The sequence below is a fragment of the Brevibacillus sp. BD137 genome, assembly GCF_041644655.1.
GTDB classification, from domain to species: Bacteria; Bacillota; Bacilli; order Brevibacillales; family Brevibacillaceae; genus Brevibacillus; species Brevibacillus brevis_D.
The window spans coordinates 57672-114454 of sequence record NZ_JAOTNO010000005.1 but is presented as its reverse complement, the minus strand read 5'-3'; the positions used below and the strand labels follow the sequence as shown (position 1 = coordinate 114454).

Genomic DNA, 56783 nt, shown 5'->3' with positions numbered 1-56783 from the left:
CTGATCCTCGGCTTTTTTTGCCGAAGCGGATTTGCCCATAGGAACCTCCCCCTCATCAACAGAAATGTAAGCGCTTCCTACATTGTAGAGAATCCTTTTTTATCCGTGTATTTTTCTGCGTAAGATGTCGGAGAGAGTGTGTCAGTGGCAGATTTTCAACCACGATCTGCAAACCATGGATCACCTGGCTTACTCCTCGAGACGTTTGAGCAAATCCTTGGCGGAGGTCCGGGATACGGGAATACGCGGTCTTCCTTCTCCCTTCAAAATCAGGTTGTAGGCACCGTTGAACCATGGTTCGAGCTCGCTCACGAATTGAAGATTGACCAGATAGCTTTTGTGGGTACGGAAAAAGTCGTATGCAAAAAGCTTCTCCGCCAGCTGTGTCAGGGTCATCCGCGTCGAATAGGTAGCCGTTTGGGTGACGATTTGCACATATCGCTCCTCCCGCACCGCATAGACAATCGTCGTTGGATCAATGACCACTAATCGGCTGTTGTCTTCCACCAACAGCTTCGTTCGTTTTGTCTGGACAGGCTCTACTTTTGGCTTGACTAGACGCTCTCGTATTCGTTGCATCGTTTCGACCAGCCGTTTGGGCTCCGTAGGCTTAAGCAAATAATCGACGGCGTACAGCTTAAACGCATCGATGGCAAATTCCTCATACGCGGTACAAAAAACGATGAGGGGGTGCTGCTTACGCGAAGCCAGCATTCTCGCTGCTTGCGCTCCTTCCAGCTCAGGCATTTTCATATCGAGGAAGACGACATCCGGCTCGTGCACATCGACCATTTCCAACAGCTCTCGTCCATTGGTGGCATAGGGTAGCAGCTCTACGTCTCCTTCTTGAAGCAGTAAATAGCTCAGTTCTTCGCGTGCTAGTCGCTCGTCTTCTGCAATCATGACGCGTATTGGCATCAGGCACTCACCTCTTTTGTAATCGGAATCGTAAAGGTAATCAAACTACCGCCTTCTTGTTTATTGGCAAAATGAAGTTGGGCCTCTTGTCCACACAAGCTGATCAGGCGTTGGTTGACATTATGAATGCCAATTCCATTGCCCTCCTTACTCTCCATTGGCAACTTTCCGAGAACTGGCAGCAAGTTGTCGGGAAAGCCTTGGCCATTATCTTCGATTTGAAAAACAACGTGCACATCCTGCCGTTTCACATGGAGAATGATCTCACCGCCGTTCGTGATGTCGCGAACACCATGCTGAATACAGTTTTCAAATAACGGCTGCAGCGTGCCAGGAGGAATAAGCGCTTCCTCTACCCCCGCCTCGATGATGGTGCGAACGGCGAATTGCTCGGAAAATCTTATCTTGATAATTTCCAAATAAGCATGCAGGTGATCCAACTCCTGTCTCACGGTGACAAGCGGACTTGCTGTGAGCTTCAGGTTAAAACGCATGAACACGCCAAGCTGAATGGTCATATGCCGGGCTAGCTGCGGATCAATTCGTATCAAGGTCACAATTGAATTCAGCGTGTTAAACAAAAAGTGTGGTTGAATCTGTGCCTGCAGCATTCGCAACTCAGCATCCTTCATCAAGCCTTTCATTTGCTCCGTGAGAGATAGGGTCAATTGATTGGAGATCAGGTTGCCAAGCCCTTTTGCTAATGCCTCCTGAACTTTTCCTATTTGTTGCGGCCTCCGATAATAGAGTTTGATCAGACCAACGACGCTGTCCCCCTCTTTAATCGGCACGAGAATCGCTGCATGCAGGCTACAATTTTTACGCTTGCACCCGACGGTCTCTCGCGTCAATCCCTTGTCGATTCCACCGCTATACAGAGCCCGCTTATCGAGTTCACTATGGAGCGCTTCTCCCGGATGATGATGATCAGCCCCCACTCCAACGTGCGCAAGAAGCCGTTCCCGATTTGTTACTGCAACGGCGGCTGCTTTCGTTTCTTTTTGTAAGACAAGGGCTGCTGACTGAGCTGTCTGGGGTGTAAGCCCCCTTTTTAAGTGCGGCAAAATTCTTTCCGCTATCGTAAAGGAACGCTCCGCTTCAATGGCAGCGGAACGCTCTGCCTCTTGCAAAGCAACCCGTATCATCGTCGTAAAAATCGCAATCGAAACACTGTTTGTCAGTACCATCGGAATCCCGATCACGTTGACCATGGTTCGCGCCAGCTCGGGCGGAGCGGCCATGATCAATAAAAGCGACATCTGAATAATGGGCGCGAACATGCCGATAAACATGGCTTTGGACGGAGAAATAACCCGCTCCTGCGAGAAAAAACGCGCTACGTATCCTGCCAGTAATCCTGTGATCGGGATCGACAAGCCCATCGGTGCTGCGGCGAATCCTCCCAATTGAAAGACATGAAGCCCAGCAATGACACCTGCCCCCAGGCCAACGAGAGGCCCCCCTAGCAAACCTCCGATGACGACCCCTACCAGCGTAGAAGTGGCGATTATTTCATCATGCGACAAATGAAAAATCCAAAATGCAGGGAGATAGCTCTCTCCTTGTACAACCACTCCTGCATATGTACCCGCAATCCCAAACAACCCGAACATGACGGAAAATGCGATTGACGTCCCTACGTGCAATTCGCGGTCTAAAAGCTGGCGAAACAACGGTGTCCTTGTCAAAATAAATGCCAGCGTCAAAAGAATGCCCATTCTTTCAATGAGCAATAACGTGAGATTATCCACCGCAGCCTCCCTTAGTTTAAATCTTCTATAAATTCCGCGTATTATCCTCAATTCCCTGCTGGACAGACAACCGCGCTAGGCTGATTGCATACGCTGTGTGTGCAATGCTTCAGGAGAAGGGTGATTATGCCATGTGTGGAATTGTAGGATGGATTGATTGGGAAAAGGACTTATCTGGTGAACGTGATATGCTGCAAAAAATGACCCAATGCCTCAAGGATCGAGGCCCTGATGCAGAAGGCTTTTGGCTGACTCCTCGCGCGGCCCTCGGTCATCGTCGCCTTGTAGTCGTTGATCCTGCTGGCGGACAGCAGCCTATGTCAGCTCTCAAAAACGAACATGCCTGCACCATGATTTACAATGGTGAATTGTATAATACCGAGGATTTGCGAGCTGAACTGCTTGCTTGCGGACATACTTTTCAATCTCACTCGGATACGGAGGTGCTTTTGCACACGTATTTGGAGTGGGGCCCAGATTGTCTGTCAAAGCTAAACGGCATCTTCGCTTTTGCGATCTGGGACGAACGGGAACAAAGATTATTTGTCGGCCGTGACCGTATGGGGGTTAAGCCGCTGTTTTATGCGCAAAGAGGCAGTTCATTTCTGCTTGCTTCCGAGCTAAAAGCCTTGCTCGCTCACCCCGAAGTCAAGCCAGAGCTCTCTCGTGAAGGCTTGGCAGAGGTTTTCGGAATCAGTCCCGCTCGTACGCCTGGCCATGGAGTTTTTCACAACGTACACGAGGTTCGGCCCGGTGCTTATCTGTTGGTGACTCGTGATGGCGTCAAGCAAAAACGTTACTGGCAGCTCAAAAGCCACCCACATACGGATGACTTGGAGACAACTGCTGAACGTGTCAGGGAGCTAGTCACGGATTCGATTGAACGCCAATTGGTTGCGGATGTGCCCGTTTCGACCCTCTTGTCAGGCGGGTTGGACTCGAGCATTATTACAGCTGTTGCGGCAGATCATTTTCAAAAAACAGGCCGCGGAACTCTGCACAGCTACTCTATCGATTACGTCGACAACCGAAAACATTTCAAGGCGAGTGCTTTTCAACCGAATGAGGATGAACCTTATGTGCAACTCGTTACAAAGTTTCTTGGAACCGAGCACCACACGATTAAGTTCGACACTGACGATTTGATCGACTCCTTGAAAACTGCGACACTTGCCCGCGACTTGCCGGGGATGGCTGATGTGGATGCGTCCCTTTACCTGTTTTGCCGCGAAATAAAAAAAGAGACGACCGTCGTCCTCTCTGGAGAATGCGCAGATGAAGTATTTGGCGGGTATCCGTGGTTTCATCGTGAGGAACTGCTGCATGCCGGAACGTTTCCTTGGTCGAGAGTGACGAAAGAACGTGCCTCCTGGCTATCACCTGAGCTTCGTGATTGGGTCAAACCCGAGGAATACGTTGCCATGCGATATGAGGAATCTCTCGATGAAGTCCCGCATCTTCCGGGCGAAGACCCGATTGAAGCGCGCCGTCGGGAAATGTTTTATTTGAATATTACGTGGTTCATGAACACGCTGTTGGATCGCAAAGACCGAATGAGTATGGCAGCCAGTCTGGAAGCGCGCGTCCCGTTTTGCGACCACCGCATCGTGGAATATGTCTGGAACATCCCATGGGAAATGAAAATGCACGGGAATCGGGAAAAAGGAATTTTGCGAAAAGCCATGGAAGGAATCTTGCCTGATGCGGTTTTGTATCGCAAGAAAAGCCCGTACCCGAAAACGCACAATCCCGCCTATACGGAAGCCGTTCGCTCTTGGCTGCTGGATATCATAAACGACTCTTCCTCTCCACTGCTTCAACTGGTAGATGTTCCAACGATTCGAAAAATTGCCGAGTCAGATGCCCAGGCTTCGAGCATTCCGTTTTTCGGTCAGCTCATGAGTACCCCTCAGTTGTTCGCCTATCTCGGGCAGCTAGATTATTGGCTGCGGGAGTACCGCGTTTCCATTCGTACGTAACGGCATAACAAAAGCTCCTCGCCCCTTATGTTTCGGGGGAATTGAGGAGCTTTTCGTTACTTTTTGGGTTTTCCCCGTTGCTTGCTTCTACGTACGGGTTGTGCCTTCGGGTTGAGGGGTATGGTAGCAAGAGATTGATATCTCAGATCAAACTGCTCGCCTGAGCGTTTCATGATCGTAAACGTTTTGGTTGCGCCGACTCGGATCAAACGGTAGTCCACTCTTGTTTTTTTCCCTCCCCCGCTCAGTATCGCAGCCACGGTCCGATGATCCGGCAGATTCACTTTTATTTGCAACGACAGCACGGTTGCTGGAAAAGATGGGATGTCACGATAAGGAATACAAAGCTTACCTTTCAGCATCCGCAAGTGGAGGTTCCGAATCATCACTTCCGTCAATTGCTTGCCCCAATACCGGCGGAAAATACGGGAGATTTTTCGTTTGGTGTTGTATTTTTCGGGCAATGGCGTGTAATCCACACCGTTTACGGTATATACAGGCTTTCCTCTCGGCGAATTCGCGATCTGAGTCCAGACATGCTCTGCTGAAGTAATAAACTGCTTGAGCCTCTGCAACTCATCCAAGGATTTCACCTCCTCCATAAACCGTATGGCGGTAGGCTTATGCTAGTACGCCCGATTTCAGCGTTCCACACGTAACGGACAACAATTCTGAACATACATATAAATTGCAATCATATTATCGGGATGATAGAATATAAACCGCTTTCACTTCTCTTGTCGGGAAGTGCGTTTTTTTGCCTTTTAAGTTTAGCACTATTTAATTTCTTGGAGGTTGTAATGAATTTTATCATTCCCATCGCTGGCATACTCATCGTGATCGGGTTAGCATTGTTAGGAAGCAATGGACGTAAACAGGTCAAATACAGACCGATCATCGTCATGATTGCTCTGCAATTTTTGCTCGCCTTTCTTCTTCTGCAAACCAAGTTTGGGGTTATATTCGTTTCAGCCATTTCCAAATCGTTTGAAAAGCTTCTTGCATTTGCTGGGGAAGGAATCAATTTCGTATTTGGTAATCTGGCAAACGACGGACAAATGTCCTTTTTCCTTGGTGTATTGCTCCCAATCGTCTTCATTTCCGTTCTCATCGGTATTTTGCGTCACTTCAAGATTTTACCGATTATCATGAAGGCAATTGGCTTTGTTCTAAGCAAAATTAACGGCATGGGTAAGCTAGAGTCTTACAACGCTGTTGCTTCTGCTATCGTCGGCCAAAATGAAGTATTCATCACCGTGAAAAAACAGCTCGGTTCCTTGCCGGAGCACCGTCTGTATACGCTGTGCGCGTCAGCCATGTCCACTGTTTCGATGTCGATTGTCGGTGCGTACATGACGATGATTGAGCCGAAATACGTTGTCACGGCCCTGTTCTTGAATCTGTTTGGCGGCTTTATTATCGCTTCGATCATCAACCCTTATACCGTGAAAGAAGAAGACGATTTACTGGAGATTCAAAGCAATGAAAAGCAGTCCTTTTTCGAAATGCTCGTCGAGTACATCATGGACGGCTTCAAGGTAGCGGTAGTCGTTGGCGCAATGCTGCTCGGTTTTGTTGCTTTAATTGGAGCTGTAAATAGCTTGTTCGGCATGATTTTCGGCTGGACGTTCCAAGAAATGCTTGGCTTCGTCTTCGCTCCTTTTGCCGTCCTGATGGGCATTCCTTTTGGGGAAGCGATGAAGGCTGGTGGTATCATGGCGACGAAGCTCGTAACGAACGAGTTTGTAGCGATGATCGAGCTGGGCAAAGTCGTATCTGAACTCTCCCCACGTACAGTAGGAATTCTTTCCGTCTTCCTCGTTTCGTTCGCGAACTTCTCCTCTATCGGCATTATCGCTGGTGCGGTGAAAGGGCTGAATGAGAAACAATCCAATGTGGTTGCTCGCTTTGGGTTGAAGCTGTTGTTCGGTGCCACACTCGTTAGTCTTTTGTCTGGTATCGTCGTCAGCTTTGTTTTGTAATCGAAAAGAAGAAGTGTCCCTCTGCGATGTGCAGTAGGGACACTTTTTTGTATGCAAGGGGTATCGCTAAAGTTCCCTTACAAAAAAAGGATGATCGCATAGTTTGTGGAAATGAACTAAATAAAAAAATTTGGAGGAGATAAAATGAGTGACATTGGAATAAATGAACCGAGTCAAAAGCTCGACATCGGTGGAGTTAGACTATGTTTCAAATATTTTGGTGAAATAAGTGATTTTCCGACGGTGGTTTTTGATTCTGGTTATGGGTGTACATTGAACTACTGGAGTTCGATTGGTGGTGACATTTCAAAGCATACTAGGATGTTCATTTACGACCGAGCAGGTATAGGGGAAAGTAAAAGTGATAAAAGACCTCGTCATAGTCAGCAAATCATTGAGAATCTTAGAAGCTTGCTTCAGAAAGCAAACGTGTCTCCCCCTTACGTTTTGGTCGGGCACTCTTTTGGGGGATTGAATGTTCGACTATATGCAAGTACATTCTCAGAAGAGGTTGCCGGAGTGATTTTATTAGATCCATGTCATGAAGATCAAAATAAAGTCATGGTTCCTTTGTTCTCTGAAGAAGTTCAAGCAGCGTACTATAGTCAGTTTGTTCTTGAAGGTTCTATTCAAGAGATAGAAGAAAGCTTTGAACAAGCTCGAAATTCTAAATCACTTGGCAACAAGCCACTCATTGTCGTATCGGGTACATTACAACCTCATCATACTCCCGAATCTATGGCTGCTTGGGTCCACTTACATAAAGAGCTTACGAAATTATCAACCCGCAGCAAGCATATCATCGTTGAAAATGCTGGACATGCCATTCATATTGATCAGCCAAATGCTGTCGTAGATATCATTAAAGACATGCTGCTTTTGTGTAATGCTCAAAATAGGACAACATCCTCACTATAATCCTTCATATCCTTTCGGGTAATAAAGTAACCAGCGAGTGTCCGGCTACAATCGAGACACTCGCTGATTTTTATCGTATGACCTTCTCCACATCGACACGTCCGGAAAAAAAGGTAGCTCCTCCTCCCATGTCCGCGATGCGATCCGGGGTCAGCGCATTTACATAATGCTTTGAGTGAGGAGCATCAGCCCACAAACCTTGACTGACCACCACTCCCGGTAAAACATTTTCTCCTATCGATACAACCAGCTCGCATTCTCCCCGCTCATTCCATATGCGGACCGTATCTCCGTCACTTATGCCTGATGCAGACGCATCTGCCACATTCATATGCAAACGTGGTATTTTCTCCATTTTCTTATGCTTCTCATTATTCGAGAACGTGGAGTTCAAATAATTGTGATTCGGCCCCGGCACAAATAAATACGGGAAATCCCCATCATTCACCAATGGCGTGTACGTTGGTAATGGGGGCAGCCCACGTTTTGCCATTGCTTGTGAGTAAAGCTCAATTTTGCCACTTGGGGTGGGAAGGTGTTCCAAAAAGAAAGGTTCCAAATTTGCTTTGGCATATTGTTTTTCGACCAAAGTTTCATACGTGATTCCTTCCAAATGAGGATTGCCGTGCCCCTCCAACGCCTGTCTGACCATCTCTGCATCACTGTCTTGAAAAGCAGGTTCGTCATATCCCATGGCGGCAGCCAGCAAGCGGAAAACCTCCGTGTTGGACTTGCTCTCTCCAAATGGGGCGATCACCGGCTGCTGAAGCTGAATGTAATGATGCCAATACGACGTATAAAAATCCGTATTTTCATAAGAAGACGTCGCTGGCAAAACGATATCGGCATAAAGAGCCGTCTCCGTCAAAAATAAGTCATGTACGACTGTGAACAAGTCCTCTCTCGCCAAGCCTTGCCGCACTTTGTTTCCATCCGGTGCAACAATGGCTGGATTGCTCGTATAGACGAAGAGCGATTTCACCGGCGGCTCTGTATCGAGCAACGCTTTTCCAAGCTCATTCATATTGATGACTCTCGTCTGTTTATTAACCAGCAAATCTGGCCGCTGCACGGCAAGCTTGTTGTGCTCCAAGAAACCTTTATTCCCTTTATTCGCCCCACCGCCTTTGACAAGCCACTGCCCTGTCAGGGCTGGAAGACAAGCAATCGTCCTTACACACATTCCACCATTGTCGTGATGCTGAATGCCGTTTCCAATGCGAATAAAGGACGGAGAAGTGGTGCCATACATTCTCGCCAATTTATAAATATCGTCGACTGGGACACCCGTTACCGCTGATACGGTGGCAGGATCGTAGGTGTGTACATGCTCCTTGAGCTCTTCATGTCCTACTGTATACTTTTCCATAAAGGCTGAATCCACCAAGTTTTCTGCAAAAAGCACATGCATGATGCCCAAAGCCAAAGCCGTATCTGTTCCGGGTAAAATCGGGATAAACCAATCAGCCCATCGACCCGTCTGATTTTTATGGACATCAATCACGACGATCTTCGCCCCATTTTTTCGAGCCTGTTCCGCAAACACCACTTGATGCATGTTGGTGCTAACCGTATTGATCCCCCACATGATGAACAGCTTGGAATGTACAGTGTCTTCCGGATCTGTCCCAAAGGCTCCGCCCATCGTGTAGCTGTACCCTACAGCCCCTGCACTGTTGCAGATCGTACGGTCAAGTTGACTAGCCCCCATCCGATGGAAAAAGCGGCGATCCATTCCCTCAACACTAATCCGCCCCATGTTCCCGTAAAAGCTGTAAGGCAAAATGCTCTCGGGACCGTCTGAGTCGATCAAGGCACGCCAGCGTTCGGTTATGGTTGTGATGGCTTCCTCCCAACTGATTCGAACAAACGCCCCGCTCCCTTTTTTGCCAACACGCTTCAACGGATGCGTGAGTCGCTTGGGATCGTAAATGCGCTCTGTCATGTTGCGGACTTTGTTGCAAATATTCCCCTTCGTCACCGGATGGTTCGGGTCCCCTTCGATTTTGACGATTTTCCCCTCTTTTTTATGAAGGAGCAATCCACATTGGTCCGGGCAATCAAGTGAACAGACTGCTGGAAAAACTCCGTTTTCCTGGGTCGTATAAGTCATGGAGGTTCCCCTCTTTCTCATAACAGTAACTAGCTTCTATACGCTATTATAATCGATTGAAAAAAGAAGGCACTACCCCGGCGCGAATGATAAGTTAATGAGTTTTAAATCGCTGCCAATAGCAGAGAAAGGCTCCAAATAGTCACGGTAACCTTATTTCGGAGAACAATAGCTGCTACTACCGAGGGTACCGGCAATATGAAAAAACTCGTGTTCCTTAGCGTACAGGAATACGAGTTTTTTATTACATCCAAGTCACATTTGGTTGGCGGTACCCCCCCAAAAAATACCATGTAGGGTGTGGCCACGTTTTCCACAAGAGGTACAAGAGGTACCATTCGTAACAAGCGATTTGCTACTTCTGATTATCTTCAGGAAGTAGCGAATATTCTAAACCCATAAAACTAGCTACGGAGAGCTTTTCTTCGTTTATGACCTGAAGTCGATAATTAGCAGGAGACAATAGCGCCTGGTTATCAGCTTCTGACAAATTTTCTTTTAGCTTTAGCTGTTGCGAAATCGTATACCGACTCTCTTTACTGTTTAACTCAATTTGAACGAGTGAAGGAGTCTCAGCAAGCAAATTTTTAATGGTCTCGTCACCCGGCATATCTGCAAACGAAAAGTAAATGGGCTTTTCCGTATGCATCATTTTTTCTCTCAAATCATCCGAAATTAAGATTCGTAACGTGAGTTCTGCCGAATTACCATTTTTTGTTATTTGGAGCACGGATGTTTTCAAATTCTCCCCATGAATTTCTTCGAAATAATCGTAGACGCTTACATATGACTTCTCTTTAGGGACTGTTACTGCCTCGCTACAGCCACTAAGAAGGACTATGAACAGAAGGAGAAGTATATGGAGAGGTCGGATCATAGATCTTTTGATTTTTTACTAGAATACTCTTTGTACGAGTATTTGACGTTTACGTAGTTAGAATCCACTACTCTGCCTTGAAAATATTCGACTACGGTTGTCAATTGCTCATGCATGTAGTTCACTTCCTTCTATGAAATTTGATTCCACTTTCATTTTAGTTTTTTAGAAACAATCAGATCAAGTAATCTAAATGTAAAAATTCGGGAATAGCATTACGTATACTACGTGCATTTTAATACGCTAAGTATTATGGGTCATTAAAGATTCGCTAACAGGTTAACATATAAGTAAACGATTCAAGGAGAGCTTCCAAGAATTGAAACTAAAAGATGCCCGAATAGAAAAGAAATTATCCCAGGAAAAAGTAAGCAGGATCATAAACGTATCCTTGAAACATTATCAGAACATTGAATACGGGATTACCAATCCCACTGTTACGATTGCGCTACATATTTGCGAAGTTCTCGACATCGATCCAAGAGAAGTTGACGAGTGGAAAGACAGACGTATACCTAACTAAGAGCGATTTCCTATGAGAAATACAAACAAAAAAGCCGGATTACCGTGGGGTAATTCGGCTTTTTACTTATCGAGAGTTCTGTTCACAGACATAGGACACCATCAGTGTGATGGCGCCCCTTTGTTTCCATACTTAGAAATCCCAATCCAGCAAGTCCTCCAGCAGTTCGCGGGAAAATGCTAATTGCTCCGGTGTGTATTTATCCAGAAAGCTCTTAAATCGCTGTTCAATGTCCTGATGCATCTGATGATGAATCTTATACAGCTTTTGTCCCTTTGCGGTTAACCGATAGTACACTTCTTTCTTATTATCAACCAGCTGTTGCCTTTTAATTAAATCAAGCTTCCATAGCTTTTTGCTGATCCGTGTTATGGACCCTTTCGTTAAATTGACTTTTTCCGAAATCGTGGTGACATTAATGGGACCATGATCCCCGATACAGGCGATGAAATGTATTTCGGATAGGGTAAGGTTTAGCTTCATCCCCATCTCGGATTCCAGCTTCTGCATCTCCTCTGCCATTCGCGCAGTCAATTTGCTTTCTCGCAGCTCTTGCTGCGTGACTAGCTGTATGTAAAGCTGTATGATCCGCTGCTTGGAAAGTTCTGTGCTTTGCATATCATGTCTCCTAGATTACCATCTCATCTCGCCTCCATTATATACTGATTGTTTCGAGAAAAACAATTTGATTTTGTTTTGCGCAAAACATTTTCATTTCAATCAATCATGTCCGCACCAGTGTGAGATTCCTTTCCGAATAGCTTCCAGCGGATTAGACTCCTCTTGGGAAACAGCCCATGCGACATATCCATCCGGTCGAATCAACGCTGTATGCACGTCATGCCAATCAGCAGCTCCCTTAGCAAGTGAAGCGCGAACTACATGGACATGCTTATTTTTCGACCAATCGAGAGCATCATCCAATCGTTCATCCGAGCCGAAATGTAGCAAGAGGAAGGAGCCAGAATGAAAAAGCTCGTAAGCATTTTGGCACTCACCGTTCTTCAGGCGCAGATTCAACTCTGTAAAACGTCGACCGTTCAATACATGCGGCGGCATCTCCCCAACCGGTTCATACTGGACATTGAACGCAGAGATTTGGGTAGCCAACCGATAATTTGCCTCGGGTATTTGCAGCAGGTCGGACACCATATTCCTCAAAGCGATAACGGATGGGGAGAATTCCGAACTACCGAACAGCAGTGATTGCATCTGTGTATTCGTAAGTAATGCGGTATTGATGGGGAAACGTTCCGTATGATAGCTGTCCAACAGCCAATCCGGTGCCCAGCCTTTTAAATGGGCCGCCAGCTTCCACCCCAGGTTGATTGCCTCTTGCAAGCCAACGTTCATCCCCTGTCCTCCGGCTGGAAAATGAATATGGGCAGCATCTCCCACCAGGAAAATCCGTCCTTCTCGATAACGCTGAGCTTGCAAAGTCGCATTGCCAAAACGAGTCATCCAAAACGGATCGGAAATTCCAAAATCGTCTCCAAGAATACGCAGTAAACTAGCGCGCAGTTCCTCCATGGAAACGGGTTCTTCCTTTGGTACAGCCATTCGCTCCGAATCGATTAGCACCACCCGATGCATTCCATTTGGCAAAGGTACAATCATGACCAAGCCTTGTTCATTAAAGTAGGAAGGAGCTCCTGATTCCGGCGGATTTTTCAAAACAACATCCCCTTGCATAGCCGTAAAAGTCGCATTCTTACCGACAAACGGAATGCCTGCCTGCTTGCGGACAATGCTGCCAGCGCCATCTGCGCCGACCACATAGCGTGACGTCAGCACAGCCTTTCCATTCGGCCCGGAAGCCTCAATCTCAACCCCATGCTGATCTTGGTGTATGGCCACTACCTCCTCTTCCCTTCGTATTTCTACCCCTAGACTTTCCGCCCACTCCTCTAGTACCTTCTCCGTATCATGTTGGGGAATAATCAGGGTGTAGTTGGAGGAAGAATCCAAGACTGAAAAATCCAAGCGTGTATCAAGCGCAGCAAAATGCGTCGTCGAAATCGGCTTTCCTCTCTCGAGTAATTTCGCCTTCAACCCGCGCATATCCAGGATTTCCAGTGTGCGCGGATGTACCGTGAGCGCCCGTGAATACGGGGTCGTTTCCTTTAAGCGCTCAAGTACGCATACCTTCACTTTAGCCAATGCCAGCTCTCCAGCCACCATCATGCCAACGGGTCCACCACCAACAATAATTACTTCATAATCGACCTGCATTAAAATCACTCCTATTTTTGTTTTGCACGAAACAAAAATAATATATCATATCTTCTTTTCATTGAAAACCGTTTTCAATCAAATACTTTTTAAAGCCTATGCCAACAAATGAAAAGGCGACCCCCTTCTCGAATCGAGCAAGAGATCGCCTTTTTCTATTTTCTTATCGTTTTGCTACGACAATGGCATAGACTAGACCTTGATCATTTGTCCACAAATCCACTTTGTCCTTGGAGGAAAGCTCGCTTTCTTTCATGTCCTTACCGTTGTAGTATTTGATCTTCGCGTCTTCTGTCAGCTTCAAGCTCGTCGATACGTCATCGAAAAATACATATTTGTCTTTGTTTACGCGGGATTCAATTCCGACGAAACGCACGTTTTCCTTCGCCAGCTTTCCACTGACGGTAGCAGCAATGACATCGCCGTCACGGTCCAGGGTCAATGTCACGTACTCAAATTGATCGACATCTTCAATCGCGTCCTCATCCGTTACATCGTACGTCTTGCCGTTAACCTCTACTTTCGCGGAAGTCACCTTGCCGTTATCGTTACGGACCTCAACAGAGTCAACCACGCCGCTTACTTTCTTAGGTGCACCTGTAATGGCCTTTACTTTGCCAGCGTTGTTGAGTGTCAGCGTGTACTCGTTGTCGTTGGATGCTGCATCGCTGTCAATCGTAACCCCGGACAGGAGCTCATACACTTTCCCGTTCACGGTAATTTTGGAACCGGATTTTTTCGTCACGTATCCTTTTACAGTTTGCTTTTCCAAAGTCAGCTCCACAATGTCATTCGTGCCAACGTTGTATTTCCACGTAAGGATGCGGTGGTCATTAAACTGATCGTTTTTAATAGTCGTTGGTGATACGGAGTTGCCATCGACAGTCAGCTTCGCGTTGGTCAAGATATCGTAGGTTTTCCCGTCGATTTTCACAGTTGCCAGTTTTCCTGGTGCATACGCAGTTGTGTCTGAGACCTGCTTGTTCGTTGCTGCCCCTACACCCTGCTCTACTTTCACCAGGTTTCCATTTTTGTCAAACGTAAGCACTGCAATTTTGCCGCTCGTCAACTCATCCAGCTCATCTACTTCGTCTTCGTCTACGAACAACTCTGTATCTTCATGCACCTCGTAATTGACGCCGCCAACGCGAATCAGGTTTTTGTCTGTATCAACGGTGATCGTATCTGTGAAGCTCAGCTTCGTGTAAACAAGCTCAGATACTTTTCCGTCCACATTGAGTGTCAGCTCGACCAAGTCATCTTTTTCGATGTCAGAGAATGAAGCACTCGTTGCTTTTGCCTCTGGATGCGCCTTACCTTTGACCGTCGCTTTGGAATCCAGCGTGTAGGTCGTGCCGTCTACTCTCAGCTCTTTTTTCGAGTTGGAACCGCTCACGGAAGATACTTTTTCCACAATTCCTTTTGTCGTGTTGTCGCTGATCGTGATGGACTTGATTTTGCCATTGTCGCCAACCACTGCCACAAACTTTTGGCCGATGTGAGAGCGGCTTACATTTACGCCATCTTCTACTTCCAAAACAACTTCTCTTCCGTTGACGATTGCCTTGAATTTCTTTTCATCGCCTACAGCCGTTGTAAAATTAAGACCAGTCTTCACGATTCCTTCCACGATTTCGGAGTCAGAAGTAACAACGGTGAGGAAAGCCACTCGGCCATTTTTCGTGATGTATTCGACTTGCGCGCCTACGATCAGATTGCCGTATACTTGCGCGGAATCAGCCAATTCGATTTCTTTGTTTTGTCCGACTAGCTTCAGCTTTTTGCCAGACTTGTCATACGAAGCAACTGCGCCCTTCACTACTTGCAGCTTCTGATTGGTTCCTTTTGCGTTACCATCTTTGTCGTAGTACGCGCCGTTTGCATAGACAGGCGTTTCCATGAAACTATCTGTGTACTTAGCGACGATATCACGCGGAGCTGCTGCTGTCGGTGTTTCCTTTGCATCGTAAATACCTGCTCTGTCCGCTTCCAGTAAGTATGGGATGTACCACTCGCTTGAGCCTGATGGACGAACGTCAATTTTTAAGCCTTGTACGTAAACAGTCAATGCTTCCGCAATTTTTACGTTGTTGTTCGGTTTGAAGGTTCCATCTGGATATCCCTTGATGATGCCTTGGGATACCGCAAGATTAATGTACCCAGTTGCCCAGTGATCTGCTGGCAGATCTTTAAATGCGGTCTTTCCTTGCAATAGCTTTGCTTGCGCGTCTGTGTACCCCAGTGCCAGCACCGCAACTTTGGCGAACTCTGCTCTCGTCACTTCTTTATACGGTCTGAAAGTGCCATCTGTATAACCTTTCAGAACACCCGCATAGTTCAATTTCAAAATCGCGTCTTTGTTCACGTTTCCTCCGATGTCGGAGAAAGGCAGTGCCGTAGCAGCCCATCCGGTACCCGGCAACGCAAGCGATCCTGCCAGAACCGCAGTCGCTACTAATTTTTTAAAATCCTTGGTTGCTCGATTCTTTTCTTTTTTCAAAATAAACCCCTCCATCAATGTAACCGTTTATCAGTTCTTTCTCTCCAGCAGACTCTCCCATTTGAAGAAATGATGGAATAGTCCACAGTAGAACTGTTTTCTTCGGCTGAACGCTCTTTTTAGACGACACGATTTCCGAAAAAGTTTCAAAGCTTGTTCGGGTAAATCATTCCACTGTTCCACAAACATGGATAGGTAGCGGGTTCACGATATTTCGCAGAACGTAAAAAAACCACCTGAGATCTCAGGTGGTTTTACGTTTTCATTCCAGCAGGAAATGCTATAAGCCAGGTTCTGTCTCTCCCGTGCTTCAAGCGGGGCAATCCCTCGCACCAAGAGCGGTAGCCATCTATCTATGGCATCCGAAGATACCATCCGTCCTTTCCGTTTGATTCCTTCAGGACGGTTCCCCTACCTAATTTGGGTTTCTCGCTCGCAGGGTTTACCGCGTTCCATCTTTTCTGTCGCCAGAAAAGCTACGTTTCTGTGGCACTTTCAGCGTACTCGGGCCTCAGAGAGAGCCCTTTCCACGCCGTCAGCAAGGCTCAACACCTTACTGCCCTGGCTTGCACCAGGTACGAACACTCCAGGCATCTCAGCCTGGGCGAGCCTGGACTTTCCTCTACCGCCAATCGTCGAAACGATTGCGGCAGCGACTACCCACATTTCCTGCACATCAGAATCAGTAACATTTACTCTATCACATGCCTGCTACATGGTCAACAAGCAGGATTTGGAAGGTTAGTGAGTATGGTTATTCGTTATTTTGGATCGGAGGTCTTTACATATCGATAATTCTCGATATAATTATGCGTATGGATCCAATTGAAATTTTTAAAGCGCTGTCCAACGAATCTAGACTTCAAATTTTATATTGGTTAAAAGAGCCTGAAAAACATTTTACGCCCCATGAAGGAGTTGATATGAGGAAAATCGGGGTATGCGTCAGCCAGATAACTGAGAAATTGAATATGACCCAGTCAACCGCATCCCAATATTTGTCCATTCTCCAACGAGCCGGCCTTATCAAGACGGAGCGTATTGGCAAATACACCTATTATACCAGGGACGAAGAAAAAATACGTGAAATCGGCTCCTTTTTTAGTAGTCAAATATGATCGAAATAAAGCTGAATGCTTCATAGAGTATTCAGTTTTATTTCAAACGTACATTTCGATATATCCCGATATGTCAATACTTCTTAGTTTAGATCAGCGCTATTGGACCATATCTGATAATAGATGCAAATATTTTAAAAGGAGTGAAATACATGTCGAATACATGGAAGGTTTACTTTTTGGCATTGGTTAGTTTTTTAGTTGGGACATCCGAGTACGTGATTTCAGGGATCCTTGATAAACTCTCTAGTACCATGGGCATCTCAATTACGGCTGCGGGTCAGCTTGTTACTATTTTTTCATTTGTTTATGCAATTTTTACCCCGATCATGATGGCACTAACTGCGAAAATGGATAGAAAGAGGCTTCTCATTAGTGCACTAGGTATTTTCGTGTTAGCCAATATATTGTCATTCGCTATGCCGAATTTTGAATTGTTTGTTCTAGCCCGTGTGATCATGGCTTTAGGAGCAGGAATGGTTGTTGTAACTGCGTTAGATATCGCGTCCAAGATCGCTCCTGCAGGTAAACAGGCAAGCTCGATTGCAACCGTCATTATGGGATTTACCGCATCATTAATCATTGGTGTTCCCCTCGGACGCACAGCGGCGGCTGTATTTGGATGGCAATCCGTTTTCGGTATCATTGCGCTGGCAGGACTTCTGGCGATATTTGTCCTGTCCCGGACGATCCCGCAAGTGCAAGGGGATGAGCCAGTACCTCTGTCTAAGCAGTTAGCATTATTGAAAAACCCGAAGGTCGCACTTGGCTTATCGATTACGTTCTTTTGGCTGGGTGGGTATTCCCTCGCATATACCTACATTTCACCCTATCTTCTCGAAGTCGCAGGCATAAATGAGAATTTGTTGAGCGGCGCCTTATTGGCGTTTGGCGTAGCTAGTTTGATTGGTTCTAAATTGGGTGGTTTTAGCACTGACAAATGGGGAGTATCCCCCACTTTACTTGGCGGAATGATCCTGCACGTTGTAGCTCTCATTTTGCTTTCCGTTACTGTTACTATCTCGCCTCAACCGTTTACAGTTATCGCCCTTTTGGTACTATGGTCTTTCGCTGCATGGTCTTCCGGGCCTACGCAACAGTTTAATTTGGTACGGATTGCACCGAATTATTCAGGGATCATGCTTGGTCTTAATCAATCCATGATGCAGCTCTCGATGGCCGCAGGGGCAGGTATCGGAGGCATTGCGATTGAGCAAGTTTCCCTGTCGTCGATTACATGGTTGGGTACGATTGGCGTAGCTATCTCCATCCTTGCTTCCCTATTTTTAATCGTTATGTTAAAAGAAAAGGTTGCACAACAGAACACAAACATATGAAATTACCCCTCGTAAAGGGAGCTTATCATGGGGAAATTGTGCGGTAACAATTATAATGGACATAGAATTGTTTGGGTTTACAATGTGGTGGCCTGTACCTTAGTGGTACGGGCTTTAAGCTCGAATAAAGCAATACCTTTCCGATGAGGCATATGGTTTAAGTCACAAAGGTTTTCTTTGTAGTACAATAGAAATGGCTACAAGGAGGTAGGACGATGATAACCATTACTCCAACTGCGGCGGTACGTCTTGCACAAATGATCGCGGAAGAAGCGGATGCAGAACAGCTCGGAATCAGACTCGTCCCGACTACGACGGGTTGTGGCAGCTATACATATAGCATCGCCATTACGGAAGCGAACAAACATGATCTCGCCCAAGAAATAAGTGGAATTCGTTTCTTTTATCAAACACATGAGATAGACCAGCTCTCCGGGACAGTCATCGACTGCGATCCTGCAACTGGCCGCTTCTCTATTTTCCATCCGCGCCCGATGCAAACAGATTGCTCGCTTACTCATTGATTAGGAGGTAACTATGCTGCTCTTATCATTTGAAAACATCAAACCGAAGATTCACCCTACCGTTTTCTTGGCAAAAGGCTCCGTCGTTTCTGGCGATGTCGAAATCGGCGAGGATTCTTCTATTTGGTACAACACTGTGATCCGCGGGGACATCGCTCCGACCGTCATTGGAAAACGCGTCAGTGTCCAAGACAACAGCACGCTGCACCAAAGCCCGAACAACCCGCTGATCCTCGAAGACGAGGTGACTGTTGGACATAACGCCGTTTTACATAGCTGCGTGGTACGTCGCGGCGCATTGATTGGAATGGGTGCGATCGTGCTGGATCGTGCGGAAATTGGAGAAGAAGCGATGGTTGCTGCGGGTGCACTCGTTCCTCCAGGCATGAAGGTGCCACCTCGCTCGCTTGTTGTCGGCAACCCAGCAAAAGTAAAACGTGAACTCAACGAGGCAGACTTGAAAGAATTCGTACGCATTCGCCAATCGTATGTGGATAAAGGAAAGATGTATCGACAACTGGAAGAAACCCCGCTCGAACGGGAGTAGGAAAAAGAAAAGGGAGGTCGAGGGCGCATATGCACCTTCTATCCTCCCTGTTTTTTTATGATTGGCGATCCAAGCCGATTAACACCGCTTTTTCCTTACGAAGCATTCTGCAATCGATCTACCTCGCGAATGTGCTCAAATAGCATATACGAGCGGATCGCTGTCTCTAAATGAAGCCGGTCCGGTTCTTTGGTCGTGCTGTATTTTTGAAAGAAAGCCGACAGCTTGTAAAGAAAACCGAAATATTTACGCACGTAGCGATCACCGAGCATGCCAACAAGCAGTCCTGCTACCCCGCATGCGACGCTCCATTCTAAAGGTAAAAAGAATACAGACAAAATGAATCCTGTAAAAAACCACACGACCAGATTCGTCGAGCAACCGTCATTCACGATATTTGCCCGTTGAATCTCATTCAGTGCTGCTAGTGACTTCTTCCCTCCATAGCTAAACACTTTATGTTCTGCACCGTGAAATTTTTTCATCTTTTTCGGAAAAACGAAGTGAAAGCCTGCGATGTAAACAGCTACCCACATCGGATCGAGAATGGCCCAGTCAGGCTGCAAGATCGCTGCCAGTACATAACCAGCAAGCAGGAGATGAAACAATTGATAGTACCACGGAAAGGAGAAAAATATTCGATACCAGAGCTTCCCTATCGTTTTCAATGTGATTTTTTCCGCCCACATATGAATCACGCCGTCTTTTACTTCCGCGCAAGCCAGCACATTTCGATCATGAAAAAGCACACCGCGTCCAAAAGACATCCCCATAATCATCTCGTTAGCTATTCTCCTTCCGCCTTAATGTCGTTATAATAGGTTGAGTTGTACGCAGAATGAAGGAGGTTTCACAATTGATCCGCATGGTTCCAACTACACCATTAACACCTTTACACGATCCATGGGAGCCGTTGTTCAATGCGACACCCCCCGCCTATAAACTTACCAGCGTCGAGTTTACTGTAACGAATCTGTGCAATCTCCGCTGTGAGCATTGCGCGGTTGGTGATACATTGCGATACAAAGACGATCCCGCACTCCCTGTTGATCTCATACTTCGTCGTCTCGATGAAGCAAAAGATCTGCTTACTCTCAGTATAACAGGCGGCGAACCGATGTACAGCGAGCGCACCGTGAAAACTGTGATCGCACCTATTCTACAATATGCAGCAGATCGTGGGCTGCGGACGCAAATCAACTCCAACATGTCCATGCCGTTTTCTCGGTATGAGTTGATCCTGCCATACATCGATGTCATGCATATTTCATGGAACTGGTCTACTCCCGAAGAATTCCATGATATTGTTTACGCAAAAGCACGGCAGCCGGTTTCAATGAAAAGAGCGGAAGCACAATTTCATGAGATGATGGAAAATGCACGCAAGCTCTCGGAAGCAGGTGTATTTGTCTCAGCCGAAACGATGCTGAATCATCGCACATGGACAAAGCTCGATACTCTCCACCGTCAGATTCAGGAGATGGGCAGCAAGCGACATGAGGTACACCCGATGTACGCGAGTGATTTTGCCCGTGATCTGGATGTCCTTTCGCTCGATGAGCTCCGTCAAGCCATTCATCGGATGCTCGATGTACGTAATGAAGATTTGTGGATGCTTTTCGGGACGCTTCCGTTTTTTGCTTGTAGTTCTGAAGCAGCAGACAGGGAAATGATCAGCAGACTGCGCTCTGCGAAAAATGTGACGACTCGCAATGATCCAGATGGTCGGAATCGTCTAAACATCAACATTTTCACCGGTGATGTCATCGTGACCGATTTCGGGGATGTAGAGCCATTAGGCAATATTCAAACCGATCAGCTCCAGTCGATGTTTGAAAAATGGCAAGAACACACGCTGAATCAGAAGATCAATTGCTTCTGTCCTGCTGCAGGATGTGCAGGACCGAACCTGCTCGTTGCTAATACTTACTATCAGGAGACTGATTTTACTCTGCGCAAAGCACTCGTCTAATTGGGCACACTAGGGTGTGAGGTGATCTACCATGAGCAGACGCAAACGCCCTCTCGTCCCCGAGGCGAGAAAAGGGCTAGACGCCCTAAAAGCGCAGGTTGCACACGTTGATGATCCTGCGCAGGCCAAATTCGAGGTCGCAGAAGAAATTCATGTCCCATTGCAGCCCGGCTACAATGGACAGTTAACCTCTCACGATGCCGGTCGAATCGGAGGACGCTTGGGCGGCAGTATGGTCAAAGAGATGGTTCGGATGGCAATGGAAGGTATGAATAAAAAACCGTAATTCTATTGTTTAGAAACCCCGCTATTTGTTGAATGCGAATGGCGGGGTTCTTTGTCGAGTAATCGAGTATTGCCAAGTCGGACACTGGCTATCAAACTGATTCCAATCAGAATCAAACCAGTGATAAAGACGTCGTGCAAAGCTTCACTAAACACCAGTCCTGCCCGCATCCGCCATTCTACGATGCTCCCAAACACACTCACTCCAATCGTCCCCCCAATGGACCGAAATAATTGCGATGTCGACATGGCAACACCCCGATCTTCCGGTTTGACAGCGCTGTGTGCTGCTGTACCAAGTGCCGGATAGATTGCTCCCATGCCTAGACCTGTGACAATCATGTAGATAACGAGCTGTGCGTTCGTTGTCTCTCCATCCATCGTGCTTAGAAGGAAGAAGCCTGTCGCCATGATGAGTAAGCTGGGAATCAGAATCGCCCGAAATGAAGCTTTTGCCATCCATCTTCCCCCAATCGTCGAAGAAATCGCTGCGGACAGCATGAGTGGGACTAAAAGGAATCCAGCCTCTGAGGGACTCGCACCGCGTACCCCTTGGACGAACAGAGGGACATATGCGATTGCACCAAACAAAGCGGCACTCACAAAGAATCCTGCGAGATTGCCATATCCAATGGCCGGAATGCGAAAGAGGGAAAGCGGAAGCAGGGGCTCCTTTGCTTTGGTTTCAATCCAGATGAACAAGCCGAGAAATAAGGTACCTGCTCCCCCTAATCCGATCTTGTATTCCCTCCCCTCCATGACAAGGGACAGCAGAATGAGAATGATGGCTGCACTCAAGCTAATCGCCCCGTACCAGTCGATGATTGACTTCTTATCGTAGTGCCGCTGATCACGAAAGGCTAGCGCAATGATCAAAAAGGCAGCGATACCAATAGGAAGGTTGATAAAGAAGATCCATCCCCACGGCAGATGCTCCACGATCATTCCTCCCAACGAGGGACCGAATATACTCGTCATGGCAAAGACAGCTCCGAAAAGTCCTTGAAATTTGCCTCTCTTTTCGGGTGGATACAGTTCACCCACAATGATGAATGCAACCGGCATTAATGCCCCAGCTCCCAAACCTTGAACTCCTCTCGCTACAATAAGACCCGTCATGGAATTCGCCATGCCGCACAGGAGAGATCCTAAGAGAAACACAAACAACCCGATCAAATACATTTTTCTCGCTCCAAACAAGTCCGCCATTTTCCCATAGATGGGCATGCTCGTGGTCGATGTGAGCATATAAATCGCGAACACCCAGCTATAAAGAGATAGACCTCCCAGCTCTTTTGTAATTGTCGGCATGGCAGTTGAGACAATCGTCTGATCCAACGCTGACAAGACTAATCCCATCAGCACTCCACCCGTGACTAAGCCTACGCGACGCTTTTCCTTTTCCATCTCCATCGCACTCCCCTTTTTGAAGTAGTTGATAACAGCTCCAAAAATATAAGGGAATTTCCGGAAAAAGAGTAGACTTTTTCTTTCTGATGAGTTATTCTGATGATAGAGTCTGCCCATAGGAATCTCGAATGAATGATAAATAAAAACCGCCTCCATAACGGACGCGGTTTTTTTGTTTTGCCATTCATCTCAGCTTGTCGAGCTTTTTGGCACTTGCCTTACGAGGTCCAAGCATCGCCTTACCTATGTCGCCCACTTTGTTTACAGAGTCAAAAACTTGGTCGATCACATCCACCAGTTCCCGAATCTGCACCACTTTTCCATAGACGCCCATGAAATGGTGTCGAACGTTTTTTCCATTTAACCCTAGCATGGCCGCACCTCCTCTTAATCCTCTCGTATCACTTTATGCAGGATCAAGCGAAGAGGAAATTGCCAAATGTGGAAAATTATTTGGCCCTCTATCCAGCTGCTTAACGTGGACGAGGCGTGGCGGTCGGACGCGGGCGCGGAGGTTGTGTCGGCGTAGTGGCCCGCTCCAGACGAGTGACACGGTTCTCCAACCGATCTACTCGATTGTCCAGCCTGCGATAGTCTTCACGCAGCGCATCTACTCGATTCTCCAGTCGATTCAGACGACGCTCGACATCCCCACCAGGAGCTGGTGTCGGCGTAATTGGGATGTACAAATTTTGACCAACGTAAATGTAGTAGGGATAGGCGACATTATTCACACGGATCAATTCCTGAACGGATACACCAAATCGAGCCGCAATGCTGTTTAGCGTATCTCCCGAACGGACTACATAGTTCACGAATCTCACTCCTTTTTCTGTGATCATTCGCTATTAACCTATGCCCGCCCTGGTACACGCGCAATAAACCAATACCCATTTTGGCTAAAAATAGTCAAACACCCAGTACAAACGCCGTTACAAACCTGAAAGAGCAAGGCTCAGTCCCATCAACACTTTGAATAGACAGAAACACCCTCAAGAAACACTTCCTCTACTTGCTTCAATCCCTCTATCTCTTGTAATGGATCACCTTTTACCACAAGCAAATCTGCAAAATAACCTGGCGCTAACGTCCCAATCTTACTTCCTTGATCCAGCACCTCAGCAGCATTTTGAGTAGCAGCCTGGATCGCACGAATTGGCTCCATCCCCAGCTCCACCATCAGCTTGATTTCCTCTGCCACAGGCGTAATTGGATAGCCTTCCAATACGATATCCGTACCCGTAGCGATTTTTACGCCTGTATTCATCAATTGTACGAAGTTCTCGCGATACGCCTTTTCTGATTCGATGAAAAAGGCTCCCTGCTCGATAATCTCTTCGCTCAAGATGCCTTGATTCGCCTGTTGCTGCTCATTCCAAATATGCTTGTAATAATCAGCAATCTGGAAGAAGGTAACCATAGTCGGTACCCATACCAGTCCTTTTTCTTTCATCTGTTCTGCTTGTTCAACGGTCATAAACGTCGCATGCTCGATCGTATCAAATCCCGCATCAATCGCCATTTGGAGCGCCGGTTGGAGCGAGGCATGTACACAGCATTTTCGTCCCAAGCGATGAGATTCATCAACCGCCGCATCCAGCTCCTCCTGTGTGAACTCCGGCGTTGGTGTACGATGGCTCGTCATGAGCTTGATCCAGTCTGCTCCTGCTCTTACTTGTTCACGTACGGCTGTCCGCACGTCCCACGGACCATTTGCTTCTCGCAGGGCACCCTCTAATTGCCAGCCGTGCCCCCCGGTCATAATAATCCCTTGGTTTACCTGAAAAAGACGAGGGGAAACAATGAAGCCGTTCTTGGCTGCCAGCTTCAGCGTACTGCACAATCCATCCGGTGCTGCCACATCACGGATCGTCGTAACCCCCAAGGAAAGTGCCTCTTTCAAATTCGCTGTCGCCATTAAAGCCACGAGTCCGTCGTTGTTGCGATACTCAGCGGAGTCTGGTTTGCTCCACCAATACCCGATGTGAACATGTAAATCGATCAAGCCTGGCAAAATGGAGCATCCGCTGTACCGCTTTACCTCTCCTTCCGATATGGAATCCGTAAGCTCCGATTCTGTCCCCACTGCTACAATCTTTCCTCGCTCATCAATCCCGACAGCACCTTGTTCGATTACATGCTCTCCATCTCCGATAATGACACGATCAGCAATCAACCATTTCATTTCTGTCCCCCCTGTCAAAAATGAAAATCCATCTGTCCGCAATCGTGGTTAGTTCCTCGAAAGTTCATCATCTATCCGACTATTTCCTTCTCCTCTCTCGTCTAGTTTGAAAAAAAAGCCTCCGGCAGCACGTGAAGTGCGCCAGAGGCTTTCGTGTTACATTCCTTATTTAAATACAGGTGCAGCAAACTGAGCCAATTTCTCCGCGGAAGACTTTTCCACATCCGCGTGCAAGCTGTTGCCATGAGAATCCATGGTGACGATTGCTGCGAAGCCTTTTACGCGCAGGTGCCACATCGCTTCTGGAATACCGAATTCCATGAAGTCGACACCTTCTACTTTTTCCAAGCATTCTGCATAATACTGAGCCGCTCCACCAATCGCATTTAAGTACACAGCGCCATGCTCGTTCAATGCTTTCAGGGTTTTCGCACCCATTCCGCCTTTTCCGATAACGGCACGGATTCCAAATTTCTTGATGATTTCGCCTTGGTACGGTTCCTCGCGAATGGAGGTAGTCGGGCCAGCCGCTTTTACATGCCACTCGCCTGCTTCGTCCTTCAGCATGACTGGACCGCAGTGGTAGATGATGCCACCGTTCAAGTCCACAGGACAGTCATGATCCATCAGGTAGCTATGCAGGGCGTCGCGTCCTGTGTGCATTTCACCATTGATAATGACCACATCGCCCACTCGCAGGCTGCGGATTTGTTCTTCAGAGATTGGCGCTTGCAGAACAACCTCTCTGCGCTTTTCGCCCGCATCGTCCGTAGCTGCTACAGGGGACAAGTCCATCGCCACTTCTTCGTCTTTATAGAGGTAACGGAGGATTTCGCCAGTCTCCGGATTCAGGCGAACTCCTTGACGGCGGAATGCCCAGCAGTTGTACGCAACGGATACGAAAAAGCTCGCTGGCAGGCGGTTTTCCACGCCGATTTTACAGCCCAAGAGAGTCGAGTTACCACCAAAACCCATGGTTCCGATTCCGAGTTGGTTCGCTGTTTCCATGATGTAGTCTTCCAAAGCAGCCAGATCAGCAATTGGATTCACATCGTCCACTTTGCGGAACAATTGATGCTTCGCCAATGCATAACCGGAGGTGCGATCGCCACCGATTCCTACGCCGATGAAGCCGGCACTACAGCCTTGTCCTTGCGCTTGATATACCGCATGCAGAATGCACTTGCGAATACCATCCAGGTTGCGGCCCACTTTGCCCAGACCTTCAAGCTCACAAGGCAGGGAGTACTGGATGTTTTTGTTCTCACAGCCGCCGCCTTTGAGAATCAGCTTGATTTCGATTTCATTCTCTTCCCATTGCTCAAAGTGAATGACAGGAGTACCTGGTCCGAGATTGTCCCCTGTGTTTGTACCCGTCAAGGAATCTACGGAGTTGGAACGCAGCTTACCCGTTTTGGTTGCTTCTGCAATCATTTCTTTGATGGCTTGTTTAATGATCAGCTGGTTGACTCCAACCGGAGTTTTCACTTCGAATGTAGGCATCCCCGTATCTTGGCAAATCGGAGAAACATTTTCTTCTGCCATGACGACGTTTTGCGCAATTGTAGACAAAGACAGCGCTGCGCGTGTGCCAAGATCCTCTTTCACTTTAGCTGCATTGACGGCACGACGCACGTCTGGTGGTAGATTCGTAGAAGTATCCGTGATGAGTTCCAGAATGCTTTGCTTCAAGTTTTCCATCTATGACGCCCCTTTTGACGTAGTGGTGTAAATGGTAGCATAAACCGCCTATTATTATAGCACACGCTCCCCCACCTGTCCGTAGATTGCTGCCTAAAGAGTGTGTGAAACATTCCGTAAACGTGCGTCGTCTTATTACCGACAGCAAATATTGGAAAGAAGCAGATATGAGGGGGATTAAGATGAAAAGAACATTTGCCGGGCTTCTCGCCTCCGTGCTGGTGGTGACCGCTATACCCTTCCTGTTCACGACGGGTACAGTCGCGGAGCCAACCGTTCAAGCCGCAGCATCTAAAGAAGAGTTGCCAGTAGTCGGCTCCTATGCGGAGCTAAAAAAGCTCATCCAATCATCAAACCTGGACAGCTACCATTACGCCACCCTCGAAATGGGTACCGCTATGCCAGTAGCCGCACCTAGCACAGCCAACAAAGTAGCGGACACTTCCGGTGGCGCTGCTCGCGGTGATTTTTCCACAACGAACACACAAGTGCAGGGCGTCGATGAAGCAGATATCGTCAAATCAGATGGAACTTATCTTTATCAATCCACGCAAAATGAAGTGCGCATCATTAAAGCGTATCCAGCGACCGAAATGAAGGTCGCAAGCCGTATCAGCTATGACAATGGAAAATTCGTCCCACAAGAAATGTACGTAGACGATCGCAGACTCATCGTGATCGGGCAAGCGGATGAGAACATCTCCTATCCTCCTGGTCCCGCTTCCAAAAGAGGCATCCCCCGTTTCCAAAGCATGCAGTCCGTGAAAACCATGATCTACGATATTACGGACAAAAAACAACCTCGGCTCATTCGTCAACTGGAGCTGGAAGGCCAGTACATGTCGTCCCGCAAAATCGGCGCGAGCTTGTACGTGACAGCCAACCATTACATGGATACGTATCGTATTATGCAAGAGAAAGCAGAAGTGCCAGGCCCAACGTATAAAGACAGCACCCATCATAACCAATATCAAACCATTCCCTACAGCGAGATTCGTTACTTCCCGGATCACTTTCGTCCAGAGTATTTAATCGTCACTGGCGTGAATCTGGATGATTCGAAACAACAGATGTCACTGAATACGTACCTTGGTGCTGGTGAGAACATCTATGCATCCACCAAAAATCTGTATGTAGCCGTCACCCAGAACAATGCCCAGCCAGTAGCCGTTAAGCAAAAAGGGGTGACAGCTCCTTTGATTGCCCCTCCCCTTGAGTCAGACACAACCATTTATCGATTTGCCATGAATAAGGGAGACATTCGGTATACAGGAAGAGGGTCGGTGCCTGGACGTATTCTGAACCAGTTTTCCATGGATGAAAACGAAGGTTATTTCCGAATCGCCACCACGAGTGGGGACATGTGGCGGGACGATGAGCTTACGTCCAAAAACAACTTGTATGTACTGGACAATAAACTCGAGGTATTTGGGAAGCTGGAAGGCATCGCTCCAGGAGAACGCATTTATTCGGTCCGTTTCATGGGAGATCGTGCCTACATGGTCACCTTCAAAAAAGTCGACCCGCTGTTCGTTCTCGATCTGAAGAAGCCTTCTGCACCAAGCGTACTAGGTGCCCTGAAAATTCCAGGTTACAGCGACTATTTACACCCGTATGATGAAAACCATATCATCGGTTTTGGCAAAGACGCAGAATCAGATAAAGACTGGGCGTACTACCAAGGGATGAAAGTTGCCCTCTTTGACGTCAGTGATGTAACGAAACCGAAGGAAAAGTTCAAGACTGTGATCGGGGACAGAGGAACGGATTCCGAGCTGTTGCGCAATCACAAGGCTCTGCTGTTCTCCAAAGAAAAAAATCTGCTCGCCTTTCCTGTATCCGTCCACGAACGTACGGCTGAACAAAAAGCCAAAAACGATATGCGCGAGTATGGCCACTTTACTTTCCAAGGTGCCTACGTATATCAGCTTGATCTACAAAAAGGGTTTCAGCTGAGAGATCAGATCACCCATCTGTCGAAGGAAGATGTTGCGAAAGCAGGCGAAGGCTGGTACGACAGCTCCAGTAACATTAAGCGGATACTCACGATTGGCGACACGCTCTATACCGTTTCAGACGATTACGTCAAAACGCAGCAGCTCTCTGCATCCAAAAAAGAGAATATCTTGCCATTGGCGAAATAGCGGTAATGCTCTGTCATGCGGACAGGTTCTGTGCTAAGATGGGTTAATAGATGCAGCGTATATAGAGAGGGTGTCACTACGTGGAGTATTTGAGTTTTAATTTGACATCAACGCTGGCAGGGATTGCGGCTGTGCTGTTGGTTATGTTTATTCGCCTGCACTGGCCCTTCCGCTTTCAGTACATGGCCAATCTGTTCAAACGCCGTTTGAATATTCGATTGCGCTGGCTGGAGGCTTCCTATCGGAAGAACCGTTCCCGTGCTGTCGCTATGCTGGATAAATCAACCCATGAGATCATGCTTGGCAATTATGAAATGGCCGAAAAATATATTGTTCAAGGAATCAACGTCTGCAAGGAACGACCAACGTTATTCAATCAAGCGATGATTCACTACTTGTTTTACAACCTAGCGATCGTTTACTATTCCTCCGAACGATACAACGAATCATTGGAAGTGGCGTTTCGTATTTACCAGCGTGATCAGGGAATGACTGATTCCTTAGCACTTATTGCCTGCTCGCACGCACGCCTGGGTGAAGTGGAGAGTGCGATAGAAGCTTACCAGCTGATCGCAAGCAAACGATCGGCAAAAGACTGGAAGCTCTTCTGCTTGGCAGAGATTGAAGCTGCCAAAGGAAATTATGAGCGAGCCCTTTCCTATCTGAAACAATTGATGGACAAATCAGCTAGTCTTGTGCATCTGAATCACTCCGTACTGGAAAAACGCTTGGAAGAGTGGAAAAAAGCCTCTACACAAGCCAGCTAATTGATTGACGACCGCACATTGCTTTATGTGTGCGGTTTTTATTTTCCGCTTCCCGTAACGCTGCTCTACGCACAGTCGTATTACTATCAAGAAAGTGAGGTATTTTTCATGAAAAAATTCAATGTATCTATACTTGCTGCCTCAGCACTTGTACTCGGTCTCGCTGTAGCGGGCTGTACACCTGGAAAAGATTCTGCGTTCTCTGCGGATAACCCTGTTGCCAAAATCGGTAATGTGACAATTACACAAGAGCAAATGTACGACAAATTGAAAAAAGATGCTGGTAAGCGTGTCATGGCTGATATCATTACTTTGGAGCTGTACAAACAGGAAGGCGCTGCACGAGGAATTACTGTAACCGATCAAGAACTCGATGCACGTGTGAACCCAGTCAAAGAAAAAATGGGATCACCAGAAAGATTCCAACAGTATTTGAAGGATAAGCAAATGACTGAGCAAGAGCTCCGTGAAGGCGTGCGCTCTGTTATGCTGCGGGACAAGCTGTTCGAGAAGGATAACCCGATCACTGAAGAACAAATCAAAGAATACTATGAGAAAAACAAAGATAAGTTCGAGGGAACATTTGAAGAAGCCCGCCCGAAAGTGATCGAAAAAGTAAAATCCAGAAACAAACGAAATAATATGGATAAATGGATCGATGAATTGTATAAAAAGCATAACGTCCAAATCATGGATAAAGATTTGGAAAGCGAAAAACAAGTGGATGAAGAAGAAACAACAACTTCCAGCAAGTAAAAAAAAAAGACTTGTGCTAGCCGTCGATGCGCGGCGCACAAGTCTTTTTTTGTTACGGACGAGCAATCGCAATCAACCCTTGCAAAAACTCCTTAATTTCGCCATGAAGAATAGGGCCATGACCAGTAGCTAAATACTCAATGGGCCAATCCTGCAAAATCTCCAAGCCCCCCGTAAACTCCGCCGCTCGCTCTGGTTCACGTGCTACCCATTGCTTCACTTGTTCTTGATAAGCTGCCCGGCAGTCCACTTCTCCGCCCACGATTTTGCCGAGTTCTGTGTTTTCAAAGCATAAATGATCGCCAACAAAGCATATTTTCGACTGGGGATCAAAGAAGGCAACGGAGCCTTCTGTATGAAAAGAAAGCTGTCGGAAACGCAGGGACGGCAGATCCCCCCCACTACCTGTAAACGTATGGCCGAATAGCGTCTGTGAAAAATCATCCAGTTCGTAATAATCGTCGAGGTGAATCCAATTGTTACGAGAAGGGAACATATCGGCATTTCCAATATGATCAGCATGTCGATGAGTGAAGTAGACATATTCCGTTCGATCTGGCTTGACCCCGATCTCTTCCAACGCCTGTTGAAAAAATGAGCGTTGCTTGCGCTGGTGAGAATCAATCAATACAAAGGCATTCCCTTGTTTGATCACATAGCTGTTCACGTAGCTATTCCACGCTTCCTCATAGGTGATGATCGCCCAGGTGGAGTCTGTGATTGGTGCAATCACATTGTTCATGCCTCCATCTCTCCTCTCCTCCCAGATACAATTTCTTATTGTTATTATACACAATCATGCACAACCGTGCTGACTCGTGCCCAAACTTATCCAACACACTACACATTCACACGGTCGCTTCTTCCCCTAAGCTGACCCAAGATCTTCCTTGCGAGCGTTGAATGTGAACAGGTACGCCGAAAAAGCTTGTCAGACGTTCAGCCGTTAGGACCTCATCTGTTTTCCCAGCCTGGTCAACTTCCCCCGCTTTTAGCAGCAACGTATGCGTGAAGCAAGGCAAAATTTCTTCGATGTGATGGGTGACATAAATGAGAGTGGGTCCGTTAGGCTGCTTGGCGATTTGTTCAATCATGGCCAACAGCTGTTCTCTTGATAGCAGGTCCAGTCCAGTGCAAGGCTCGTCTAGGATGAGTAAGCGAGGGGAAGCCATCAATGCGCGAGCAATCAGTACTTTTTGTCTCTCCCCTTGCGATAAAGCGGCAAAAGGTCTGTTTTTCAATGCACGGCATCCAAATGTATCGAGTAAATCCGACGCTTTCTCTACGTCCGCCTCTTCAGGAACGGAATACAAGCCGATGGTTGCCTCCCGTCCACTCAAGACGACACGGAGTGCAGTTTCATGCTCATGAAGCTGAGCCATCAACGCTGTGCTTACCCAGCCGATTGATTTACGCACCTCGCGCAAGTCGACGGTTCCGTAAAGGTTGCCTAATACACTTACCTCCCCCTTTGTCGGCCAGACATAACCACAAATGATTTTCAACAGACTGGTTTTACCAGAGCCGTTTAGCCCGACTAAACACCAATGCTCCTTGTCTTGCACTTGCCAGGCAATGTCTCGCAGAATGGTTGTTTCATCTCTTTGCCAGGTAACCTTTCTTACATCAATGACCATACTCTCTCCACTCCTGACTCTCACAGCTGTATGTGATATGTGAAAAGAACCCCCATGGCATATGGAAGCACACGGAGGCCCTAACCCAAAAACAGTTTCGTTAAAATTTACCTTGAATCTTGAAGACAATCTCCGCAAACAACGTAGCGAATAGGAACGTACCTGTAAAGACGACGAGAGACACAACTACGATACGCCAGCTAAGCTGTTTGAATAAATGAACGTCTTTTCCGAGTGACAGACCTGCATACGCGAGAATCGGCGTGGCCAATGCGAGCAGATTGATCTTGGCAATCGCAGCAGCCGTATATTCGTTCCCTGGAAAAAACGGGGAGGTCGCAAGCATCGCAAACAAAGAGATCCATACAATGACGGGAGATTTGAACGGCAGGATTCGAGTGAAGCCCATTCCAATCAACGTAATGACCGCCAAGAGCAAAATACCTGGCAAAGAATCCATGATTGGAACTTTATAACCGATCCAGTTACCGATGAGAGCAATGAAGCCGATGATAAAAATCGTCAAGATTTGATTCATGCGCTTTTTCTCCCCCCTTCTGCTGCAGAAGAAGCGCTTTTACGTCCAATGATAGGCTCAAGCCATGCGTACAGCTTTTGTGTAACCGGCAAGGAGAAGAAGATACACACGTACGTTCCGACGATACTCATCATCAAATTTGCCGCTCCGGAATAAAAGGCAATGTCTTTTTGCGCTTCCGGGAAAATAACAGCCAATGAGCCTGTTGCTGCTGCCATCATACTACCGGAACCAACTGCAGCTCCCATCGCCAGAGAAATCGGGTGAAACAACCCGCTGCTTCCTAAAATACTTGCAAGAATCGACATATAAATGGCACCAAACAAGGTTCCGCAAATATAGACGCCCAGCGCGCCGCGAGCTTCGGCAGAGTTTGCTCCAAACTTGTCTACAATGATCGCCAAGTTTGGTTCGCGGTCAAGAGAATAAGTCGCCCCAATTGCTTCACGCTTCAGACCCAGCCACAATGCGATTGGCAGACCAAGTGCAATTGTCCCTACAATGTGTCCCATCTCTTGTACAATCAAGGATACACCAGAGCCGAGCAGCTTAGGCAGCTCAGGACCGATATTGGCTCCCAGTTTCGCAATAAAGATCAAAAACGAAACACCCAAAATATTGGCTGCGACATTCATTTCTTTTTCACTCAAGAATTTAAACTTAGGCCAACTGATTGCCCCGCCTAAAACGAGCGCGTAAAGCATTGGAAACAGAGCGATAACCCCTATGCCAATACTGATTTTTTTTGTCCCGATAAATTCTGTCAATGCGACGAGAATAAGTACGAGAAAATGCAGCTTGTACTCATTGACGCGTGCCTCTGCCATACGACATCCCCCTCATTCTATCTCGCTCTACGCCATGACGACTTTTTGAGCTGCCCGAACAAACAATTCCACGCCGCGTACCATTGCATCCTCATCAAAATCAAAGCGAGGATGATGGTGCGGATACGTGAAGCCTTTATCCGGATTGCCAGCACCCAATTGAATAAAACAGCCAGGAGCTTTTTTCAAATACTCAGAGAAATCTTCACCCGGCATCAAAGGATCAATGTAAATAATCTCTTCTTCTCCCCAACGCTCGCGGATCGTATCCTCCATCAGCTTCGTCACCTGCTTGTCGTTGACAACGGATGTGTAGCCATGTGAGAACGTGAATTCATAACTTGCTCCATGCGCTTCGGTAATTCCTTTGACAATTCGTTCAATCCACATCGGAATATTTTGGCGAATCTGTGCATCGAAGCAGCGTGTGGAGCCCGTCAGCGTCATCGAATCTGGAATGATGTTATAAGCTGTCCCTGCATTCAGCATCGTCACCGAAATAACGACCTTGTCCAATGCACTGACGTTGCGGGATACAATTTGTTGTAGGCCAGTAATAACCTGTGCCCCAATGACGATCGGGTCAACAGATGCCTCCGGTTGCGAGGAGTGCCCGCCTTTCCCTTGAATCTTGATGTCGAAGCGATCTGTCGATGAAGTAAGTGCCCCGTAAAGTACACCAAATTTCCCTACAGGCATGTACGATGCCAAATGAATACCGATGATCGAATCCAGTCCGTCCGCTGCACCAGCTCTTACGATTTCAGCAGCCCCACCCGGCGGCAGCTCCTCGGCATGCTGGAAGAAGAACCGAACCTCACCTTTGATTTGATCCTTGTACTGGGACAAAATTTTTGCGGCTCCCAACAGCATCGCTGTATGACCGTCATGTCCGCATGCGTGCATCACGCCAGCTTTTCCTGATGCATATGGCACATCATTTTCTTCATGGATAGGGAGAGCATCAATGTCAGCGCGAATGCCAAGAACTTTTCCTGGCTGTGATCCGATCAGTCGAGCGACCACGCTCGTTTTGGTTGGCCGCGAAAGCTCCAAATTCCCGAAAGATTCCAACGTTTCGTAAATAAATTGAGACGTCTTTTCCTCTTCAAACGACAATTCTGGATGCTGATGGAGATATCGTCGCCATGAGATTACCTGCTCAGCTACTTCATCCGCCCATTTCTTCGTTTCCAAACTCACACAATCACTCCTCTTTTTGCCTTATCCCTCAACATTTCCCGAGTCAGTTAAGTTTAGCTAAAAAAAATATCGTTTTGTGAATTCTATCACGGAACAATGAAAATAACAAATGTCTATTCCACAAGGACAAAGCTGTCGAATCCACATTTGTAGCTGTCTATTTATTTGTTATTTTAGAATTTTCCACCGATAATGTCCATGTAAAATATACTATTTGTAACAATAAAAAGATTTATGCTACTAGAGTGGGAGCTTTTCTAGAGAAAAGCTCTTGTCCTATTCTATATTTATTGCAAAAACGACAAAGCGATTCAAAAATTGCCCCAGCCAGATTTCTCCATTCCCTACCATCACGCCTTGATCATTGACAAACGTATCGGTTACCTTTTGCTGTAAAAACGCTTTCCTTACCTTCTCTGTCATGATTTGATCGTACTCTTCCAAAAATTGCTGTTCATCTCGGATAAACTGACTTTTTCCGTCTTTGTTCACTCGCAGTGGATACCTGACATGCTTGGCTACTTCTGTCTTGTCACTATTTTTGACCGTTTCTTGAAGTTTTTCAAAAAAGGCTTCGAATGCGCCTGCATTTGTAATACCCGCGACTTCATACCGATTCGAGGAGTTTCCTTCACGCACATATCTGTCATACCCACTCACCTGTGGAACCAAGCTCGTTGCTTGTGCCATCAGCACGATTCCCATTGTTAGTAGCAGCCATCTCATCCTTTTCATCGCCTACCTCCCATCTGTATTGCTATTTCCTTCCTACTGATAGCTTTTCGTCCTCTGCCATTCGTTATGCAGAACCGTCCTTTACGAAAAAAACCCCTATGCCAATACTGACATAAGGGTGGCCCTTCACATTCCGTGAGCCAGAGCTTCTTTTCCATTAGGAGTCGCGAAATTTTGCTTCCTGACGTTTTATGTCTTCCTCTGAATTGCCCAGCGCAGCTTGCGGGCCCCTGAAATGCTTCCGGTAATAAGCCAAATCCATGATCAGAAGCACCAAAAACATGGCGATCAAGGCATACCCAGCTGTTTGATTCGGCGGAATCACCATCATTATCGAGATGAAGACGATCCAAATGAGGCTCAACACATTAATGGGTTTACTCCAGTTCCCCAGATGCCAAGGACCATAATGCTTCCGCTGAAAAAGTCCCCGCGATTCCGCCCGGAGCTTGAGGTACAACGGAATCCCGTAAGCGACATATAACCCAACGACACTTACCGCCGTCAAAAATGCCAAGGTCGTATACGACGTGTTCGGATTGATGCTTTTCACGATGTAATCGAACAAGGCAAGCGCAAAGGAAAGAATGATAACCAGCCAAATTGCTTTTGCCGGCGTTCGGTATTTGGTCGAAATTTCTGCCCACTGATGGCTCCACGGCATTCCTTTGTCACGCGAAAACGCATACAACATTCGCGAAAAGGAAGTAATCGATGCCAAGCCACAGAACCACATCGCAAAGGTGACGAGCCACAGCACAGCGGAACCAAATGTGCCGCCTAATGCTTCGCTAATCACATAAATAAATGCATTTTCCGCTTCACTCGCAGCCGCTGCGTTTTTGATGGATAAAGTGACAAAAGCAAGCATGATAAATCCAAAAATAAAGGAAAAGGCCACAGACGTATAAATCCCCCAAGCAGCACGAACCCGTGGATTAATCGTTTCTTCAATCGTATGCGCCGATGCATCATAGCCAGTAAATGTCCACTGCGCCTGTAACAACCCAATCAAAAAAGCAATCGCGTACGGTTTGTCTGAAAAGGTTTGACCGACTTGGAAGAGGTAATCAAGCGGTTGCAGATCATGACGGGAGAAAAAAACGAGACTTCCGACGAGTATGACGACGACGCCTATATGGTACCAAGCAGAGAAATCATTTAACCGGGCAACAAGTCGAATTCCAATGTGGTTAAATGTACCGTGCAAAAGGAGTGTAATCCCGAACAGGATTAACGTAGTCGTTTCCGTTGAGGTATAGCCAAACGCACTCGCGAGCAGCGGGTCCGCAAACAAAGAGAACGAATAGTCAATACCTGCGACAATCCCGATTTGGCCGATGAGATTGATCCACGCTGTGTACCAGCCCCACCGTTTGCTGCCTAAAATAGCTGCCCAATGATACAATGCTCCGGCTGTAGGGATCGCAGATGCGAGCTCAGACATCGATGCTGCTATCAGGATGACGAATAACGCGACCAAGGTCCATCCGAAGCCCATCATGCCAGAACCGCCATATAGTAATCCGTGCCCATACAAGGATACTGCACCTGTCAAAATAGAGATAATCGAAAATGAGATCGCAAAGTTCGAAAAGCCACCCATATCCCTCAGTAATTCCTGCGCATAACCAAACTTGTTCAGGTCTCTCCTGTCCTCGAGCAATTGCTGTTCTTTTTCCTGCTGCATTTCGTTATCCCTCCCTCTCTGCTTGGGAACCGATAAAACTCTCATGCGTGCTTTCGTCAAAGTGCCGGACGCTTTCGTTTGCCCGATACCCAATGGCAATCGCAACTCCAATGGTCAGCAGCAATAAAATGACACCTAGAGCTAGCATTCTCTCCCTCCTTTCGTCCTAGATGCAATTCCTTGACAAGTTAGCAGGAATAGTACATTTTACGTACCAATTTGACAGCTATACCACCTCATTCGGCTGGCAGAAGCAAAACAAAAGAGCAACTCATGAGAGCTGCTCCTCTTGTTTAACTAACCCCTTTTTGGGCTTGCAAATAAAACGCTACGTCTTCACTCGGTAACGGTCTGCTAAATAAATAGCCTTGCACTTCTTCACACAGATGCTCCTGCAAAAACGCAAGCTCCTCCTTTGTCTCGACCCCTTCAGCAATCACATGCAGTTGCAAATGATGCGCCATGGAAATAATCGTGGACACAATGGCCTGATTGGAAGGCTGTTCGATCATGTCGCGCACAAACGACCGATCAATTTTCAAACGATTCAACGGGAATTCTTTCAGATAGTAGAGAGAACTGTAGCCCGTTCCAAAATCGTCAATTGCAACGTGCACGCCTAATTGCTTCAGTTCCTTAAGTGCCTGTGTGGCGCGCTGGACGTCGATCATGCTGCTTTCTGTGATTTCCAGCTCCAAGTATTTAGGTGCTAACCCAGTCTGGTGCAGAATCTCAGCGATCATCTGGGTAAAATCTTGTTTGAGGAATTGTCGTGCAGATAGATTGACGGCTACCCGAAGCGGCATGAGTCCCTGGTCTTGCCATTGCTTGTTCTGCTTGCAGGCCGTCCGCAGCACCCATTCTCCAATCGGTACGATCAACCCGGTTTCTTCTGCTACCGAGATGAACTGGTCTGGCAAAAGTAAGCCTCGTTCAGGATGATCCCACCGAATCAGTGCTTCTACGCCAACGATTGCGCCTGATTTGGCACTTACCTGTGGCTGGTAATGCAATAAAAATTCTTGCCTGGCCAAAGCGCGATTCAATTCATTTTGAATATTCATTTTGTCATTCACTGCTTGCTCCAGATTCGGTACGTACAGGTGGAAGCTGTTCTTCCCTTTGTCTTTGGCTGCATACATCGCCGCATCTGCGTTCCGCATCAAGACACTTCTGTCTTGCCCATCCTCTGGATAGCGAGAAATCCCGATACTCGTCGTTATGTACAACTCGTGGCCATGGATAATAAATGCCTGTTCAATCGTCTCGTTGATTTCATTCGCCATGGAAGATACTTCTCTTTCCGTGACATCTGTCAGAATCACCATGAATTCGTCTCCGCCGAGCCTGTACACCGTTCCTTTTTTTCCTACACATTCCCGCAAACGCAAGGAGGCTTCCTGAAGTAACAGGTCACCAAAATCATGCCCCAAGGAATCGTTTACCAGTTTGAAATGGTCGAGATCCAGAAACAGCACGTAAACTTGCTGATCTGTTTTTTGTGCCTCCATGATCACCTGATCCAGTTGCTGTTCGACAAAACGGCGATTCGGCAAACCCGTCAACGAATCGTGAAAAGCGAGATAATTGATTTTTGCCTCGTACTCCTTCTTATTGGTAATGTCTCTCACAATCATAAAGACACCCGTAATCTGCTGATCGACAAATACGGGGGTATGAGTCATGTTCAGATGAAGCTGACAGCCCTCGCGCGTCGTCAAGGTAATATCGCAGTTGCGCGCGTCACCTTGCACGGCATTTGCAAAATGGGTCGATATGAGCTCGGCATCTGTAGTAGTACACATCGTCATTAATTTTTTGAGAGGCAAGCTCTGCTCCTTTGTCAATCGCATCGCCGCAGGATTCATGACACTTTGCGTACCATCGATCGAGTAAAAGATTACTCCGTCGTAATTGTGCTCAAATAGCGATTTATAGCGCTGGTCACTTTCTAGAACGCGCAAGGTCTTCCCTGCGAATTGCTTGTCCACGTATACAGAAGCCAAGGTCACGACTAGAATCAACACGCTGACAATGCCAATCATGGTAGCGATCAGCCCCGAATCATCATACGGGATCACTGCGATTGTCATGTGCTCGTGAGCGACGAATGTGGTGGCGTACATTCCAGTGTGATGCATGCCGGTAATGCTTGCCCCCATCAACAGCCCTGCAAAAATTTTACGCCAGAGACCTTCTACTGGGTCCACCGAACGCAATTGAAACGTAAGAATCAACGCAACCATCGAAAACAAGATCGCCACGAAAATGGATACAGTAAACCATAGCCAATCGTACAGAATAACGGCGTTCATCATCATCGCTGCCATCCCTGTATAATGCATTCCTGCGATACCAGTTCCAATGACAAATGATCCTGTTACCACCCTCGTCTTGGACATGGACTGCTCGCTCACGATCCATAATGTAAGCGCTGATGATAACACGGCCAAAACAATCGAGAAAAATACAATCAAGTTATCATACTCGACAGCAATCGGCAGATGCAAAGCAAGCATGGCAACAAAATGCATAGCCCAAATACCAAGCCCCATGGAGACGGCTCCAGCACATAACCAAAACACACGTCCCCTGCCTTTTGCATAATGGAGACGTGCGCCTAGATCTAGTGCTGTGTATGACGCCATTGCTGAAATAAAATAGGAGAGAAAAACCAGAGTCATACTATAGGATTGGTCAAGACTATTCATTGCATTCTCCTTCAAAAACCTTTACCGAAGTCTACTCACGAGGAACGTCCGCATTTTTACGGGTTGTAGGCGTGCCTGTGACATTCTCCCATCTTATCCGTTTTATAATTCCCTGGCAAGAAGTCGGCGACGTTCCCGTTTTGGAGATACTACAAAGGAATGCTGCTGCAAAGGAGGGAGATTTCCTTGATCCGTATGGGCTATGCCTGCATCAGTGTAAAGACGAAAAACAATCCAAACAAAAAAACGACGGTTGCCCAAGTAAATAAATTAGATCCCCCAGCTCGATTAAAAAAGCTGCGGCAAGTTATGCAGGTAAACTTTTTCAATTTAATGGATTTGCTTGCTTATAATGTAGAAAATCAGATCTTTTTGTATCGGCTTCCTTCTGAGTTTGTTCCACTGGCTACTCATCCGGTAGCCGCTGAATGGGATTGGGCAAAGGAATTCGCATGGGACTTCCAAAAGGCAGGGAATTATATCCGCAATCATGGCATTCGTTTGACAGCTCATCCCGGACATTACAGCATATTGAACAGTGACAAGCCTTCTGTGCTGGAAGCGACCATTGCCGATTTTTCCTACCATGCAAAAGTGTTTGATTTACTGGGGCTTGACGATAACTCCGTCTTGGTGACACATGTGGGAGGGGTATACGAAGATAAAGCCTCTTCTCTTGCTCGTTTTGCATCCAACTTCGAGCAGCTTCCTGAAAACGTGAAACGTCGTTTAGTCGTGGAAAACGATGACACTTCTTTTACCATGCGCGAGGTTCTGGAGCTGTGCGAACGGATCGGTGTGCCGATGGTGCTCGATATTCACCACCACAACTGCCATTCTGATGGCGAGGATTGGACGGAATACCTTCCACGAATTATTCAAACCTGGGGAGAGCGCACACCGAAGATGCACATGTCCTCGCCTAAGTCAGCAAATGACTTTCGAGCTCATGCTGACGATATTGATCCAGAGGCGTTCCTTACATTTGTCAGTGCGCTTGCGGATTACAATGTGGACATCATCTTGGAATGTAAAAACAAAGATGATGCCCTCCTTACTTTAAGACGCGAGTTAAAGAAAAAAGGAGTCGCTGTTGAAGCATTTACGAATTGAGTATGGAAAAGGACGCCGCTTAATTAGCTGGCGTCCTTCCTCATGCGCTTCAAAATGAACATCCGCAGTCACACCCACGTCCTCGTCTATGATCCCGTCTATGTCGATAATTGTATCCAGAGGAGGAGCTACTGCCACCCGAGGATGAAGATGATGAACCTCGCCCAAATGAACTGCTACCGTCATTCCATAATTGGCAACGGTCATGATAATGATGCATTCTTCGTTCATGATGCTTGTAATGTTTGCGGTATTCCATGTATTTGCGGCGATTTTCACGATGCTCCTCGCATTTGTGACGGAAATAATCCATCCGATCCATATGGAACTGGAATTTGAACAGGTACAACTCCAGTTCCCTTCCTATGTTCTCATTCGGTCGTGCATTCGGCCTAACGTTTGGTCTGATTATATTTGGTCTTATATTTGGTCTAATATTTGGTCTTAGATTTGGCATCATATTTGGACTTTCATTCGGCCGCACATTGGGTCTGACATTCGGCCTTACATTTGGGCCGACATTTGGCCGCATATTTGGACTTTCGTTTGGCCTTACATTCGGTCTGACATTTGGTCTCATGTTTGGACTTTCATTTGGTCTCACGTTTGGTCTCATGTTTGGACTCTCATTTGGTCGCACATTGGGTCTGACATTTGGCCTCATGTTTGGGCTCTCATTTGGCCTTACATTCGGTGAAGCGTTAGGCATCGGATTTGCCGGAATCCGGTTCGGTGGCATGGGCATTGGATTCGGTTTAAGATTCGGTAGCATTGGATTGGACGGTTTATTAGGTGGCATCGGATTCGCTGGCATTCGATTTGGTGGCATCACGTTTGGCACGTTCGGGTTAGCCAGATTGGGAGCAGGCATGATCGGTTTTTGCGGCATGGGGCGCGCAGGAATAGAATGATTCGGATTGATTGGACTTTCCGACTTGGGCTTTTCAGGAGAAGGCTTCATAGGTGACGGCATCGATGGAGACGGTAATGGCATCGCTGAAGAAGGCGGTTTTGGCATTTCTTTAGGACGCCTTGGGAGTGCGGTAGGCATAGGCGGCATCTTACGTCGCTTTTCCACGGAATTCTACACGTCCTTTCGGATGAACTAACACAGTACATGGTATGACATTTATCCAACTCAAGAGACGACTCTCGCCCAGTTTAAAAAAATGGACTAAGCCCGTTTTTTACTCTCTAGGGAAGCCGCCGTGACAAGAACATCTTGACTGCACGTAGGCATTTGATACAATGATAGCAATAGCTAAAATAATCAGACAGTTGCACATGAACGAAAGTGAGGAAGAACGTATGCCGCGACGAATGCAGGCTTACACGTTTTTATCCAATCACATACATGCTCTCGAGCGAGGGGTTAGGAGATAGTATCCTAACCCCTCGCTCTTTTCGTTCTCTGCTCTGCTAAAGGAGGAAATTACAGATGAATCAGCAAGTAAACGTTGTAAAAGTAGATGGGGATCAATTGCGTATCGAAGATGTTGTTTCCATTGCAAGAAGCGCCACCCACATCCAATTAACTGAAGAAGCATTGCATCGTGTTCGTGCTTCACGTGCCATGGTGGAGAGAATGGTATCACAGCAGGAAGTCGTATACGGAATCACTACTGGCTTCGGAAAATTTTCTGATGTCATGATCCACGATGAGGACGTAAGCAAGCTGCAAGAAAATTTAATTATGAGTCATGCCTGCGGGATGGGCGACCCTTATGCCGTTGAAGTTGTCCGTGCGATGATGGCATTGCGCATCAATGCGTTGGCAAAGGGGTATTCGGGAATTCGGGAAGAAACATTGCTTCAGCTAGTAGAACTATGCAATCGCGGGGTTCATCCGATTATTCCTCAACAAGGTTCCCTTGGTGCAAGCGGCGACCTGGCACCTCTCGCTCATATGGTACTAGTCATGCTCGGCAAAGGGGAAGCTCTCATCAATGGCAAGCGGCTATCTGGTAAAGAAGCACTGAGCGAAGTAGGCCTCTCCCCTATTCGACTCGAGGCAAAAGAAGGTCTGGCTCTGATTAACGGTACACAGGCAATGACCGCACAGCTTTGCCTCGCCTTGTATGATTCGCGAGTTCTACTTGAAAGCGCGGAATTGATTGCGGCGATGACGATTGAAGCGCTGCGTGGAATTCCAAAAGCCTTCGATCCCCAGCTCCATCTCGTCCGCCCGCATCCAGGACAGCAGGAATCAGCGAAGCGTTTGCTCCAGCACCTATCCGGCAGCAAACGAACGACTGGACAGGGTGAGCTACGCGTCCAAGATCCATACAGCCTTCGTTGCCTCCCGCAAGTGCACGGTGCAACTCGTGATACGCTTGAGTATGTATGGACTACGGTTACACGCGAATGCAATAGTGTTACCGATAACCCTATTCTTTTCACAGAAACAGGCGATGTCATCTCCGGCGGGAATTTCCATGGTCAGCCAATGGCATTCGCAGCTGATTTTCTTGCCATTGCGATGGCTGAACTGGCGAATATTTCTGAAAGACGCACAGAACGTCTCGTCAATCCACAGCTAAGTGGCCTTCCCGGATTCTTAACTGAAAATGGCGGACTCCATTCTGGATTTATGATTACGCAATATGTTGCCGCTTCCATTGTTTCTGAAAACAAAGTGCTCTGCCATCCGGCATCAGTCGATTCGATCCCGTCATCTGCCAATCAGGAGGACCATGTCAGCATGGGTACGACTTCTGCTCGCAAGCTTCGCACGATCGTATCAAACGTCACCAAGGTGCTTGCTATCGAATATTTGGCAGCAGCTCAAGCTATCGATTTTGGTTCGGGAGATCTCGGAACAGGTACAGCAAGAGCCTATGAGCAGTTGCGCCGGGTGATTCCCCGCCTGCATGAAGACCGCGAAATGCACCCTGACCTCGTCAAGGCAGAAGAGCTGATCCACCAAGGGACACTCGCGTTTGTGACGGAATAATCGTTCATGTATAGGAACCATTGTTTTTCTCTGTTATGATGGAGCTAAGGATAAGCATTTCGACCAAACCACTTGAAGTATGGAGGGCTGTCTCATGAATGCAGGCAGAGAACTCGACCATCCTGCGTACCTGTTACTGTTTGATGGGGTTTGTCACCTGTGCCACGGTGCTGTGCAGTTTATTTTGAAGCGTGATCCGCATGGACACATTCATTTTGCTTCCTTGCAGTCACAGAGAGCGCAGGAAATTTTGTCTCATTACAACTATCAGGAAAAAGACATGTCATCCGTGGTCTTTATCGCCAACGGACAGCTATATACAAAATCGGATGCGATCTTGCACGTTGGTCGCAAGCTTCAAGGTGGATGGCCTCTGCTGTCAACTGTAGCTCGGCTCATCCCAAGGCCTGTCCGCAATCCGATTTATGATTGGGTCGCGAGAAATCGCTATCGGTGGATGGGTAAAGCAGAGCAATGCATGCTTCCTACCCCGCAGATCAGATCCCGCTTTTTGGATTAAAAGAAAAAGGAGAAGTCGCTGTCTCTCGCGGCTCCTCCTTTTTTTATTCGCTGTGCCTTACTCATTCGTTCTTGAATGACAATCCCTTTTCCTTCAATGCAGTCCGAAGTTTCGGCATAGATGCTGGTCCCATCCCATGAAATTTCAGGATCTCTTTTTCACTGTAGCTTGCGAGCTGTTCCAAGGACGTGATCCCATTGTGTTCCAATGCTCTTCTCGCTGGTGCCGAAAGCAAAGAAAGAAATCCAGTGTCCGGTTGGCGTTCTTGCTCACAGATTGGACAAGTCGGACAATCCGTGCTTTTCCTGTATGAATGACCATTCGCGCAAGTTCTAACCGTTTTTTTGGAAGTAGTCATGGCACGTATCCTTTTTATTTCGACATCGCTTGTGGATGCTCATCGCTCACATAGTCAGCCGCTTTGGCATTTGCCTCTACCTGCGCTGGGCTCTTGCTCCCTGGGATCACGGTCGTGACAGCCGGATGCTTGAGGCACCACGCCAGTGCCCACTGCGCCATATCCATTCCTTCTGGAACTTCATTCTTCTTGATTTCTTCTACTTGGAGCAACAGCTTGTTGACATGCTCCTGATCGTGTCGATGTCGCACATCGTTTCCACTGAATACAGAACCCGGCTTATACTTTCCGCTCAAATAACCACTCGCCAACGGAACGCGAGCCAATACACCCAGGTCTTGCTGCTGGCAAGAAGCAAATACACCTTCTTCCGGCTTTTGATCCAGACGATTGTAAACTACCTGGATGGCTTTTGCATTTACCGAAGTAGCAGCAGATGTTTGATGCATGTTATCATTTTTTGCAATCGAGAGGCCGAGATGGCGGATCGTTCCTGCCTGCACCTGCTTGTCGAGGTAGGTCCACAAGTCATCATTGTCAAACGCTTCGTCAGGTCCCGAGTGGAATTGGTACAAGTCAATATAGTCGGTCTGTAAAGCTTGTAGCGATTTTTCCAATTGCTGCTGAACTTCAGCCGCTCCATAATGATTGGTTCGAGAAAATTTGTCGTGAAAATGATGCCCGAATTTCGTCGCCACAATCCAGTCTTCCCGGCGGTTTTTTTTCAAATATCCCCCGATAAGCTGTTCGGACAGATGATCTCCGTAGCATTCCGCTGTATCAATCAAGTTGATGCCGAGATCTTTTGCTTTGTCGAGAATCTGGTCAACAGCTTCTTGGGAGAAATCCAGTCCCCACTCCCCGCCAAATTGCCAGGTACCTACACCGATTACGGATACGTTCAGATCCGTTTTTCCTAATCTGCGGTACTTCATTGCCCGATTCCTCCTCCTCATAAATAAACGAGAATTCCCTGAACGAATGTTCGCTCAGGGTGAAGACTAAAAAAAATTATATGCTTTTCTCGATGTTCAATTGGCTCACAAAATCTTGCAGATTCCCTTTTCGTTCTTTGCGCATTTTCTTCCGCTCGTCCGCAGTGGCCATCAATCGCTCTTCTTCCTCTGTTTCAGGGACAATAGCTGGCACCTCAGTCGGATTACCTTCCTCATCTAAGGCAACAAAGGTGAGAAAAGATGTCGCGGTCAAAATACGCTTGCCGGTCTGGAGATTTTCCGAGACGACTTTGACGAAAATCTCCATGGACGTTTTGCCCGTTGACGAAACAAATGCTTCGAGGCAAATGGAATGTCCCATTTTGACGGGAGCAAGAAAATCAATCGAGTCAATCGATGCTGTCACAACAGGGCGACGCGAATGTCGCATCGCAGCGATTGCAGCTACCTCATCTATATAAGCCATCATCGTACCACCAAAAATAGTACCATGGTAATTCGTATCAGATGGCTGAACCAGTGATGCCTGAATTGTACGAGATTCTTGAGTTGTCTTGACGTTCATCGCTGTTGCTCCTTTATCAATCTACTTGATGCATACATCATCATATCACAAGGCATTCAACGTTCCAATTGATAGCTGCTCCCAAGTATGCCTTCTATTCTCTCTGCCTCTTCTTGCAAAATATAACGTAACAAAGGCAGATTCCACTCATAGGCTGGCCGATAGCCGTCTAGTGCAAACAGCTTGTCGTCTATATGCGTAGCAAGCTTTCGGCGGGCCGGACTGGCACAGTAAAACTGCTCCAAATAATCTGTACCCCACCTGGAAAAGGATGACGTTTCGTTAGTAACCGCAGTTAGCAGGATCCCTTCCCCTGTATCAATCAAGTCGATTGGATACAGTTGACAGCTATATGGCTTGAGCGGCTCAACTTCACGACCAGCCTGTTCCGCATAAGCATGGATCGCACAGCCGTAACGCCCATCGTTTTCTTGATAAAAAAGACAATTGCCATGTCGCATGCGAATGGTTCCTCGAGGCTCATTGCGATCCCAAACCCCATGAAGAAGCCACTGATTCCGTTCAGCCTCATCCTTTAGTCCAGCAGAGATAGAGGGGATTTCCCCCTCCATGATGGGAATCTGCCATTCTTCTACAGCGTAAGGTTGTCCACCCTCACAGCAGGTTTCACGATGAACGGTCCTGCAATTCCAACAGTCCAAGTGAAACAAAGCATGGAGGGCTGATACATCAACCAAATATTGTCCCGCTCTCACCAAGGAATGCTTGTGTTTCTTTATATATTTTTCGCAGTGGTACGCCTCTTTATCAGACATGGGATCAGGCGTGCCTACATAACGAAAAGCTCGTTTCGTTTTCATTTTTGCAAAACAATCTCCGCTTCTGTTCCAAAAATTCGCAAATGGCCTTCCTCATAGCTAGCCAAATCTACTTCATCACCCGGAATCTCCATCAGGATTTCCATTTCTTCGCCCTCTTCTGTCGTAAACAAGAGCAGGAGATCTTTTTCTTCAAATTCATTGTCAGTCAGCTTGGTTTCCAGAAGCTGAGCTTGAAATTGTGTTACCTCTTCCTCTTCTTCCCTATCGGTATCCCATTGGGTAAAAGTCACGGAAGCCTTTTGATTCTTATACTCCGCCAACACTTGAATCAATTGCTCATGTTGTTGAATGTCCATCTTGTAATCCCTCCGAAATGGTTCATACTGCCCATCATAGCAAAGTAGCTCTTAAAAAGCCAAAAAGAAACACCGCTTCGCTGTGGGAAGCGGCTATTTCTCTTTTGCCTGTCAGCTTACTTTGCTAATCGTCTGGGCTAATGCAAAATCTTTGCCGGTTAAACCTTTTGCCTCTCGGGTGGCTAACGTAAAAGTGACTGTGCCACCTGCCAGATGAATTTCCACATGCTGATTGTCATGTTCAAGCATCTCTGCCACACGGTTGACGAAACTGATTGCAGTGGAAAAGTCACGACAGTGGTACGTGCGTGATAGCGCCATTCGGTCTTCTACCAGCTTCCAGCCAGGTACCTTGCTCAGATACAATTTGACCTGTTCCAAAGACAGCTTGCTCATTGTAGCAATGCCCCCTTTTACCCGATAAATGGTTGTTACACCATCATATTCACGAGACGTACAGGTTATCCGCACCCTATTGCTTCACGGCATAAAAAATCATACGAGGTGATTCATGCGCTACATATTCTTCAAACAGATAGTTTCCAAATACTTGGATTTTTTCGAATCCCGCTTCTGTTAGCATCGCAATCATTTGCTCGGCAGAAAACAAGCGAACCTGCTCCATATACTCACGCGGTTCATTCGATGACTCGTCGGAAATCAGTATCCGCTTTTTCACAAATCCATCCTGGACCCAGCGTTCTTCTTTAATCAACATCCCACTGACTTCCTTGGTAGAGTGCGGCACGAGGTTATCGATGACGTACGCTGCATTTAAGAAGTCGATGACCACTTCACCTTTTGTTTTGAGTGCTTGTGCCATGTTGCGAATAACGTTAGCATTTTCTTCATCTGTAGAGAAATACCCAAAGCTGGTAAACAAATTCACCACGATATCAAATTCTTCGTGAAACGGAATGTCGCGCATATCACAGCGGGCAAAACTTAGCTGTGGATAGGTGTTTTGTTCCTCAGCCAACTGTAAAAGAACAGGCGACAAATCCACACCAACTACTTCATACCCCCGGCGAGCCAGCGCACGCGAATGACGCCCGCTCCCGCAGCAAAGATCAAGTACGCGTCCTGTGTCCTTTACCGGCAATCTTTCCAACAGATTAGCGATCTCTCCATCTGCGGCCGAATCGTCCCTATGACGATACACAAGCACATAATCTTCGCGAAAGCTGCGTTCAAACCATTCTTCAGCCATGTCTGAGCCCCTTTAATTCCAAGATGTTCTTATTATACCACAGCGGGGTTTATCCGTAGCCGATTTGCGTGTGGCAAAGTGTAGGAAACTCTTTGTTAAAAAAGCGAAATCACTTTACATACATACTGTATGTATGTTAAATTAACCTCATCCAATCGTGAGGGAGAGACCCAGAATGAAAGTGAACAGCTTTTATCCTGTCATCTTGACAGAACTAGTTGAGACTAGCTCGAAGTTTTATCGAGAGCATTTTGGATTTGATATTGTTTTCGAAGCAGACTGGTATGTGAGCATGCAGAATCAGAGCAGCACTCCAGCTTTTGAGCTCGCCATCTTAAATCCTTCTCACGACACCATTCCACAAGGATTCCGAAAGCCAGTAGAGGGTGGTCTTATCCTGAATTTCGAAGTCGATGATGTTGACGCTGAATACGAGAGGCTTATTGTGAAAGCAGGTCTTCCTCTCCATCTCGACATTCGAGATGAGGATTTTGGTCAGCGGCATTTTATTACATCCGATCCGAATGGCATTTTACTTGATATCATAAAGGTAATCCCGCCTTCCGAAGCATTTGCTGACAGTTATGTTGACCCTGTCTAATCTGGCATGAAATAAGTAAGGAGATCGTATCCCATGAAGATGTCCAAAGCCGAGCAAAAACAGCAGACGATGCAAAAGCTGATCGAAGTGGCAAGAGAGATGTTCTCCAAAAAAGGCTACGCGGATGCGGCTATGGAAGACATCGTGAAGCAAGCCGGGGTGACCCGTGGCGCACTGTACCATAACTTTGGGAGCAAAGAAGGATTATTTGAGGCAGTACTGGCTTCTGTCCAACAAGAACTCGGAGAGCGCGTAGAAGCGGAAGCTGCGAAAAGTGAGGAGCCTTGGCAACAATTGATCTTGGGTTGCTTGGCCTTTGTCTCCTCGGCCGTCGAGCAACGGAACAAGCGGATTTTGCTTATCGATGGCCCTTCTGTCATCGGGTGGGAAAAGTGGCGCCGAATGGACGAGGAAAACTCCATGCGGCATCTCAGAGAGCAGCTTCAAACGATGCAGGAGCAAGGGTACCTACGTCCCGTTTGCATCGATGCTCTGGCGCATTTGCTGTCTGGTGCGATGAACGAAGCCGTGCTCTGGATTTCGGAGACGCCTGATCATGAGAAGTCCCTTGAGGAAATTTCAGCAGCGATGACCCTTCTCTTGGAAGGATATCGCACCAAATAAAAGCAAAGCACCCCTGCTTCCGCCTCTTACTGGCAAAATGCAGGGGTGCTCTGTTACGGTATAGGATCTTTATGATGAAAAGCGGGTAGCTCGTCCAAGCCGAATTTTTTCAGCAGCCCGCGCAATAATGCTCTCTACCGAAGAGGGGTCATCCACAACGTCGTATTCGTTAATATTGACCCGCAAAATCGGACAGGAAGTAAAGGAAGCAATCCAGCTATCATAGCGGCCAAACAAATCTTGCCAGTAATCCACCGGCGTTTGTTGCTCCATCGGACGCCCGCGCTCTTTTACGCGACCAATGATATCATCGAAGCTTCCCTCTAAGTAGATCAAAATATCTGGATGCGGGAAGTAAGGCGTCATGACCATCGCTTCAAAAAGCTCTGTATAAGTGCGGTAATCTTCTTCTGTCATGTTGCCTTGCTCGTACAGCATACGGGCAAAAATCCCGGTATCCTCATAGATGGAGCGATCTTGGACAAAACCGCCGCCATAATCAAACATCCGTTTTTGTTCCTTGAAGCGTTCCGCCAAAAAGAAAATTTGCAAATGGAAACCCCAACGCGATAAATCATTATAGTAACGGCCCAAATACGGGTTATTGTCAACCTTCTCTACAGATACACGAAATCCGAGCTGATCTGCCAAAGCATGTGTAAAGGTGGATTTTCCTACTCCTACTGTCCCGCCGATCGTAATCACTGCGTTGTTTGGTATCCCGTATTTTTCACGAAGCGTGCTGTTTTGAAACCTCGACATGTACGCAACTCCTTATCCCCATGCTTACTTTTCCCTTGTTCCCTATCCTTCTTGTCCCATCAGCTCTTGAATCCGTGGTGCAATTCGATCCAGTACAACCTTCAAATCTTCTGGTCTATGTACGAAATCCAAATCGTCACAATCGAATTTGATGACAGGCGTATCCGGATGATGCTTTTCAAACGCGTCCATAAACTCGTTGTAATCCGCAATAAGGTTCTCCATATAGGTGACATCCATGCTGCGCTCCATTTCGCGATCGCGCATCGCAATTCGCTTCATCACGGTTTCAATCGAAGCTGTCATGTAGATTACTAAATGGGCCTGAGGCAAATCCTCTGTTAGGATATCATAAATTTTAAGGTACTTTGGTAGGTTATTTCCTTGTAACGTCCGTTTGGCAAAAATCGTATTTTTGAAAATATTGTAATCAGAAACAACGGAGATACCTTGATTCAGGAACTGTGAATGTATATCCTGCAACTGCTTGTAACGATTGCAGAGGAAAAACATCTCAAGTTGAAAGCTCCATTCGGCAATGTTTTCATAAAATTTACCCAGGAATGGGTTTTCGTAGACGATCTCTTCCAGTAGCTGCAAGTTGCAGGCACGGCTTAGTTCCCGTGATAAAGAGGTTTTCCCAATACCAATAGGTCCCTCAACGGTAATCAATATGGACTTCATGTATGCTTCGATCCTTTTCAAGAAAATGAGAGCACTCCATATTCTAGCACGTATGTAAGCGTTTGTCGAAAACATTCGCATTGTGTCGTTTGGTATCATTTGGTACTCCTCTTTCTAAAAGAAAAACTGCTCTTCATCAAGAGCAGTCTGGTTCTTACGTAAAGTATTCAACGCGAGCCTGTGGAAACAGTCGGGCAATTTCACTTTCCAAATGGGCCTGCAAAGCCTTTGCTTGGATGTCAGGATAGACGTACTTCCCTTTCCCGTATTTCCCCCATTTGTACTTGCGCTCTTCTTCTTTCATCTCCAGCTTCGTTTTCGGATAGCGCTGGAGGATCAAGCTTTTAGCAATCTTGGTAAAACGGTGCTGGATCAGCTCGAACGTCAAATCCTCCATCGCTTCGGGAACCAACTGCCAACGCAGTCTTTCCAGTAAATCGGTATACCCTGCTTCCCATCCCTCAAACCAATACAAAGGCGCTAAAATAAAGCCGAGCGGATAACCGGCTTTGGCTACCTTCCCTGCTGCCTCCAATCGCTGATGAAAGCTGGAGGTGCCTGGCTCAAAATTTTTGATGACATAGTCAGCATTCATGCTGAAGCGAAACCGGGTATGCTTGTTGTGCTTCGCATCCAACAAAGAATCCACGTGGTGAAACTTGGTCACGAAGCGCAAACGCCCAAACTCCTGCTGGCCCATAAACTCAATCGCTCGTTTCAAATTGCCCGTAAGATGCTCAATGCTAACCGGATCAGATGTACAGGCTGCCTCAAAACGAGTGATCTCACCCGGGCGTTCCTGGATATACTTCTCAGCCTGCGCCAAAATTTCATCTGTATTGACGTACACTCGAACATACGGCTTTGTCCCGATATTGGTGTTCAAATAGCAATAATGACAGTGGGCAGCACATCCCGTAGCCAGTGGAATGGCATATTCGGCGGAAGGCTTGGAAGTCTCGAACTTCAATGTTTTGCGTACACCAATGACCAACGTCCGCTTTGCATTGCGATATTTCTCCACTTCTGTATCCCCAGGGATGCCACGAACCTGATTATGGCTGGTCGTCATCTGCATCGGAATTCCTTCTGCTTGAAAACGTTGATACAGCTCTTTCCCAAGTGGATAATTCAATGCATGTGGCTCCACGAAAATATAATCCGGAACAAACAGCTTGCTGCCTTTTTGCTCCGTCTTTTCAGGTCTTTCCAATAGGGTCGTTCCCATAGCCATCATCCCTCCTCACCTAGTATGCCCGTGCTATTCGACTGGACGTAAGGAGAAGTATGGCTGTGCCCCGTTATTTCAGGGTGTTTTTAAAATCGCGTAGCAGCACCTTTGCTTGCTCCTGTTGAGCTAGCGGTACTTGTAGTGTATAGACATGTCCTGCTTTTTTGGTCTGTTTGAACAAAAGCCTGACTCGAATTCCTTTCATTTCTAAATAACGCCGACATTCCTGAGCAATCCGTGGGAGGCCATACGATTCATGAATCGTAACCCATTTGATCCACATACACCTGCACCCCATCCTTACACACTTCTTTCTTTTACAGTAAGCAATGGACGGGTGATTGGTTCGAACAAAAGAAAGTGGCTGACATTTTAGGAAAACCGTTTTTGCCTCTGCAGCGTCTAATGGTAGAGGAGGGGGAAAAAGTGAATCTGGAACAGCTTGTTTCGCGCGCAAAAAATGGGGATGATGATGCCTTTTTTCAACTCGTCAGCCTTCATAAAGATCAACTGTATAAAATCGCCTACGCCTTTCTTCGTAACGAGACAGATGCACTAGAGGCCATTCAGGAAGCGACGTGCCGTTCCTATCTCAAGCTGGTACGATTGAAACAACCTGCGTATTTTCGTACATGGCTGACCCGCATCCTTATTCATATTTGTCTGGATGAGCAAAAGCATCGAAAACGGATTATCTTGAGTCGGATGGAAGATGACGTCGAGAGTCGTGCAAGTCTCCCGATGGACGACCAAAATGTCGAGCGTATTCAAATCGAAGAGGCTCTCGCTCGTCTCCGTCCAAATTATCGCCACATCATTATGTTGAAATATTTTGAAGATCGGACGATACGCGATATTGCAGAGGTACTCGGTCATCCGGAAGGCACTATCAAAACATGGCTGCACAAGGCTCTAGGTGCACTTCGCAAAGATCTCGGGAAAGGCTGGTGAGCTTTATGAGTGAAAATGATAAAACCAATGCGAGTCCATTCATGGTTCCCGCTGAGATTGATCAATACATTCGCAGAGGAATGGAACAAGCAAAAGAGCTGCGTCAAAATCGGAGCCGCAATCGGTGGATACGCGTGGGGTCTAGTCTGGTTGCTTGTTTGTTCATTTTCGTGTTTATTTTTTCCGTTCGACTTTCACCTGCTGTTGCCGCTTATGTCAGCTCGATTCCTGGGATGGACAAAATCGTTGAGTTTCTTCGGGATGACAAAGGCTTGCAAAAAGCAGCAGAACACAATCTTGTCCAAAATATTGGCGCCAGTGGTTCAGCAGAAGATGTGACGTTTACCATCGATCAAGTTTTGGCCGACGATAAACGGATGGTTCTCTTCTATACTATAAAGCATCCATTTACTGATAAAGAAGTAGCCCTGCACAAGATCGAGTTGTTAGACCAAACGGGAAAGGAATGGGAGCATGGTGTATCTTGGTCAAGCATAGGGAGAGAAGAACCTGTGATTCAGGATCGTATTGATATTGTCATCAATGAAGCCACTGAAATACCCGATGCAATGACTGCAAAAGTCTCACTTGCAATCAATAATCTCGAACAAAAGACTCCTCTCTTGATCGACTTTGCTGTAGATAAAAACAAATTTAAGACCTTTGACAAAAAAGTGTACCCCGTGATGAAGGAAGTCATGATCGACGGTCAGCGTTTCACGATTGAACACATCGCAGTCTTTCCTACTCAGACTGAAGTGAGCATTCGCTTTGATCCAGCTAACCAAAAGCACGTATTTGATTTCGATAAGCTGAGACTCGAAGATGAAAAAGGAGAAACATTTGCTTTTTGGGGAAATGGCGTTCCTGTTCGGGACAACGGTGAGAATGGGAAAGTATACCATCTGGAAAGTATTTATTTCGTTGAGCCCGAAAAGCTTATTATCAAAGCCGATGGCATTCGTGCCATAGACAAAGATAAATTGCAAATCGTAATCGACGCGAAGGCAGGCACATTAACAAACGTGCCAAATGATCGCTTAAAATTAACGGCACTACGTCAAGTTGATGATGTGGTGGGTATGGACTTTTCTTTGAAGGTTCCACCCCAAGATAAAAACTCTCATATCTCCTTAGGGTATGACCTGACTGACGATGTGGGAAATGAATATGATTATGTGCAAGGAAGCACCCACTCGACAGATGATGAATCCATTCAAGAATATTCCATGCTATTTAAACGAAAAACAAGCAAAGGTACGCCTACTACTTATTCCTTTCCTCTGTCCAGCTATCCTGAACGACTTCAAGGGACTTTTTCTATTGAAGTCAAATAAAAAAATGCCCCTTCAGCGATTGTTTGTACGGCATCGCTGTGGGGCATTCATTTTTTGATTCGTCAAATCAATCTACAACGGCCCAGTGATTGGTCGGCCCATGCCCGCCACCCAATTGCGGAGCAGTCTTAATAGCTTCGAAGATAAAGCGATTTGCTTTTTCAACCGCAGTGATGAGCGGTGTATTTTTGGCTAACTCTGCTGTAAGAGCCGCTGAGAACGTACAACCTGTGCCGTGCGTATGGCGTGTATGAATACGCTCATGGGATATTTCATGGAAGGCGGTACCATCGAATAAAATATCAACGACAACGTCCCCTTGCATATGTCCACCCTTCATCAGGACATTGCGGGCGCCTAACGCATGTATCGCTTTTGCCGCTTCGCGCATCTCGTCTGTCGTCTCGATTCTCATGCCAGTCAAGCATTCTGCTTCTGGCAAGTTAGGTGTGACGACTTCCGCCAGCGGCAACAACTCTGTTTTCAATGCAACGATCGCCTCATCCAGCAGGAGTTTTGACCCTCCCTTGGCAATCATCACCGGGTCTACCACCAGCTTTTTCAGGCCAAATGCTTTGAGCTCTTCCGCAACAGCACGAATGATATCAGCGTTGAACAGCATGCCCGTTTTCGCCGCGTCAGCGCCAAGATCACGCAGCACCTCATGCATTTGCTGAGCAACTGCCTCTGTCGGCAATGGATACACACCTGCTACGCCCAATGTATTTTGTGCAGTGATTGCTGTGATCGCACTCATTCCGTACACACCGTGTTGATGAAAGGTTTTCAGATCTGCCTGAATCCCAGCTCCCCCACCGCTATCTGAACCCGCTATCGTCAATGCTTTCGCAATCGTGCTCATGATATTCCCTCCTGCTTTCCACCTTTTCTCACCTGAGTATACCATCCGCTCGTCCCATTCGGTATACTAAAGGAATGTTTGCCAACAGTCATGCAAGGAGGCATCTGCATGTCCTATCGGATTTTTTATTGGTTGACCTTTTTGGTTCCAACCATCATCATCGGGGGTTTTGAATTCATCCGTCACGACTTTCTGCTGCCCTATATGTCTATGGAAGCCGGAAATGTGTACATTACCCTCTTGACGCTCCTTCTCTCTTTTTTATTCGCTACCTGGATGTTTCACACCCTTAAACAAATGAATGCACGAATTATCGAGGAACAAGCTCGTCGCGCTGTTTATGAAGAGCGGGAACGCCTTGCCCGCGAATTACACGACGGGATTGCCCAATCTCTGTTCTTCCTCAACGTAAAGCTGAAGCAGGGACACTTGGACGATGCACGGATCGCTGTATCTGCCATCGACAATCATGTGCGGCAAGCCATCTTTAACTTGCGCTCATTGCCAGAAGAAGGCAGTCTGGATCAGCGCCTTGAGAAATGGCTGGCGCAATGGAGCGCTTTATCTGGAATCGACGTTGCAAGCGAATTACATGTCAAAGACGGCTTTTTTACTCCCACCGCAGAGGTACAACTGTTCGGGATCATTCAGGAAGCTTTTGCAAACATTCGCAAGCATTCTCAGGCTAAGCATTCGTGGATTCACCTCACGACAGATGAACCAACTGGCTGGGTTCTCTCGGTTGAGGACGATGGCATTGGGATTTCTAACCCTTCTCCCGATACGAAAAAATACGGTCTGTCCATGATGCGCGAGCGAGCACGCCAGTTGAACGCATCCATCGACATTCAGTTACGACCGGCAGGCGGTACGATCATCCGCTTATCTTCTCATTCAGGAGGAAAAACACTATGAACGCTTACCGTGTATTGATCGCCGACGACCACCCGATGGCTCGCATGGCCATTCGCAGCCTGCTTGATCCCGATCCCTCTTTTGAAGTCATCGGAGAAGCACAAAATGGCGAGGAAGCCTTTC

61 protein-coding genes and 1 other RNA gene (2 of these 62 cut by a window edge) are annotated in these 56783 nt (G+C 47.0%); 24 read left to right on the top strand and 38 right to left on the bottom strand.

The window, feature by feature from the left end; genetic code table 11:
- The 3 genes from ODZ53_RS13140 to ODZ53_RS13130 form a co-directional block, all read right to left on the bottom strand.
- Positions 1-39: the beginning of a DUF485 domain-containing protein gene (locus tag ODZ53_RS13140; RefSeq protein ID WP_012685883.1), read on the bottom strand. It extends 309 nt beyond the left edge of the window; 39 of the gene's 348 nt are visible here — the first part of the coding sequence; the start codon lies at positions 37-39; its stop codon lies beyond the left edge, outside the window.
- Between the two features lie 150 nt (positions 40-189).
- A complete protein-coding gene (locus ODZ53_RS13135) occupies positions 190-918 on the bottom strand; it encodes a LytR/AlgR family response regulator transcription factor (protein ID WP_012685882.1) in 729 nt (242 codons plus the stop codon).
- Positions 918-2669, bottom strand: coding sequence for a LytS/YhcK type 5TM receptor domain-containing protein (locus ODZ53_RS13130; protein WP_372677584.1), 1752 nt, complete (start codon positions 2667-2669; stop codon positions 918-920). The genes ODZ53_RS13135 and ODZ53_RS13130 overlap by 1 nt, the downstream gene beginning before the upstream one ends.
- A 131-nt stretch (positions 2670-2800) precedes the next feature.
- Between ODZ53_RS13130 and asnB the strand changes: the two genes are divergently transcribed.
- Entirely contained in the window at positions 2801-4648 is a 1848-nt protein-coding gene (asnB, locus tag ODZ53_RS13125; RefSeq protein WP_372677582.1) for an asparagine synthase (glutamine-hydrolyzing), read from the top strand.
- Between the two features lie 56 nt (positions 4649-4704).
- On the opposite strand, the gene ODZ53_RS13120 is transcribed toward asnB, so the two are convergent.
- Positions 4705-5241 carry a DL-endopeptidase inhibitor IseA family protein gene (locus ODZ53_RS13120; protein WP_016739771.1) on the bottom strand — a complete coding sequence of 179 codons (537 nt, stop codon included), beginning with the start codon at positions 5239-5241 and terminating at the stop codon, positions 4705-4707.
- 207 nt (positions 5242-5448) lie between these two features.
- On the opposite strand from ODZ53_RS13120, the gene ODZ53_RS13115 reads away from it, so the two are divergent.
- Together ODZ53_RS13115 and ODZ53_RS13110 are read left to right on the top strand one after the other, a co-directional pair.
- Positions 5449-6630, top strand: coding sequence for a NupC/NupG family nucleoside CNT transporter (locus tag ODZ53_RS13115; RefSeq protein WP_372677580.1), 1182 nt, complete (start codon positions 5449-5451; stop codon positions 6628-6630).
- A gap of 144 nt (positions 6631-6774) precedes the next feature.
- Positions 6775-7548 carry an alpha/beta fold hydrolase gene (locus tag ODZ53_RS13110; RefSeq protein ID WP_372677578.1) on the top strand — a complete coding sequence of 258 codons (774 nt, stop codon included), beginning with the start codon at positions 6775-6777 and terminating at the stop codon, positions 7546-7548.
- Positions 7549-7618: 70 nt separating this feature from the next.
- Here ODZ53_RS13110 and ODZ53_RS13105 read toward each other — a convergent pair whose 3' ends face one another.
- Together ODZ53_RS13105 and ODZ53_RS13100 are read right to left on the bottom strand one after the other, a co-directional pair.
- Entirely contained in the window at positions 7619-9661 is a 2043-nt protein-coding gene (locus ODZ53_RS13105; RefSeq protein ID WP_372677576.1) for a molybdopterin-containing oxidoreductase family protein, read from the bottom strand.
- A gap of 355 nt (positions 9662-10016) precedes the next feature.
- Positions 10017-10403: a hypothetical protein gene (locus tag ODZ53_RS13100; protein WP_372677574.1), complete on the bottom strand. Its 387-nt coding sequence runs from the start codon at positions 10401-10403 to the stop codon at positions 10017-10019.
- 454 nt (positions 10404-10857) lie between these two features.
- On the opposite strand from ODZ53_RS13100, the gene ODZ53_RS13095 reads away from it, so the two are divergent.
- Positions 10858-11061: a helix-turn-helix domain-containing protein gene (locus ODZ53_RS13095; RefSeq protein WP_142496321.1), complete on the top strand. Its 204-nt coding sequence runs from the start codon at positions 10858-10860 to the stop codon at positions 11059-11061.
- A gap of 132 nt (positions 11062-11193) precedes the next feature.
- Here ODZ53_RS13095 and ODZ53_RS13090 read toward each other — a convergent pair whose 3' ends face one another.
- The 4 genes from ODZ53_RS13090 to rnpB all read right to left on the bottom strand — a co-directional run bounded on the left by ODZ53_RS13090 (position 11194) and on the right by rnpB (position 16461).
- Positions 11194-11679 carry a MarR family transcriptional regulator gene (locus ODZ53_RS13090; RefSeq protein ID WP_372677572.1) on the bottom strand — a complete coding sequence of 162 codons (486 nt, stop codon included), beginning with the start codon at positions 11677-11679 and terminating at the stop codon, positions 11194-11196.
- 102 nt (positions 11680-11781) lie between these two features.
- Positions 11782-13293 (bottom strand): monooxygenase, encoded by a 1512-nt coding sequence (locus tag ODZ53_RS13085; protein ID WP_372677570.1) that lies wholly within the window; start codon positions 13291-13293, stop codon positions 11782-11784.
- Positions 13294-13456: 163 nt separating this feature from the next.
- Positions 13457-15793, bottom strand: coding sequence for an S-layer homology domain-containing protein (locus ODZ53_RS13080; RefSeq protein WP_372677568.1), 2337 nt, complete (start codon positions 15791-15793; stop codon positions 13457-13459).
- Between the two features lie 278 nt (positions 15794-16071).
- An RNA gene (gene rnpB / locus ODZ53_RS13075) (RNase P RNA component class B) lies at positions 16072-16461 on the bottom strand.
- A 147-nt stretch (positions 16462-16608) separates the two neighbouring features.
- On the opposite strand from rnpB, the gene ODZ53_RS13070 reads away from it, so the two are divergent.
- From ODZ53_RS13070 to ODZ53_RS13055, 4 genes are all read left to right on the top strand, one after another.
- Entirely contained in the window at positions 16609-16911 is a 303-nt protein-coding gene (locus ODZ53_RS13070) for an ArsR/SmtB family transcription factor (protein ID WP_172137597.1), read from the top strand.
- A 152-nt stretch (positions 16912-17063) separates the two neighbouring features.
- A complete protein-coding gene (locus ODZ53_RS13065; RefSeq protein ID WP_372677566.1) occupies positions 17064-18248 on the top strand; it encodes an MFS transporter in 1185 nt (394 codons plus the stop codon).
- A 215-nt stretch (positions 18249-18463) separates the two neighbouring features.
- Positions 18464-18772, top strand: a complete 309-nt coding sequence (locus tag ODZ53_RS13060) for an iron-sulfur cluster biosynthesis family protein (protein ID WP_372677564.1) — start codon at positions 18464-18466, stop codon at positions 18770-18772.
- A 13-nt stretch (positions 18773-18785) separates the two neighbouring features.
- Positions 18786-19319: a gamma carbonic anhydrase gene (locus tag ODZ53_RS13055; RefSeq protein ID WP_199927233.1), complete on the top strand. Its 534-nt coding sequence runs from the start codon at positions 18786-18788 to the stop codon at positions 19317-19319.
- Positions 19320-19414: 95 nt separating this feature from the next.
- Here ODZ53_RS13055 and ODZ53_RS13050 read toward each other — a convergent pair whose 3' ends face one another.
- Positions 19415-20098, bottom strand: a complete 684-nt coding sequence (locus ODZ53_RS13050; RefSeq protein ID WP_372677562.1) for a DUF1385 domain-containing protein — start codon at positions 20096-20098, stop codon at positions 19415-19417.
- Between the two features lie 77 nt (positions 20099-20175).
- Between ODZ53_RS13050 and yfkAB the strand changes: the two genes are divergently transcribed.
- Both yfkAB and ODZ53_RS13040 read left to right on the top strand, forming a co-directional pair.
- Positions 20176-21291, top strand: coding sequence for a radical SAM/CxCxxxxC motif protein YfkAB (yfkAB, locus tag ODZ53_RS13045; RefSeq protein WP_372677560.1), 1116 nt, complete (start codon positions 20176-20178; stop codon positions 21289-21291).
- A gap of 31 nt (positions 21292-21322) precedes the next feature.
- Positions 21323-21577 carry an alpha/beta-type small acid-soluble spore protein gene (locus tag ODZ53_RS13040; RefSeq protein ID WP_199927234.1) on the top strand — a complete coding sequence of 85 codons (255 nt, stop codon included), beginning with the start codon at positions 21323-21325 and terminating at the stop codon, positions 21575-21577.
- A gap of 2 nt (positions 21578-21579) precedes the next feature.
- On the opposite strand, the gene ODZ53_RS13035 is transcribed toward ODZ53_RS13040, so the two are convergent.
- The 5 genes from ODZ53_RS13035 to ODZ53_RS13015 form a co-directional block, all read right to left on the bottom strand.
- Positions 21580-22989, bottom strand: a complete 1410-nt coding sequence (locus tag ODZ53_RS13035; protein ID WP_372677557.1) for an MDR family MFS transporter — start codon at positions 22987-22989, stop codon at positions 21580-21582.
- 181 nt (positions 22990-23170) lie between these two features.
- Positions 23171-23359: a hypothetical protein gene (locus ODZ53_RS13030; RefSeq protein WP_007724315.1), complete on the bottom strand. Its 189-nt coding sequence runs from the start codon at positions 23357-23359 to the stop codon at positions 23171-23173.
- Positions 23360-23459: 100 nt separating this feature from the next.
- Positions 23460-23801 (bottom strand): LysM peptidoglycan-binding domain-containing protein, encoded by a 342-nt coding sequence (locus ODZ53_RS13025; RefSeq protein WP_016739749.1) that lies wholly within the window; start codon positions 23799-23801, stop codon positions 23460-23462.
- 149 nt (positions 23802-23950) lie between these two features.
- Positions 23951-25171, bottom strand: coding sequence for a metal-dependent hydrolase family protein (locus ODZ53_RS13020; RefSeq protein ID WP_372677555.1), 1221 nt, complete (start codon positions 25169-25171; stop codon positions 23951-23953).
- Positions 25172-25336: 165 nt separating this feature from the next.
- Positions 25337-26872, bottom strand: a complete 1536-nt coding sequence (locus tag ODZ53_RS13015) for a fumarate hydratase (RefSeq protein WP_016739747.1) — start codon at positions 26870-26872, stop codon at positions 25337-25339.
- Positions 26873-27054: 182 nt separating this feature from the next.
- Here ODZ53_RS13015 and ODZ53_RS13010 point away from each other — a divergent pair, with 182 nt between their 5' ends.
- The 3 genes from ODZ53_RS13010 (at position 27055) to ODZ53_RS13000 (ending at position 30539) form a co-directional block, all read left to right on the top strand.
- Complete coding sequence (locus ODZ53_RS13010) at positions 27055-29016, top strand: beta-propeller domain-containing protein (RefSeq protein ID WP_372677553.1); 1962 nt, start codon at positions 27055-27057, stop codon at positions 29014-29016.
- 80 nt (positions 29017-29096) lie between these two features.
- A complete protein-coding gene (locus ODZ53_RS13005) occupies positions 29097-29783 on the top strand; it encodes a tetratricopeptide repeat protein (protein WP_012685860.1) in 687 nt (228 codons plus the stop codon).
- Positions 29784-29891: 108 nt separating this feature from the next.
- Positions 29892-30539: a SurA N-terminal domain-containing protein gene (locus ODZ53_RS13000; RefSeq protein ID WP_242466621.1), complete on the top strand. Its 648-nt coding sequence runs from the start codon at positions 29892-29894 to the stop codon at positions 30537-30539.
- A 52-nt stretch (positions 30540-30591) separates the two neighbouring features.
- Here ODZ53_RS13000 and ODZ53_RS12995 read toward each other — a convergent pair whose 3' ends face one another.
- From ODZ53_RS12995 to ODZ53_RS12955, 9 genes are all read right to left on the bottom strand, one after another.
- On the bottom strand, positions 30592-31281 hold the full coding sequence (locus ODZ53_RS12995; RefSeq protein WP_372677551.1) for an MBL fold metallo-hydrolase: 690 nt from the start codon (positions 31279-31281) through the stop codon (positions 30592-30594).
- Between the two features lie 106 nt (positions 31282-31387).
- Positions 31388-32176, bottom strand: a complete 789-nt coding sequence (locus ODZ53_RS12990) for an ABC transporter ATP-binding protein (RefSeq protein WP_012685857.1) — start codon at positions 32174-32176, stop codon at positions 31388-31390.
- A 100-nt stretch (positions 32177-32276) separates the two neighbouring features.
- A complete protein-coding gene (locus ODZ53_RS12985; RefSeq protein WP_012685856.1) occupies positions 32277-32714 on the bottom strand; it encodes a hypothetical protein in 438 nt (145 codons plus the stop codon).
- Entirely contained in the window at positions 32711-33541 is an 831-nt protein-coding gene (locus ODZ53_RS12980) for a DUF3100 domain-containing protein (RefSeq protein ID WP_173604366.1), read from the bottom strand. The genes ODZ53_RS12985 and ODZ53_RS12980 overlap by 4 nt, the downstream gene beginning before the upstream one ends.
- 27 nt (positions 33542-33568) lie before the next feature.
- Positions 33569-34744: an amidohydrolase gene (locus ODZ53_RS12975; protein ID WP_173604367.1), complete on the bottom strand. Its 1176-nt coding sequence runs from the start codon at positions 34742-34744 to the stop codon at positions 33569-33571.
- A 276-nt stretch (positions 34745-35020) separates the two neighbouring features.
- Entirely contained in the window at positions 35021-35479 is a 459-nt protein-coding gene (locus tag ODZ53_RS12970; RefSeq protein WP_372677548.1) for a hypothetical protein, read from the bottom strand.
- A gap of 157 nt (positions 35480-35636) precedes the next feature.
- Entirely contained in the window at positions 35637-37169 is a 1533-nt protein-coding gene (locus tag ODZ53_RS12965; protein ID WP_199926681.1) for an amino acid permease, read from the bottom strand.
- 4 nt (positions 37170-37173) lie between these two features.
- Positions 37174-37317 (bottom strand): hypothetical protein, encoded by a 144-nt coding sequence (locus tag ODZ53_RS12960; RefSeq protein WP_372677545.1) that lies wholly within the window; start codon positions 37315-37317, stop codon positions 37174-37176.
- A gap of 145 nt (positions 37318-37462) precedes the next feature.
- A complete protein-coding gene (locus ODZ53_RS12955; protein ID WP_372677543.1) occupies positions 37463-39880 on the bottom strand; it encodes an EAL domain-containing protein in 2418 nt (805 codons plus the stop codon).
- Between the two features lie 186 nt (positions 39881-40066).
- On the opposite strand from ODZ53_RS12955, the gene uvsE reads away from it, so the two are divergent.
- Positions 40067-40993 (top strand): UV DNA damage repair endonuclease UvsE, encoded by a 927-nt coding sequence (gene uvsE, locus ODZ53_RS12950; RefSeq protein ID WP_064199757.1) that lies wholly within the window; start codon positions 40067-40069, stop codon positions 40991-40993.
- Here the strand turns inward: uvsE and ODZ53_RS12945 are convergent.
- Positions 40952-41272, bottom strand: coding sequence for a hypothetical protein (locus ODZ53_RS12945; RefSeq protein ID WP_289677426.1), 321 nt, complete (start codon positions 41270-41272; stop codon positions 40952-40954). The genes uvsE and ODZ53_RS12945 overlap by 42 nt on opposite strands.
- A 56-nt stretch (positions 41273-41328) precedes the next feature.
- Between ODZ53_RS12945 and ODZ53_RS12940 the strand changes: the two genes are divergently transcribed.
- From ODZ53_RS12940 to ODZ53_RS12925, 4 genes are all read left to right on the top strand, one after another.
- On the top strand, positions 41329-41904 hold the full coding sequence (locus ODZ53_RS12940; RefSeq protein WP_372677541.1) for a hypothetical protein: 576 nt from the start codon (positions 41329-41331) through the stop codon (positions 41902-41904).
- 6 nt (positions 41905-41910) lie between these two features.
- Positions 41911-42102, top strand: coding sequence for a hypothetical protein (locus ODZ53_RS12935; protein ID WP_173620847.1), 192 nt, complete (start codon positions 41911-41913; stop codon positions 42100-42102).
- 329 nt (positions 42103-42431) lie between these two features.
- The gene (gene hutH, locus ODZ53_RS12930) at positions 42432-43946 is read left to right on the top strand and encodes a histidine ammonia-lyase (RefSeq protein WP_372677539.1); all 1515 of its coding nucleotides are present in this window, start codon (positions 42432-42434) and stop codon (positions 43944-43946) included.
- 79 nt (positions 43947-44025) lie between these two features.
- On the top strand, positions 44026-44466 hold the full coding sequence (locus ODZ53_RS12925; RefSeq protein WP_372677537.1) for a thiol-disulfide oxidoreductase DCC family protein: 441 nt from the start codon (positions 44026-44028) through the stop codon (positions 44464-44466).
- 61 nt (positions 44467-44527) lie between these two features.
- Here the strand turns inward: ODZ53_RS12925 and ODZ53_RS12920 are convergent, their stop codons facing one another.
- From ODZ53_RS12920 to ODZ53_RS12890, 7 genes are all read right to left on the bottom strand, one after another.
- Positions 44528-44824 (bottom strand): RNA polymerase alpha subunit C-terminal domain-containing protein, encoded by a 297-nt coding sequence (locus tag ODZ53_RS12920; RefSeq protein WP_064199752.1) that lies wholly within the window; start codon positions 44822-44824, stop codon positions 44528-44530.
- A gap of 14 nt (positions 44825-44838) precedes the next feature.
- Positions 44839-45759, bottom strand: coding sequence for an aldo/keto reductase (locus ODZ53_RS12915; protein WP_372677534.1), 921 nt, complete (start codon positions 45757-45759; stop codon positions 44839-44841).
- A gap of 76 nt (positions 45760-45835) precedes the next feature.
- Positions 45836-46345, bottom strand: coding sequence for an acyl-CoA thioesterase (locus ODZ53_RS12910; protein ID WP_012685841.1), 510 nt, complete (start codon positions 46343-46345; stop codon positions 45836-45838).
- Between the two features lie 56 nt (positions 46346-46401).
- A complete protein-coding gene (locus tag ODZ53_RS12905; RefSeq protein ID WP_372677532.1) occupies positions 46402-47166 on the bottom strand; it encodes a DUF3109 family protein in 765 nt (254 codons plus the stop codon).
- Positions 47163-47483: a hypothetical protein gene (locus ODZ53_RS12900; protein ID WP_173627718.1), complete on the bottom strand. Its 321-nt coding sequence runs from the start codon at positions 47481-47483 to the stop codon at positions 47163-47165. The genes ODZ53_RS12905 and ODZ53_RS12900 overlap by 4 nt, the downstream gene beginning before the upstream one ends.
- 111 nt (positions 47484-47594) lie before the next feature.
- Positions 47595-47879 (bottom strand): 4a-hydroxytetrahydrobiopterin dehydratase, encoded by a 285-nt coding sequence (locus tag ODZ53_RS12895; RefSeq protein WP_007724250.1) that lies wholly within the window; start codon positions 47877-47879, stop codon positions 47595-47597.
- A gap of 76 nt (positions 47880-47955) precedes the next feature.
- Complete coding sequence (locus ODZ53_RS12890) at positions 47956-48693, bottom strand: class I SAM-dependent methyltransferase (RefSeq protein WP_064199748.1); 738 nt, start codon at positions 48691-48693, stop codon at positions 47956-47958.
- Positions 48694-48868: 175 nt separating this feature from the next.
- Between ODZ53_RS12890 and ODZ53_RS12885 the strand changes: the two genes are divergently transcribed.
- The gene (locus ODZ53_RS12885) at positions 48869-49294 is read left to right on the top strand and encodes a VOC family protein (RefSeq protein WP_199926690.1); all 426 of its coding nucleotides are present in this window, start codon (positions 48869-48871) and stop codon (positions 49292-49294) included.
- A 33-nt stretch (positions 49295-49327) separates the two neighbouring features.
- A complete protein-coding gene (locus tag ODZ53_RS12880) occupies positions 49328-49918 on the top strand; it encodes a TetR/AcrR family transcriptional regulator (protein ID WP_372677529.1) in 591 nt (196 codons plus the stop codon).
- 69 nt (positions 49919-49987) lie between these two features.
- Here ODZ53_RS12880 and ODZ53_RS12875 read toward each other — a convergent pair whose 3' ends face one another.
- The 4 genes from ODZ53_RS12875 to ODZ53_RS12860 form a co-directional block, all read right to left on the bottom strand.
- The gene (locus ODZ53_RS12875; protein ID WP_048032347.1) at positions 49988-50680 is read right to left on the bottom strand and encodes a deoxynucleoside kinase; all 693 of its coding nucleotides are present in this window, start codon (positions 50678-50680) and stop codon (positions 49988-49990) included.
- Between the two features lie 42 nt (positions 50681-50722).
- Complete coding sequence (locus ODZ53_RS12870) at positions 50723-51364, bottom strand: deoxynucleoside kinase (protein WP_064200038.1); 642 nt, start codon at positions 51362-51364, stop codon at positions 50723-50725.
- Positions 51365-51518: 154 nt separating this feature from the next.
- Positions 51519-52592: a spore photoproduct lyase gene (gene splB, locus ODZ53_RS12865; protein ID WP_372677527.1), complete on the bottom strand. Its 1074-nt coding sequence runs from the start codon at positions 52590-52592 to the stop codon at positions 51519-51521.
- A gap of 73 nt (positions 52593-52665) precedes the next feature.
- Positions 52666-52893, bottom strand: a complete 228-nt coding sequence (locus tag ODZ53_RS12860) for a hypothetical protein (protein WP_372677525.1) — start codon at positions 52891-52893, stop codon at positions 52666-52668.
- Positions 52894-53000: 107 nt separating this feature from the next.
- Between ODZ53_RS12860 and ODZ53_RS12855 the strand changes: the two genes are divergently transcribed.
- Both ODZ53_RS12855 and ODZ53_RS12850 read left to right on the top strand, forming a co-directional pair.
- On the top strand, positions 53001-53546 hold the full coding sequence (locus tag ODZ53_RS12855) for a sigma-70 family RNA polymerase sigma factor (protein ID WP_372677950.1): 546 nt from the start codon (positions 53001-53003) through the stop codon (positions 53544-53546).
- Positions 53547-53551: 5 nt separating this feature from the next.
- On the top strand, positions 53552-54883 hold the full coding sequence (locus tag ODZ53_RS12850) for a DUF4179 domain-containing protein (protein ID WP_372677523.1): 1332 nt from the start codon (positions 53552-53554) through the stop codon (positions 54881-54883).
- 67 nt (positions 54884-54950) lie between these two features.
- On the opposite strand, the gene thiD is transcribed toward ODZ53_RS12850, so the two are convergent.
- Positions 54951-55745, bottom strand: coding sequence for a bifunctional hydroxymethylpyrimidine kinase/phosphomethylpyrimidine kinase (gene thiD, locus ODZ53_RS12845; RefSeq protein WP_064199742.1), 795 nt, complete (start codon positions 55743-55745; stop codon positions 54951-54953).
- A 108-nt stretch (positions 55746-55853) separates the two neighbouring features.
- Between thiD and ODZ53_RS12840 the strand changes: the two genes are divergently transcribed.
- The gene (locus ODZ53_RS12840; protein WP_199926695.1) at positions 55854-56660 is read left to right on the top strand and encodes a sensor histidine kinase; all 807 of its coding nucleotides are present in this window, start codon (positions 55854-55856) and stop codon (positions 56658-56660) included.
- Positions 56657-56783 carry the 5' end (the start) of a response regulator gene (locus tag ODZ53_RS12835; protein WP_012685827.1) on the top strand. It continues 521 nt past the right edge of the window, so the window shows 127 of its 648 coding nt (coding positions 1-127); the start codon lies at positions 56657-56659; the stop codon falls past the right edge of the window. The genes ODZ53_RS12840 and ODZ53_RS12835 overlap by 4 nt, the downstream gene beginning before the upstream one ends.

Bases quoted from the DNA above. Each gene is read 5' to 3' on its own strand.
- ODZ53_RS13135 (WP_012685882.1), bottom strand. From the start codon at position 918: ATGCCAATACGCGTCATGATTGCAGAAGACGAGCGACTAGCACGCGAA.
- asnB (WP_372677582.1), top strand. From the start codon at position 2,801: ATGTGTGGAATTGTAGGATGGATTGATTGGGAAAAGGACTTATCTGGT.
- ODZ53_RS13115 (WP_372677580.1), top strand. From the start codon at position 5,449: ATGAATTTTATCATTCCCATCGCTGGCATACTCATCGTGATCGGGTTA.
- ODZ53_RS13110 (WP_372677578.1), top strand. From the start codon at position 6,775: ATGAGTGACATTGGAATAAATGAACCGAGTCAAAAGCTCGACATCGGT.
- ODZ53_RS13105 (WP_372677576.1), bottom strand. From the start codon at position 9,661: ATGACTTATACGACCCAGGAAAACGGAGTTTTTCCAGCAGTCTGTTCA.
- ODZ53_RS13090 (WP_372677572.1), bottom strand. From the start codon at position 11,679: ATGCAAAGCACAGAACTTTCCAAGCAGCGGATCATACAGCTTTACATA.
- ODZ53_RS13085 (WP_372677570.1), bottom strand. From the start codon at position 13,293: ATGCAGGTCGATTATGAAGTAATTATTGTTGGTGGTGGACCCGTTGGC.
- ODZ53_RS13070 (WP_172137597.1), top strand. From the start codon at position 16,609: ATGGATCCAATTGAAATTTTTAAAGCGCTGTCCAACGAATCTAGACTT.
- ODZ53_RS13065 (WP_372677566.1), top strand. From the start codon at position 17,064: ATGTCGAATACATGGAAGGTTTACTTTTTGGCATTGGTTAGTTTTTTA.
- ODZ53_RS13060 (WP_372677564.1), top strand. From the start codon at position 18,464: ATGATAACCATTACTCCAACTGCGGCGGTACGTCTTGCACAAATGATC.
- ODZ53_RS13055 (WP_199927233.1), top strand. From the start codon at position 18,786: ATGCTGCTCTTATCATTTGAAAACATCAAACCGAAGATTCACCCTACC.
- ODZ53_RS13050 (WP_372677562.1), bottom strand. From the start codon at position 20,098: ATGATTATGGGGATGTCTTTTGGACGCGGTGTGCTTTTTCATGATCGA.
- ODZ53_RS13040 (WP_199927234.1), top strand. From the start codon at position 21,323: ATGAGCAGACGCAAACGCCCTCTCGTCCCCGAGGCGAGAAAAGGGCTA.
- ODZ53_RS13035 (WP_372677557.1), bottom strand. From the start codon at position 22,989: ATGGAGATGGAAAAGGAAAAGCGTCGCGTAGGCTTAGTCACGGGTGGA.
- ODZ53_RS13030 (WP_007724315.1), bottom strand. From the start codon at position 23,359: ATGCTAGGGTTAAATGGAAAAAACGTTCGACACCATTTCATGGGCGTC.
- ODZ53_RS13020 (WP_372677555.1), bottom strand. From the start codon at position 25,171: ATGAAATGGTTGATTGCTGATCGTGTCATTATCGGAGATGGAGAGCAT.
- ODZ53_RS13015 (WP_016739747.1), bottom strand. From the start codon at position 26,872: ATGGAAAACTTGAAGCAAAGCATTCTGGAACTCATCACGGATACTTCT.
- ODZ53_RS13010 (WP_372677553.1), top strand. From the start codon at position 27,055: ATGAAAAGAACATTTGCCGGGCTTCTCGCCTCCGTGCTGGTGGTGACC.
- ODZ53_RS13000 (WP_242466621.1), top strand. From the start codon at position 29,892: ATGAAAAAATTCAATGTATCTATACTTGCTGCCTCAGCACTTGTACTC.
- ODZ53_RS12995 (WP_372677551.1), bottom strand. From the start codon at position 31,281: ATGAACAATGTGATTGCACCAATCACAGACTCCACCTGGGCGATCATC.
- ODZ53_RS12990 (WP_012685857.1), bottom strand. From the start codon at position 32,176: ATGGTCATTGATGTAAGAAAGGTTACCTGGCAAAGAGATGAAACAACC.
- ODZ53_RS12985 (WP_012685856.1), bottom strand. From the start codon at position 32,714: ATGAATCAAATCTTGACGATTTTTATCATCGGCTTCATTGCTCTCATC.
- ODZ53_RS12980 (WP_173604366.1), bottom strand. From the start codon at position 33,541: ATGGCAGAGGCACGCGTCAATGAGTACAAGCTGCATTTTCTCGTACTT.
- ODZ53_RS12970 (WP_372677548.1), bottom strand. From the start codon at position 35,479: ATGAAAAGGATGAGATGGCTGCTACTAACAATGGGAATCGTGCTGATG.
- ODZ53_RS12965 (WP_199926681.1), bottom strand. From the start codon at position 37,169: ATGCAGCAGGAAAAAGAACAGCAATTGCTCGAGGACAGGAGAGACCTG.
- ODZ53_RS12960 (WP_372677545.1), bottom strand. From the start codon at position 37,317: ATGCTAGCTCTAGGTGTCATTTTATTGCTGCTGACCATTGGAGTTGCG.
- ODZ53_RS12955 (WP_372677543.1), bottom strand. From the start codon at position 39,880: ATGAATAGTCTTGACCAATCCTATAGTATGACTCTGGTTTTTCTCTCC.
- hutH (WP_372677539.1), top strand. From the start codon at position 42,432: ATGAATCAGCAAGTAAACGTTGTAAAAGTAGATGGGGATCAATTGCGT.
- ODZ53_RS12925 (WP_372677537.1), top strand. From the start codon at position 44,026: ATGGAGGGCTGTCTCATGAATGCAGGCAGAGAACTCGACCATCCTGCG.
- ODZ53_RS12920 (WP_064199752.1), bottom strand. From the start codon at position 44,824: ATGACTACTTCCAAAAAAACGGTTAGAACTTGCGCGAATGGTCATTCA.
- ODZ53_RS12915 (WP_372677534.1), bottom strand. From the start codon at position 45,759: ATGAAGTACCGCAGATTAGGAAAAACGGATCTGAACGTATCCGTAATC.
- ODZ53_RS12910 (WP_012685841.1), bottom strand. From the start codon at position 46,345: ATGAACGTCAAGACAACTCAAGAATCTCGTACAATTCAGGCATCACTG.
- ODZ53_RS12905 (WP_372677532.1), bottom strand. From the start codon at position 47,166: ATGAAAACGAAACGAGCTTTTCGTTATGTAGGCACGCCTGATCCCATG.
- ODZ53_RS12900 (WP_173627718.1), bottom strand. From the start codon at position 47,483: ATGGACATTCAACAACATGAGCAATTGATTCAAGTGTTGGCGGAGTAT.
- ODZ53_RS12895 (WP_007724250.1), bottom strand. From the start codon at position 47,879: ATGAGCAAGCTGTCTTTGGAACAGGTCAAATTGTATCTGAGCAAGGTA.
- ODZ53_RS12890 (WP_064199748.1), bottom strand. From the start codon at position 48,693: ATGGCTGAAGAATGGTTTGAACGCAGCTTTCGCGAAGATTATGTGCTT.
- ODZ53_RS12885 (WP_199926690.1), top strand. From the start codon at position 48,869: ATGAAAGTGAACAGCTTTTATCCTGTCATCTTGACAGAACTAGTTGAG.
- ODZ53_RS12880 (WP_372677529.1), top strand. From the start codon at position 49,328: ATGAAGATGTCCAAAGCCGAGCAAAAACAGCAGACGATGCAAAAGCTG.
- ODZ53_RS12875 (WP_048032347.1), bottom strand. From the start codon at position 50,680: ATGTCGAGGTTTCAAAACAGCACGCTTCGTGAAAAATACGGGATACCA.
- ODZ53_RS12870 (WP_064200038.1), bottom strand. From the start codon at position 51,364: ATGAAGTCCATATTGATTACCGTTGAGGGACCTATTGGTATTGGGAAA.
- splB (WP_372677527.1), bottom strand. From the start codon at position 52,592: ATGGGAACGACCCTATTGGAAAGACCTGAAAAGACGGAGCAAAAAGGC.
- ODZ53_RS12860 (WP_372677525.1), bottom strand. From the start codon at position 52,893: ATGGGGTGCAGGTGTATGTGGATCAAATGGGTTACGATTCATGAATCG.
- ODZ53_RS12855 (WP_372677950.1), top strand. From the start codon at position 53,001: ATGGTAGAGGAGGGGGAAAAAGTGAATCTGGAACAGCTTGTTTCGCGC.
- ODZ53_RS12850 (WP_372677523.1), top strand. From the start codon at position 53,552: ATGAGTGAAAATGATAAAACCAATGCGAGTCCATTCATGGTTCCCGCT.
- thiD (WP_064199742.1), bottom strand. From the start codon at position 55,745: ATGAGCACGATTGCGAAAGCATTGACGATAGCGGGTTCAGATAGCGGT.
- ODZ53_RS12840 (WP_199926695.1), top strand. From the start codon at position 55,854: ATGTCCTATCGGATTTTTTATTGGTTGACCTTTTTGGTTCCAACCATC.